This is a genomic window from Pantoea sp. Cy-640 (assembly GCF_011752635.1).
Classification (GTDB): domain Bacteria; phylum Pseudomonadota; class Gammaproteobacteria; order Enterobacterales; family Enterobacteriaceae; genus Pantoea; species Pantoea dispersa.
The window spans coordinates 1-57,671 of sequence record NZ_VWXB01000009.1 but is presented as its reverse complement, the minus strand read 5'-3'; the positions used below and the strand labels follow the sequence as shown (position 1 = coordinate 57,671).

At 49.9% G+C, this 57,671-nt stretch carries 45 protein-coding genes and 4 pseudogenes (1 of these 49 running past the window's edge); 19 read left to right on the top strand and 30 right to left on the bottom strand.

Going from position 1 to position 57,671, the window contains the following annotated elements; translation table 11 throughout:
- The 6 genes from F3J36_RS19385 to F3J36_RS19360 form a co-directional block, all read right to left on the bottom strand.
- Positions 1-467, bottom strand: partial view of an NTP transferase domain-containing protein gene (locus F3J36_RS19385; RefSeq protein WP_166720304.1) — the 5' portion only. The gene continues 112 nt to the left of window position 1, outside the view; only the first 467 of its 579 coding nucleotides appear in the window; its start codon is at positions 465-467; its stop codon lies beyond the left edge, outside the window.
- The gene (locus F3J36_RS19380; RefSeq protein WP_166720303.1) at positions 464-1,474 is read right to left on the bottom strand and encodes an XdhC family protein; all 1,011 of its coding nucleotides are present in this window, start codon (positions 1,472-1,474) and stop codon (positions 464-466) included. The genes F3J36_RS19385 and F3J36_RS19380 overlap by 4 nt, the downstream gene beginning before the upstream one ends.
- A gap of 55 nt (positions 1,475-1,529) precedes the next feature.
- A complete protein-coding gene (locus tag F3J36_RS19375; protein WP_247653207.1) occupies positions 1,530-2,795 on the bottom strand; it encodes a cytochrome c in 1,266 nt (421 codons plus the stop codon).
- Between the two features lie 84 nt (positions 2,796-2,879).
- Entirely contained in the window at positions 2,880-5,015 is a 2,136-nt protein-coding gene (locus tag F3J36_RS19370) for a molybdopterin cofactor-binding domain-containing protein (RefSeq protein WP_371742055.1), read from the bottom strand.
- A 98-nt stretch (positions 5,016-5,113) separates the two neighbouring features.
- Positions 5,114-5,572, bottom strand: a complete 459-nt coding sequence (locus tag F3J36_RS19365) for a (2Fe-2S)-binding protein (protein WP_166720300.1) — start codon at positions 5,570-5,572, stop codon at positions 5,114-5,116.
- 267 nt (positions 5,573-5,839) lie between these two features.
- Entirely contained in the window at positions 5,840-6,889 is a 1,050-nt protein-coding gene (locus tag F3J36_RS19360; RefSeq protein ID WP_166720299.1) for an NAD(P)-dependent alcohol dehydrogenase, read from the bottom strand.
- A 191-nt stretch (positions 6,890-7,080) separates the two neighbouring features.
- On the opposite strand from F3J36_RS19360, the gene F3J36_RS19355 reads away from it, so the two are divergent.
- Entirely contained in the window at positions 7,081-7,968 is an 888-nt protein-coding gene (locus tag F3J36_RS19355) for a LysR family transcriptional regulator (protein ID WP_166720298.1), read from the top strand.
- A gap of 255 nt (positions 7,969-8,223) precedes the next feature.
- Here F3J36_RS19355 and F3J36_RS19350 read toward each other — a convergent pair whose 3' ends face one another.
- Together F3J36_RS19350 and F3J36_RS19345 are read right to left on the bottom strand one after the other, a co-directional pair.
- Entirely contained in the window at positions 8,224-8,811 is a 588-nt protein-coding gene (locus F3J36_RS19350) for an NAD(P)H-binding protein (RefSeq protein ID WP_166720297.1), read from the bottom strand.
- 51 nt (positions 8,812-8,862) lie between these two features.
- Positions 8,863-9,696 (bottom strand): SDR family oxidoreductase, encoded by an 834-nt coding sequence (locus tag F3J36_RS19345; protein ID WP_166720296.1) that lies wholly within the window; start codon positions 9,694-9,696, stop codon positions 8,863-8,865.
- Positions 9,697-9,848: 152 nt separating this feature from the next.
- Between F3J36_RS19345 and F3J36_RS19340 the strand changes: the two genes are divergently transcribed.
- Positions 9,849-10,757 carry a LysR family transcriptional regulator gene (locus F3J36_RS19340; protein ID WP_166720295.1) on the top strand — a complete coding sequence of 303 codons (909 nt, stop codon included), beginning with the start codon at positions 9,849-9,851 and terminating at the stop codon, positions 10,755-10,757.
- A gap of 48 nt (positions 10,758-10,805) precedes the next feature.
- Here F3J36_RS19340 and F3J36_RS19335 read toward each other — a convergent pair whose 3' ends face one another.
- The gene (locus tag F3J36_RS19335; RefSeq protein ID WP_166720294.1) at positions 10,806-11,636 is read right to left on the bottom strand and encodes an SDR family oxidoreductase; all 831 of its coding nucleotides are present in this window, start codon (positions 11,634-11,636) and stop codon (positions 10,806-10,808) included.
- 426 nt (positions 11,637-12,062) lie between these two features.
- Between F3J36_RS19335 and F3J36_RS19330 the strand changes: the two are divergent.
- A pseudogene (locus F3J36_RS19330) lies at positions 12,063-13,160 on the top strand (IS3 family transposase).
- Positions 13,161-13,316: 156 nt separating this feature from the next.
- Here the strand turns inward: F3J36_RS19330 and F3J36_RS19325 are convergent.
- Positions 13,317-14,210, bottom strand: coding sequence for a LysR family transcriptional regulator (locus tag F3J36_RS19325; RefSeq protein WP_166720293.1), 894 nt, complete (start codon positions 14,208-14,210; stop codon positions 13,317-13,319).
- Positions 14,211-14,490: 280 nt separating this feature from the next.
- Here F3J36_RS19325 and F3J36_RS19320 point away from each other — a divergent pair, with 280 nt between their 5' ends.
- From F3J36_RS19320 to F3J36_RS19300, 5 genes are all read left to right on the top strand, one after another.
- Positions 14,491-14,742 carry a YdgH/BhsA/McbA-like domain containing protein gene (locus F3J36_RS19320; protein ID WP_166720292.1) on the top strand — a complete coding sequence of 84 codons (252 nt, stop codon included), beginning with the start codon at positions 14,491-14,493 and terminating at the stop codon, positions 14,740-14,742.
- 129 nt (positions 14,743-14,871) lie between these two features.
- Complete coding sequence (locus F3J36_RS19315; protein ID WP_166720291.1) at positions 14,872-15,222, top strand: helix-turn-helix domain-containing protein; 351 nt, start codon at positions 14,872-14,874, stop codon at positions 15,220-15,222.
- 26 nt (positions 15,223-15,248) lie between these two features.
- A complete protein-coding gene (locus tag F3J36_RS19310) occupies positions 15,249-16,424 on the top strand; it encodes an efflux RND transporter periplasmic adaptor subunit (protein WP_166720290.1) in 1,176 nt (391 codons plus the stop codon).
- Positions 16,424-19,552 carry an efflux RND transporter permease subunit gene (locus tag F3J36_RS19305; protein ID WP_166720289.1) on the top strand — a complete coding sequence of 1,043 codons (3,129 nt, stop codon included), beginning with the start codon at positions 16,424-16,426 and terminating at the stop codon, positions 19,550-19,552. Before F3J36_RS19310 ends, F3J36_RS19305 begins: the two co-directional genes overlap by 1 nt.
- Before the next feature lie 291 nt (positions 19,553-19,843).
- Entirely contained in the window at positions 19,844-20,929 is a 1,086-nt protein-coding gene (locus F3J36_RS19300) for an alpha/beta fold hydrolase (RefSeq protein ID WP_371742053.1), read from the top strand.
- Positions 20,930-20,948: 19 nt separating this feature from the next.
- Here F3J36_RS19300 and F3J36_RS19295 read toward each other — a convergent pair whose 3' ends face one another.
- On the bottom strand, positions 20,949-21,848 hold the full coding sequence (locus F3J36_RS19295) for a LysR family transcriptional regulator (RefSeq protein ID WP_166720288.1): 900 nt from the start codon (positions 21,846-21,848) through the stop codon (positions 20,949-20,951).
- Positions 21,849-22,144: 296 nt separating this feature from the next.
- Here F3J36_RS19295 and F3J36_RS19290 point away from each other — a divergent pair, with 296 nt between their 5' ends.
- From F3J36_RS19290 to F3J36_RS19270, 5 genes are all read left to right on the top strand, one after another.
- A complete protein-coding gene (locus F3J36_RS19290; RefSeq protein WP_371742052.1) occupies positions 22,145-23,551 on the top strand; it encodes an MFS transporter in 1,407 nt (468 codons plus the stop codon).
- A gap of 498 nt (positions 23,552-24,049) precedes the next feature.
- Entirely contained in the window at positions 24,050-25,039 is a 990-nt protein-coding gene (locus tag F3J36_RS19285; protein ID WP_166720287.1) for an aldo/keto reductase, read from the top strand.
- 17 nt (positions 25,040-25,056) lie between these two features.
- Positions 25,057-25,659, top strand: a complete 603-nt coding sequence (locus F3J36_RS19280; RefSeq protein ID WP_166720286.1) for a flavodoxin — start codon at positions 25,057-25,059, stop codon at positions 25,657-25,659.
- Between the two features lie 27 nt (positions 25,660-25,686).
- Positions 25,687-26,895 carry a multidrug effflux MFS transporter gene (locus tag F3J36_RS19275; RefSeq protein WP_166720285.1) on the top strand — a complete coding sequence of 403 codons (1,209 nt, stop codon included), beginning with the start codon at positions 25,687-25,689 and terminating at the stop codon, positions 26,893-26,895.
- 124 nt (positions 26,896-27,019) lie between these two features.
- Positions 27,020-27,871: an aldo/keto reductase gene (locus F3J36_RS19270; protein ID WP_166720284.1), complete on the top strand. Its 852-nt coding sequence runs from the start codon at positions 27,020-27,022 to the stop codon at positions 27,869-27,871.
- Positions 27,872-28,250: 379 nt separating this feature from the next.
- Here F3J36_RS19270 and F3J36_RS19265 read toward each other — a convergent pair.
- Positions 28,251-29,356, bottom strand: a pseudogene (locus tag F3J36_RS19265) (IS3 family transposase); the annotation flags it as partial.
- Positions 29,357-29,632: 276 nt separating this feature from the next.
- On the opposite strand from F3J36_RS19265, the pseudogene F3J36_RS19260 reads away from it, so the two are divergent.
- A pseudogene (locus tag F3J36_RS19260) lies at positions 29,633-29,848 on the top strand (helix-turn-helix domain-containing protein); the annotation flags it as partial.
- A 125-nt stretch (positions 29,849-29,973) separates the two neighbouring features.
- Here F3J36_RS19260 and F3J36_RS19255 read toward each other — a convergent pair.
- A complete protein-coding gene (locus F3J36_RS19255; protein WP_166720283.1) occupies positions 29,974-31,308 on the bottom strand; it encodes an RES family NAD+ phosphorylase in 1,335 nt (444 codons plus the stop codon).
- Positions 31,309-32,525: 1,217 nt separating this feature from the next.
- On the opposite strand from F3J36_RS19255, the gene F3J36_RS19250 reads away from it, so the two are divergent.
- Entirely contained in the window at positions 32,526-33,161 is a 636-nt protein-coding gene (locus F3J36_RS19250; RefSeq protein WP_247653206.1) for an Abi family protein, read from the top strand.
- A 404-nt stretch (positions 33,162-33,565) separates the two neighbouring features.
- Here the strand turns inward: F3J36_RS19250 and cobA are convergent, their stop codons facing one another.
- From cobA to F3J36_RS19195, 10 genes are all read right to left on the bottom strand, one after another.
- Positions 33,566-34,396, bottom strand: coding sequence for a uroporphyrinogen-III C-methyltransferase (gene cobA, locus F3J36_RS19245; RefSeq protein WP_166720282.1), 831 nt, complete (start codon positions 34,394-34,396; stop codon positions 33,566-33,568).
- Positions 34,393-37,014, bottom strand: coding sequence for a nitrate reductase (locus tag F3J36_RS19240; RefSeq protein ID WP_166720281.1), 2,622 nt, complete (start codon positions 37,012-37,014; stop codon positions 34,393-34,395). Before F3J36_RS19240 ends, cobA begins: the two co-directional genes overlap by 4 nt.
- Entirely contained in the window at positions 37,011-41,084 is a 4,074-nt protein-coding gene (gene nirB / locus F3J36_RS19235) for a nitrite reductase large subunit NirB (protein ID WP_166720280.1), read from the bottom strand. Before nirB ends, F3J36_RS19240 begins: the two co-directional genes overlap by 4 nt.
- A 10-nt stretch (positions 41,085-41,094) precedes the next feature.
- Positions 41,095-41,883, bottom strand: a complete 789-nt coding sequence (locus F3J36_RS19230) for an ABC transporter ATP-binding protein (RefSeq protein WP_166720279.1) — start codon at positions 41,881-41,883, stop codon at positions 41,095-41,097.
- A gap of 10 nt (positions 41,884-41,893) precedes the next feature.
- Positions 41,894-42,766, bottom strand: coding sequence for a nitrate ABC transporter permease (ntrB, locus tag F3J36_RS19225; RefSeq protein ID WP_021508712.1), 873 nt, complete (start codon positions 42,764-42,766; stop codon positions 41,894-41,896).
- Positions 42,766-44,028 (bottom strand): CmpA/NrtA family ABC transporter substrate-binding protein, encoded by a 1,263-nt coding sequence (locus F3J36_RS19220; RefSeq protein ID WP_166720278.1) that lies wholly within the window; start codon positions 44,026-44,028, stop codon positions 42,766-42,768. Before F3J36_RS19220 ends, ntrB begins: the two co-directional genes overlap by 1 nt.
- 262 nt (positions 44,029-44,290) lie before the next feature.
- Complete coding sequence (locus tag F3J36_RS19215) at positions 44,291-45,514, bottom strand: nitrate regulatory protein (RefSeq protein WP_166720277.1); 1,224 nt, start codon at positions 45,512-45,514, stop codon at positions 44,291-44,293.
- Between the two features lie 564 nt (positions 45,515-46,078).
- Positions 46,079-46,759 (bottom strand): VIT family protein, encoded by a 681-nt coding sequence (locus F3J36_RS19210; RefSeq protein WP_371742062.1) that lies wholly within the window; start codon positions 46,757-46,759, stop codon positions 46,079-46,081.
- Between the two features lie 66 nt (positions 46,760-46,825).
- Positions 46,826-47,392 carry a cytochrome b/b6 domain-containing protein gene (locus F3J36_RS19205; protein WP_166720275.1) on the bottom strand — a complete coding sequence of 189 codons (567 nt, stop codon included), beginning with the start codon at positions 47,390-47,392 and terminating at the stop codon, positions 46,826-46,828.
- Positions 47,393-48,133: 741 nt separating this feature from the next.
- Positions 48,134-48,613 (bottom strand): hypothetical protein, encoded by a 480-nt coding sequence (locus F3J36_RS19195; RefSeq protein ID WP_166720274.1) that lies wholly within the window; start codon positions 48,611-48,613, stop codon positions 48,134-48,136.
- Between F3J36_RS19195 and F3J36_RS19190 the strand changes: the two genes are divergently transcribed.
- Positions 48,614-48,760: a hypothetical protein gene (locus tag F3J36_RS19190; protein ID WP_166720273.1), complete on the top strand. Its 147-nt coding sequence runs from the start codon at positions 48,614-48,616 to the stop codon at positions 48,758-48,760.
- Between the two features lie 613 nt (positions 48,761-49,373).
- On the opposite strand, the gene F3J36_RS19185 is transcribed toward F3J36_RS19190, so the two are convergent.
- The 6 genes and pseudogenes from F3J36_RS19185 to F3J36_RS24255 form a co-directional block, all read right to left on the bottom strand.
- Positions 49,374-50,402 (bottom strand): RepB family plasmid replication initiator protein, encoded by a 1,029-nt coding sequence (locus F3J36_RS19185; protein ID WP_166720272.1) that lies wholly within the window; start codon positions 50,400-50,402, stop codon positions 49,374-49,376.
- A 1,260-nt stretch (positions 50,403-51,662) separates the two neighbouring features.
- Positions 51,663-52,637, bottom strand: a complete 975-nt coding sequence (locus F3J36_RS19180; RefSeq protein WP_166720440.1) for a ParB/RepB/Spo0J family partition protein — start codon at positions 52,635-52,637, stop codon at positions 51,663-51,665.
- Positions 52,634-53,842, bottom strand: coding sequence for an AAA family ATPase (locus F3J36_RS19175; RefSeq protein WP_065647942.1), 1,209 nt, complete (start codon positions 53,840-53,842; stop codon positions 52,634-52,636). The genes F3J36_RS19180 and F3J36_RS19175 overlap by 4 nt, the downstream gene beginning before the upstream one ends.
- 389 nt (positions 53,843-54,231) lie before the next feature.
- A pseudogene (locus F3J36_RS19170) lies at positions 54,232-54,375 on the bottom strand (LysE family translocator); the annotation flags it as partial.
- Positions 54,372-54,887: a hypothetical protein gene (locus tag F3J36_RS24260; protein ID WP_247653205.1), complete on the bottom strand. Its 516-nt coding sequence runs from the start codon at positions 54,885-54,887 to the stop codon at positions 54,372-54,374. The pseudogene F3J36_RS19170 and the gene F3J36_RS24260, both read right to left, overlap by 4 nt.
- Before the next feature lie 87 nt (positions 54,888-54,974).
- On the bottom strand, positions 54,975-55,673 hold the full coding sequence (locus tag F3J36_RS24255; protein WP_247653204.1) for a hypothetical protein: 699 nt from the start codon (positions 55,671-55,673) through the stop codon (positions 54,975-54,977).
- Positions 55,674-55,722: 49 nt separating this feature from the next.
- Here F3J36_RS24255 and F3J36_RS24250 point away from each other — a divergent pair, with 49 nt between their 5' ends.
- The 3 genes from F3J36_RS24250 (at position 55,723) to F3J36_RS19150 (ending at position 57,045) form a co-directional block, all read left to right on the top strand.
- Complete coding sequence (locus F3J36_RS24250; protein WP_247653203.1) at positions 55,723-56,172, top strand: hypothetical protein; 450 nt, start codon at positions 55,723-55,725, stop codon at positions 56,170-56,172.
- Between the two features lie 253 nt (positions 56,173-56,425).
- Positions 56,426-56,749: a type II toxin-antitoxin system RelE/ParE family toxin gene (locus F3J36_RS19155; protein ID WP_371742051.1), complete on the top strand. Its 324-nt coding sequence runs from the start codon at positions 56,426-56,428 to the stop codon at positions 56,747-56,749.
- Positions 56,746-57,045: an XRE family transcriptional regulator gene (locus F3J36_RS19150; protein WP_166720271.1), complete on the top strand. Its 300-nt coding sequence runs from the start codon at positions 56,746-56,748 to the stop codon at positions 57,043-57,045. The genes F3J36_RS19155 and F3J36_RS19150 overlap by 4 nt, the downstream gene beginning before the upstream one ends.
- 195 nt (positions 57,046-57,240) lie before the next feature.
- Here the strand turns inward: F3J36_RS19150 and F3J36_RS19145 are convergent.
- The coding region (locus tag F3J36_RS19145) for a DUF4113 domain-containing protein (protein ID WP_166720270.1) at positions 57,241-57,671 on the bottom strand (431 nt) is incomplete at its 5' end.

Sequence of the window (57,671 nt, the reverse complement as noted above, 5' to 3'; positions counted from 1 at the left end):
AACGTACGCGCACCATTATCACCCTCTAACTGAATCAAATCGGCATAAAACGATTTTTGGAGCCCCACCGGATGACCGGGCATCCCGTTCACTTCACTGCGCACCAAAGGGGATGTCTGCAATGCGCGGCCCACAGCCAGATAGCTGGCTGTGGTAAGTAACGGCATATCGGCCAGCACAATTAACCAGCCATCATAATGTGATGTGGCTGCAACGCCTGCGGCAATGGAGTGGCCCAATCCTGCACTTGCCACTTTAATCAGGTGCGCCCGGCTGGCCAGCAGATGAATGTCACGGTCTTCAGGCCGGGACACCACATAGACATCCATTTTACTTGCGAGTGCCTGCTCAAGCGTATGCTGCAGAACAGACTTGCCCTTTAGAAACGCCAGCAATTTATGCCCGCTGTGTGCCTGTTTGAAACGTTGGCTTAAGCCTGCAGCCATTATCAATATGGCCAAGTTCATGGATGCGCAGTACTCACGTCATGAGCCGTGGCGACCTCAGATCGGCTCACACCACTTTTATAGCGAACGATATCCGCCATGATCGACAGCGCGATTTCAGCGGGTGTTTTGCTACCAATATCAATACCTACCGGTGCATGGATTCTGCTGACCTGCCGGGGCTCTAAGTCGCCAATCCGCACCAGCCGTTCTTTACGTCGCTGGCTGTTGTTCATCGATCCCATCGCACCAATGTAAAAGGCCGGCAGATTCACCGCCTCCATCATCGTGAGATCGTCAATACGCGGATCGTGGGTCAGTGAAAGGATCGCCGTGCCGGGATGGCAGCCCTCTCGTTCCAGATAAGCCGCCGGGAATTGCCTGATCAGTGTGATGCTATTATCCAGTTCGCCCGCCAGATTGAGCAGCACCTCTTCACGGTGTTCACATACCAGCGTTTCGAATCCCAGAGCCAGCGCGAAATTAGCGCAATACAGCGCGACGTTCGACAGGCCCGCAATAATCACTCTGAGCGGAGCAGACAGTGTTAACATCACTTCAGCCCCCTTGATTTGAGCAAAGGTGTGACTCGCATAAGCGCCGGGTTTAACAGCATGGCAGGCATGAGGTAATACCAGTCTTTTCTCCAGTGAATGGGCACTGATCATCGCGTGTTGCATGCGCTGCAGATAGTCCGTCGCGGCAATGCCGGGCAGCAATTTTTCTACCAGAATATCCAGCACGCCACCGCAGGGCAGCGCGCGATCGGGCGCGAAGCCGCCCTCACCGTAACGCACTATTTGGCTAGCAGCGGAGAACACCGCATCGCTAATGCGCGCGATAAAGCTCTCCTCCACACATCCGCCTGACAGCGAACCGCAGTAACGCCCATCTTCTCTGATCACCATCATTGCGCCCGGCGGCCGCGGTGATGAGCCATAGGTATTGAGCACCGTACAGAGCCATACGGGAGATTCCTCTGCCCACGTCAGCGCAGTACTGATGACCTGCACATCAAGATTGTGCATGGAGTTCTCCCGTTTGGCATTTCATCGTCTTATCAAAAAACCGCAAGTTTCATGGCTAACGCATCTGCAAAATAATCACGTTACTGCTGGCCGGATCTGTTTTACCCCGCAGCTCACCGACCGCTTTTGCATCCACTTTCTCACCCTGATTCCCCCATGAAGTACGAATAAAATTCAGCACCTCAGCAGCCTGCTGATCGGTCAGCTGTTTCCGGTACGGTGGCATGCGGTAAGCATCTGGCACGCCATCGGCGACAATACGGGCTGAACCATTCAGGACCACATTGATAGCCGAAGCGGAATCCACTTGCATCGAGGTTGCACCCGCCAGCGGTGGGATCCACGGCGCCTGACCACGACCATCGGCACCGTGACAGCTGCTGCATCGCGCCGTGTAAATTTGACTACCAGAATGGTTATCTGCGAGCGTGCTTTCCATATTTTGATACTGCCAACTGCTGCCTGCATTTTGACTGCCCGATGGCAGCGCTTTTAAGTAGTGCGCAATCGCACGCAGATCGTCTTCATTCATAAACTGCGTCGAGTTATTAAAGGCGTCAGCCATAGATCCAAACACCACCGCATGCTGGTTACGCCCCTGTTTCAGGAACGTTACCACATCCTGTTCACTCCAGCGACTGATGCCGGTATTGGCGTCATTACGCAGGCTCGGTGCGTACCAGCCGTCCAATAATGCCCCCGCCAGGTAATCAGGACTGCTGGCATCCAGAGCGTTTTCATTAAATGCCAGCCCGCGCGGCGTATGGCAGCTACCACAGTGACCGGGACCTTCAACCAGATACGCACCACGATTCCACAAAGCATCATGCCCTTCCTGAGACTGATAAGGTCCGCCACGTGAAAATGCCGCGCTCCAAAATGCCAGCGGCCAGCGCATGTTCAATGGCCAGGGAATCTCAGAAGCGATGTTCTGGCGAGAAACCGGTTTAACACCCTGCTTCATAAACGCATACAGCGCGGCAATATCCTCATCGGACAGCTTCTGATAAGAGGGAAACGGCATAGCGGGATAGAGCCGATGGCCGTCCTGCGCAACGCCATGGCGTACTGCACGATCGAAATCAGCCAGTGTGTAGCGACCAATACCGGTATCGTTATCTGGCGTGATGTTAGTGGTAAAGATCTTGCCCACCGGCGTGGCCATCGCCAGCCCGCCGCTGAACGGAGGTGCATCAGGTGTGCTATGGCAAGCGACACAATCGCTAAGACGGGCAACATATTCGCCTTTGCGCACCAGGTCCGCCGAAGCCGCAGTCTGCGTCAGGGGTTGATCGTCAAAATGCGAAGCAGGCGTGCGCATGAGCCAAAGCGATGCCAGCACAGCCACGCAAACGATGACAGCTGATATCAGCCCAAACCTTTTTAGTTTCATGGTTTATTCCCGTCAGCTGAAGGTAAAGCGAGAGAGAGGCATGGCGCGGATGCGCTCGCCAGTCAGTCGGGACACCGCATTCGCCACGGCGGGAGGCACCGCAGGCAGCGGCGGTTCACCGATACCACCCATTTTTGCGCCGCTCTCCACGATACGTACGTGCACCTGCGCCATACGTGATGGTGGCAAGATGGGATACATATCGTAGTTACGCGCTACCGGCTGCCCTTTCTCATACACACTTTCTTCCAGCAGAACCTGTGATAACCCTAGCGCCACGGCACTGTTAACCTGCGCCTCAACTATCGCTGGATTGACAATGCTGCCGGGATCAATGGCTTCCCATATCTGATGCACAGTGACCTGACCGTTTTCGATCGACACTTCAGCAATGGCGGCCGCTTCAGTGCCAAACGGCGAGGCCATCGCCACACCGCGTGCACGACGAGTACCATCAGCCGCCGTGTAGGGCCCTGCCTGCCAGCCACCTGAAAGCTCTGCCACCGCATTCAGCAAAGTGGTTAAACGTTCGTTGCCCTGTAGCAAATGCAGACGCAAGGCAAAGGGATCGAGTTTGCTGTGATCGGCAATTTCGTCGAGGAAGCACTCATAAAGAAAATCATTCATCGAGTTGCCCACTGACCGCCAGTAACCGAGTTTGACCGGACCCTTCTTATAAATCTGCGCGATGCGCACGTTAGGAATCGCGTAGGATTTCCCTGCCAGTCCCTCCACCGCCGTGGGATCCAGTTTGCTAGCGTGTTTACCGGCTATTCCTTCGGTAGGTCCCTCGCATATACTTATGGCCTCCAGTGCAACCGGGTAGCCTTGCGCATCCAGCCCTGCCTGAAAGCGAACGGCAGCCATAGGCCTGTGTGTATCACGCAAAAACTCCTCTTCACGGCTCCAAATCAGTTTGACGGGACGGCCCACCGCTTTAGCCAGCTGAATCGCCTGGGGATAGACCATCGCTGTGTCATAAACAAAGTGGCGACCAAAAAATCCACCGAGCAGCGGCGAGTGTATGATGATGTTTTCTGGTGTCAGGCCAGTGCGCTTAGCGATATCCGCCTGAAACATCTCCGGGGCCTGATTGGGGATCCACAATTCCAGCGTGCCATCGTCATTAAAACGCGCGAGAGCTGACGGCGGCTCCAGCTGAGCGTGATTGAGATATTGGCTGTGATAGGTCGCGCTAAGCGTCGTTTTCGCCGCTGACATCCCTTGGGCGAAATCCCCTTTCACTTCCGCATCCTCACCGTTGCCGGGCTCCTGCGCCAGTGCTGCAGCAAACGCCTCAGTGGAGAAATCGGCAGGCATGTAATTCGCATCTGGCGTTTGCGGCTCTTGCCAGGCAACCTGGAGCGTTTCGGCCGCGCGTTTGGCTTGCCACCACCGTTCAGCGACCACGGCAACCGCGCCAGTCAGCACATGGACTGAATGTACGCCTTTCATGCCTTGCACCTGCAGCAGATTACGGATGTCGCCCGCTGTCAGCCCCAGTCGTGGCGCATGCTGAACGGCCGCGTGCAGCATGTCATCAACCCGGCAATCAATGGTGTAAATGGCCTGTCCGGTAGATTTTTCATGCATGTCCAGACGCTGAACTGGCTTACCGATCCAGCGAAACTGTGTGGGATCTTTAAGCTTTATTGTTTCAGGCGACGGCACCGGCAAATCGCGCGCACGCTCAGCCAGTTCTCCATAAGTGAGGGAGCGACCAGAGGAGGCATGAATGACACGTCCCGGTTCAGTGTGCAGTTGATCAACCGGCACGGAGAGCGCCGCCGCCGCGGCCTGCAATAACATCTGTCGCGCCAGCGCACCCAACCGCCGCATCGTGGTATAGCTGGAACGAACAGACTGGCTGCCCCCGGTGATGCGCATTCCACTGTCCATTACCTTGTATTGCGAACCCGCGGGCGCATTCTCAACCACAAAGGTAGCGGGATCGGCATCCAGTTCTTCCCCGACAATTTGCGCCATGGCGGTAAAGATCCCTTGTCCACCTTCAACAAAAGGCGAAAGGAATTTGATAGAGTTATCGGGGCGAATTTCCAGGAAGGCTGGCACACGCGTGCCGGGAGGCAGAGAAACGTCGGCAGATTGCGCTCGCCCTTCACCAATGGGTAAACCTACGCCCAGCACAAAAGCACCGGCCAGGCTGCTGCTGGCCAGTAAAAAGCGGCGACGTGAGAGATTCGCGGGCTGCTCGCCCAGTGTTTCGACAGTTTCTGCAAAGCGAATCATGCTTTCGCCTCCAAGCCAGCGACTTCATGAATCGCCGCACGGATGGCGTTGTAGGTTCCGCAACGACACAGGTTCACCATGGCGGCGGCAATCTCCTCCTCGGAAGGATGTGGATTATGTTGCAACAGTGCCCTTGCTGCCATCACCTGACCCGACTGGCAATAGCCACATTGGGGTACCTGATATTTGATCCACGCATCCACCAGCCGCTTGCCTATATCATCACTTTCAATGGCTTCGATGGTGGTGATCTGTTTACCCACCGCTTTCTCCACCGGAGTGCTGCAGGAACGAACAACCTGTCCGTCGATCATCACTGAACATGCCCCACATTGCGCCAGGCCGCAGCCGTACTTGGTACCCGTCATAGCCAGATCATCACGTATCACCCATAGCAGTGGCGTGTCCGCTTCAGCATCAGTTTGGTAGGTCTTATTGTTGATGTGCAGTTCCATCGGTATGCGCTCCCATTGGTAGTACAACGCTCACAAAAGGCGGAAAGAAGGGAAATTTTTAATCCTTACAAAGGATAGTGAAATGTGGAATACCCGCCAGCAGAATGCCTCTATGAGCAAAACTCACGAATAGATTGAAAAAATAAATGCAAAGATGTGCTATTAACTGAGTGGATTGTGCTTGGTGAAGTAATTCGAGATCGGATTAAGGCCATCATTAAAAACGCTTGATGGCCTGCAAATACCAAATCCGACTGGATAAGGATTTTAGTTCAATGTAGACATATCCACGACAAATCGATACTTAACATCACCTTTTTCAAGTCTTTCAAAGGCTTCATTAACCTTATCAGCATCAACCAGTTCAATATCCGCGGTAATATTATGTTCAGCACAGAATTCAAGCATCTCCTGAGTTTCATCAATTCCACCAATATTAGAACCCGCAAAGCTGCGTCTTCCTTTAACAATGTTAAATGCACCCACTTCAAACGGTTCTGGTGGAAGACCAACAAGTACTACGGTACCGTCAATAGCCAGAAGTTTTAAATATGCATTGATATCGTGCTTAGCTGAAACAGTATCGATAATAATATCGATCTTACCTGCGAATTTTTTCATCTGCTCAGCATCAGATGTCAGGACGGCTTCATGTGCTCCCAGACGCTGCGCATCCTCAATTTTTGCCTGAGATGTTGTGAGAACAACGACATGTGCGCCCATCGCGCGAGCAATGCGAATTGCAACATGACCAAGGCCACCAATCCCTAACACACCAACAACTTTGCCAGCTCCGGCCTTCCAGTGTTTAAGAGGAGAGTAAACGGTAATACCTGCACACAGCAGCGGAGCAGCAGCTGCCATATCTGCAAAATCAGGCATCTTAAGCGTATAACGCTCTTTGCAAACATACGTTTTAGCGAATCCGCCATAGGTCATGCCACCCAGATGTTTATCAGGGGTGTTGAAAGAGAGTGTGGTACCGTTCTCGCAAAATTGCTGCAGATCACGTTCGCAAGCAGGACAGCTTCCGCAGGAGTCAACAATACAACCGACTGCGGCATAGTCACCAACTTTGAAATTCGTAACATCACTGCCAACAGCAGTTACACGTCCAACGATTTCATGACCGGGAACAACTGGGAATGTTGTTGCGCCAAAATCATCCTTGACCTGATGTAGATCGGAATGGCAAATACCGCAGTATAGGATTTCCATTTCTACATCATCCGTCAGCAACCCACGGCGCTGAATGTTGAAAGTATGAAGTGGATTAGCAGAAGAGTCGGTACCGATAGCTTTTACTGATTTAATCATTAGTTCCTCACCATACGTTCACTTTTAGGTCTTTTAGATTAATGCTTTATTTATTGAAAATTAAATGGTTATAAATAATTAAGTCTATGAAAGAAATTCATGAATTAACTTGCTGATTTCAAACTGAATTCTTGTAAGTCATACTCTTCTGATATGATAACGAGCTAGCCAGACAGATTAATGAGGATTGGATGAAACGAGAAGAGATGGGTGATCTTTTGACTTTTATGGCAGTGGCTGAAGAACGTAGTTTTACGCGTGCTGCCGCTGTACTTGGAATATCTCAGAGTGCCATTAGCCATGCAATAAAAAAGTTAGAAAGTAATTTAGGTGTGAGGCTCCTCAACCGTACAACGCGTAATGTATCGTGTACCGAGGCAGGATCGCGCCTCCTGGAAACACAGAAACCAGCAGTATTAAACATTGAGGGTTTAATAGAATCATTTGAAGATATAAGAGGTCAGCCAAAAGGAAATATAAAAGTCACTTCTACAAATTTCGCTGCTACAACTTTTATCCTCCCAGCACTGGAGAGGTTCAATGAAAAATATCCTGAAATAAACTTTGAACTGAATGCAACGTCTCAAATGATTGATATTATAGAAATGGAATATGATGCTGGCATAAGACTTGATGACCAAGTTGAAAGAGATATGATCGCGGTAAGAATTGGAGGTGAGAGCCAGATGGTTATCGCAGCAACTCCTGAATACTTAAAAAAACATGGAGAGCCTGCATCTCCTGCTGATCTTATTAATCACAACTGTATCAATCTGAGAATGGTATCTTCTGGAATAATATATAGCTGGGAATTTGAGGAAGGAGGGAAGCCATTTAAAGTAAAAGTCGGGGGTTCCATTATCTGCAATAATGCCGCTTTTGCCGCTGGTTGTGCATTGCGTGATTTAGGAATAGTTTGTTTGTTAAAAGAGTCAATTGAGGAGTTTTTAGACAATGGGAGACTCATACAAATCTTAACCAACTGGACACCCTCTTTCCCTGGATTCCATTTGTATTATCCCAGCAGAAAGCAAAATTCAGCGGCCTTTCAGCTTTTTATTGATGAAATACGATTGTGATTTTTACTTATCTAGCAAATCAAGATATTAATAAATCAACCCATCAATATACATTAAGATTAAAATATAGTAACTGGAGTGACACCTTGAAAACCATTAAGCTAAAATCACACAATCTTTTTATCATAGCATCTAAATGACCTGTCATATCCTCTTGCTTGAAAATAACTCTGAATTATCGAAATTCAGCATTCAAATAGTAAAGCGACACTCTCGATGAGGGTGTCGCTGAAGACAACTACCAGAAATTTTTACTCAATTACACTGAGAAACACCCAAGCTGACTCTGATGTAATCGTCAGGATTTAAGACTATTTTTTCAATCAAGTGAGCAATGCTGAGCCGCGTAACTTGCTCACCTATAAATGGCTCACCCTTATGAGTAACTTGATAGTTTATATCATCACCATTAATAAACCAAGCAGGTCTGATAATCACATAACTTACATCTGAATTTTCAATCGTTCCGGCAGCTTCACGATATGGTTTAAGAATATCACCATAATCATTACCAGGAACCTCATCATAAATCCCCATAGAACTTATGAATATTAGCTTTTTGGCCTTTGTAATCTTCATGGCTTTTAGAATAATTTCTGCGTATTCTTTTAAGTCACCACTAAGATTAGCATAAATAATGTCCTTATTGATCATGGCTGAACATAAGGCATCAAAGTCCCTGATATCTCCCTCTAATATTTTAACGTTTTCAGAGGATTTACTTTTTAACCGATAACTATTTCGTAAAAAAAGCGTGAGCTCTATATCATGGTTTTTACTTAAGTAGTCAGCGGTTACTCTGGCAAGAGAACCCGCCGCACCAAGAATAAGTATTTTTTTCATACAATACCTTAAGGGAGAATATCTCCCTTATAAAGTTTTTTGAAATTGAACTTAACCAGGTGTTTGTAATTTTCCAGCGCGCATAGCCGCGATGACACCACCATCAATCAGCAAATCGCTTCCTGTAATAAAACCAGCATCAGGGCCGAGCAACCAAGAGGCTGCAATAGCGATTTCTTCAGGCGGTGCCATCCTTTTTACAGCAGAAGCATCAACCATTGCCCTGTAAATGTCCCCGATATCAGATTCAAGTTCATGACGTGCGAGGGGCGTTACTACAACCCCTGGGCTGATTGAATTTACGCGAGCGCCCTTCTCACCCCATGTCACCGCAGATGCCTGAACTCGCAGATGGTTGGCACGCTTAGCAATCATGTAAGCCACCAAAGTATTTGGTACGGCATCTTTCTGCAGGAAAGGCAATTCAAGCAGCTTTTCAGTTGGAGTGAACGCCAAAGCGTTGTCTTGTTCAGGAGTCAAAGCAGGCATCATATGTCCGGCCATGCTTGATATGATCAATCCAGCCCCCCCCTGAGCAATAACAGCTTCAAACTCTTCAAAAACAACTGCTGCGCCGTAAAGGTCAACCTCGAGTACCTTTTCTACCGGAGCCATATTCGGAGAAAGTCCTGCGGTGTTAACTACCTGTACCACGCTTCCCAGAGACTGGGCGAAGAGAACCAGATTTTTAACTGAACTCCGTGAGGTAACGTCCACAGGACAGGATTTGACCTGATAGCCCGCTTGGCTTAATTCAAGAGATGCAGCACTTAGCGTCTCTTCATTATGGTCTGCAAGAAGAACTGTCTTACCAAAGCCCTGACGACGAGCAATAGCCTGACCAATCCCACCAGCACCGATTATACATACGATTTCATTTAACATTTACCAGCTCCAATCATACTTAGCTATGTTCAACCACACGGTCACTGAGATGAATTTGTGATGCATGGTTACGGAATGAACACATTGTATAAGCAAGTGATTAAGATGATAATACGCAATATTTTTACTAAACCTATATCTGAGATTTATAAATGCTTAGAGACCAACTTGCCGATTTAGCTGCTTTTCTGGTGGTAGCAGATGAGAGAAGTTTCACCCGTGCAGCAGCCAGGCTTTCAACATCACAACCATCCTTAAGCCAGACGATCAGGAGATTGGAAGAGAGTCTTGGGGTAAGATTACTGACAAGAAACACTCGAAATGTTTCCCCGACTGAAGCGGGAGAACAGCTGATAAACACCTTGCGGCCGGCATTTAGTGATATTGATAATCAATTACAGTTTTTAAGCCAGTATCGCGATAAGCCTGCCGGGACAGTTAGGATTACCGCTGGCCAACACTCAGCAGAAACCCTGATTTGGCCAGCTATCGAAGAAGTGATGCTCCTGTATCCAGATATAAAAGTAGAGCTGTCCATTGACTCTTCTTTTACCGACATCATTGGCGAAAGGTTTGATGGAGGAATACGACTTGGAGAACAAATTGCGCTGGATATGATCGCGTCAAGGATTGGTCCCGAATTAAGAATGGCCGTGGTGGCTTCACCTCAGTATGTTCTCAAATTTGGTAAACCTACCCACCCTCAGCAACTGACTCAGCACTCTTGTATCAACCTTCGCTTCCCCAGTTCTGGTGGAAAATATATATGGGAGTTTTCGAAAGACGGACGGGATTTACAGGTACGAGTGGATGGACAATATACTGTTAATAACATGCATTCAGCATTGAGTGCTGCCCTGTCTGGACTAGGTTGGGCAATGGTTATGGAAGATATGGTTGAACAGGCGATCAGCAACGGGACGTTAATACAATCTTTAGAGGAGTGGTGTGAACCCTTTGCGGGCTATCACATCTACTATCCTAATCGCCGGTTTATTTCACCCGCTTTTCAGATAGTACTTGATACGCTTAAAGCAAGGGCTTCGGCTGTCTTATCCTGAAGTTGTGCAGAACAGGAGGCCACCAGATGACCAGTGGCCTCTTTACTGTCATTGATCAGGTTTTAAATCACCATACCAGTAGGAGGCGGTAACACCACCGTCCATTAGAATGTCACTGCCGGTTATAAATGTCCCTTCTGGTCCCATCAACAGGGCGGCTACAGCACCAACTTCGTCAGGAGTTCCTCCCCGACCAACAGGCGAGCGTTCCAGCATGTTCCGGTACCCAGCTCCCCGTGGTCCAGACAGCTCATCATTCGCAAGAGGGGTAAAGATTATTCCCGGACTGATTGTATTTAATCTGGCTCCCCTTTTACCCCATTTATTCGCCTCGGCCATCACGCGGAGTGAATTGCCTCGTTTGGAATACTGATAGGCCAGAAGAGAATCAGTTATCGTATCCTCTTTCAAAAATGATAAGGACAGAAGCTCCTCTGTTGGCGTGGTGGCTAGCGCTTCATTCTGTTCCACTGGCAGTGGCGGTAAGCGATGTCCTGATTGTGAGGCGATGACAATGCCAGAACCACCTTGTTCGATTATTTTGCCAAATTCCTCGATTACAACTGCGGTACCATAGAGATCTACCTGCAGAATTGTTTGAGGCGAAGCCTGTGATGGAGAAACCCCCGCAGCATGAATAACGCCTTTAACACTGCCTGCTTTGCTTGCCAAATTTACAAGAGATAAAATCGATTGACGGGACGATACGTCGACGTGTGTGGTTGTTACATTGAAACCGGAATCTCTCAATACTTTCGCTGCAGCTTCGGCGTTTTCAACATGTAAATCAGCCAGTAAGATTGTTTTACCCTGACTGACTCTTCTTGCGATAGCTTGGCCAATAGAACCTGCACCAATTACAACAATCAACTCTTTCATGCCGTCACCTCGTACTAATAAAACTCTAAATAAAATTCACAGTTGATCATGTATCGCTCATAGATTGATAGTGACGACCGCCACTGTAGCGTGACCTTCTGTGCCTCAGAGATAATATAGACCTAAGTGCTAATGAATACTTCAATGAAATAAAGTAAGACTCTATGATCCTTACTCATGAATAAAGTTCACACCACTTAAGGATGAAGTCGCAGTTCAAGTTAAACAGATATGACTTCAAAATTACTACCAAACAATGATAGTTAAAGCATAAACCCCGTGCTTTCTTGAGTAATTGTCAGTAAAAAATAACACGAGGCTTTATGCAGCGAATTCAATAAAAAGTTGACCCTGACCCGAAATCCTGCTCCATTCAGAAACAGAATTCCGGCATGATAATGACTCCCCTGAGCGGAGGTTGTGCCGATGAAAAAGTCACGATTCACCGAAGAGCAGATTGTCTTTGCCCTGAAGCAGGCTGAGCTGGGTACGTCCGTGCCGGAAGTCTGCCGCAAGCTGGGTATCTCCGACGCCACGTTTTATACCTGGCGCAAAAAGTACGGCGGGATTTCTCCTTCAGAACTGAAGCATATGCGGCAGCTCGAAGAGGAAAACCTTCGCCTGAAGAAGCTGGTTGCCGATCTGAGCCTCGACAAGGCCATGCTGCAGGACGTGTTGGCAAAAAAGAGCTGACGCTGGCACGCCTGCGCGAATGGGTCAGGGACTTGCAGACCCGCTACGGTGCCAGTGAAAGACAGGTCTGCTTTGCGCTGCAGGTCAGCCGCAGTTCGTTCCGGTACCGCTCCGTTGCGGCAGATGACAGCGCGCTGCGACTGCGCATCAGGGAAATAACCGAAACCCGCGTCCACTATGGCTACCGCAGGGTCCACGTCATGCTGAAACGGGAAGGCTGGCGCGATAATCACAAGCGCATTTACCGGCTTTACCGCGAGCAGGGGTTATCGCTCCGGCTTAAACGCCCCCGCCGTAATAAATCTGCGCTGAAACGTCAGCCCACAGCCGCAGGGACTGTATCCCAATCACGTATGGGGGATGGATTTTGTCTCCGATGCGTTGTTTGACGGTCGCCGTCTCCGCCTGCTGACGGTAATAGATCTTTATACGCGTGAGTGTCTGGGGATCTGCGTAGGCCAGAACCTGCGCTCTTCAGAAGTGGCTGAAATGCTGGACAGCCTCGCGTTGAGACGTCCGTTACCGCAACTACTGAAAACAGACAATGGCTCTGAATTTGCAGGAAAAATGCTGGATAAGTGGGTGTACGAACGTGATATCCGGATTGACTTCTCACGGCCAGGCACGCCCACGGATAATGCCACAGTAGAGTCGTTCAACGGCAGGCTGCGTCAGGAGTGCCTGAACGAGAACTGGTTCATGTCTCTGGAGGATGCGCGATGCAAAATCGAGGCCTGGCGCATACACTATAACCAGAGTCGCCCTCATTCTGCGCTGGGCTGGATGACCCCATCCGAATTCGCCGAAAAATCTGCCGGTTGCCAGAATTAGCAACCAACCTGAAGCCGGTTATTCCTGATTATGACTGGATCATATTCGGGGTCAGGGTCAAAGTAAATTGATAACAACTTTACCTAAAGCATCAAGTTGACGAACTCTTTCATAATTTAATCGCTTAAACATTGAATTCTAAAGCGTACTGTCTAATTAACCATTCAGTCGAACCGCCTCCAACAATTTTGAAAAGGCTGCCGTATGCTGCTTCCTGCTTGGATAATAGAGGTAATAGCCACTGAATGGTTCACACCAGTCAGTAAGTATGCTCACCAGAGATCCATTATCAATGTATTCTTTAACTGAATCTTCCGGTACGTAGGCGATACCCATGCCGCTAAGAGCGGCTTCAATTCGGGATTTCAAATTATTAAAAATGAGCTGGCCTTCGACCTTAACTCTTATGTCTTTATCGTCTTTAGTAAACTCCCAGCTGTAAAGGCCTCCCAGAGTGGGCAGTCTCATATTTATACAATTAAAGTTTTGTAGTTCATAAGGAGTTTTGGGTGTTCCATTGGTTTCAAAAAAATCCGGAGATGCAACTACTACCATTTTCCAGTCTGGTCCAATCCTTACCGCTACCATATCCTTTTCGACCGATTCACCGAGTCGTACGCCTGCATCAAAACGCCCACTGACTATGTCCGTGAGAGTGTTATCAACAGACAGCTCAATGTTTACATCTGGGTAGGCCTTAAGGAATGGTTCAAGCAATGGCCACAGAGTTGAGTGAAGAGCATGTTCACCTGCAGTGATTCGTATATTTCCGGCCGTAGAAGTGTGGTGCTCCGTAAGATCGTAAAGTGCTTTTTCAATATCAGACATTAGTGGAGCAATATATTCAATAAGTTGCTCACCCGCTTCGGTGGGTGCAACGCTTCTTGTTGTTCGGGTCAGGAGCCGGGTTTTGAGTCGCTCTTCAAGACCCCGCATTGCGTGGCTCAATGCCGATTGGGATACCCCAAGCTTCGCAGCCGCTTTAGTGAAACTGCGTTCTCTTGCGACCATGACAAGATAGACAAGATCGCTGAAATTCTCTTTGAGCATGGAGCCCTCATCATCCAGAAAGTTAGTACATGAAACTATCATAAACACTATGAAATATATGTCGTAATTTCACATATCTTAGGAAAAAAACCTGCCGAACTTTGACTTGGATCACTCTGTAGCATGTCCTAAGCGAGGAGATTCTCAATATGGGACATGATTCATGAAACACAGTCATAAAGTCTATCTGATTCTGGTGACTAATAATATGTATCTTGTAATGTTACTCTTAACCCGTACTTGAGAGATATTGATTAACTTACAATCAAATGAGGTGATTATGAAAAAGCTTAAAAATCTTTTTGTAACTCTACCAGCTCTTGCTTTCGTTACCGGCACATATGCTGCCGAGGTAACTCAGGACAGTTCTGGGAGTAAAATTGGAACTGTTTCTGCTAGCGGCGCCTACTCACTTGATGATTTAACTCAAAAGCTTTCTGATAAGGCTGAATCGGAAGGAGCAAAATCCTTCAAAATAATTTCGGCTGGAGGAGAAAACAAAATGTTTGGTGTCGCTGAAATCTATAAATAATTTGCATAAGACGAGATAAAGCAGAGAGCGCTTTCGTACAATCCATTTCCGTTTTGAAATATCGAACCCTGGCATTTCATTGCTTTCATTTGTTTCGTCTTTAAACCAGAGTAATAAATAGGTGGAATTATGGAACGTCATGAAAAGATAGTTTATGAACTTGCGGAATGGATAAAAAGCAATATCCATAGCCCATTAAAAATTGAAGATGTGGCAACACGTTCTGGATACTCGAAATGGCACCTTCAAAGGATGTTTCATAGAATAATGAATATCAGTCTTGGTCATTATATCCGTGACAGAAAACTTGAATCTGCTGCAAAAGACCTTTTAGTCAGTCAGGAAACTGTAATCGATATTTCGGTTAAGTACGGATACGATTCCCAGCAGTCATTCACGCGTTCCTTTGTTAGAAAATACAATTTACCTCCTGCAAGATTTCGTCGAGTTAACACCCAGAACTTTACTACTTCAATGTAGTTTTTTATTTACGAGGAATAGACGTAATGCCCATTAAATTGGCGCCTATACCAGGCGCTATTTTGTGCTCTTTAGTAGCACTAGGTCTTTCGGGTTGTGATAACACCGCTGGCAATCAGACTCAAACGCAGACCCCTCCAAAAGTTGAAGTCATGGCTTTACATTCTCAATCGATTCCCGTCACCACCGAATTGCCTGGACGAACCTCTGCCTTCAGAGTGGCAGAGGTTCGTCCCCAGGTATCTGGACTGGTACTCAAGCGGGAATTTACAGAGGGGAGTGATGTAGAAGCGGGCCAGAGCCTTTATCAAATAGATCCCGCGCCATTTCAGGCAGCATTTGATAATGCCCACGCCGCACTGGCGGAATCTGAAGCAAATGCCCGAATCGCTCAGACTACACTCAAGCGATATAAATCTCTCGCCGGAACACAATACATTAGCCGCCAGGACTTAGATCAGGCGGATGCAACTGCTGCACAGACTTCAGCAAATGTTGAGGCAGCTAAAGCACAGTTAAACAGCGCCCGCATTAATCTTAACTGGAGCTCAATCAATTCCCCTATTGCAGGGCGGATTGGGCGATCTTCTGTGACTGAAGGTGCATTGGTTCAAAGTGGTCAGACCGATGCGCTAGCGACGGTTCAGCAACTTGATCCTATGTATGTCGATGTAACCCAGTCCAGTCAGGATTTCCTACGCCTTCAGCAGGAAATGGCCTCAGGTCGCATCCATCAAAATAATGGCAAGGCAGAAGTCAGTGTCATTATGGGTGACGGCTCAGTTTATTCCCATAAGGGCACATTAGCTTTTTCTGATGTAACCGTTGACCAGACAACCGGTTCTATAACTCTCCGCGCGATTGTCCCAAATCCTGAGCATTCTTTATTACCTGGTATGTTTGTGCGTGCAAAGCTCGATGAAGGAATTAATCCGAGTGCCCTTCTCATCCCTCAACAAGCTGTTACACGGACACCACGCGGTGATGCGACCACTCTTGTCGTCGGCAGCGACAACAAGGTTGAAGTTCGCACCATCTCGGTCTTAGAGACAGAAGGTGATAAATGGCTTGTGACGGGAGGTATTCAGTCGGGTGAACGAGTTATTGTTTCCGGGCTTCAGCGAGCCCAATCCGGTGAACAAGTTGACCCCGTGCCTCTGTCAGAGCAAAACTCCGCTTCTCCGAAAGGAACTGCCAACTGATGTCCAGATTCTTTATCGATCGCCCTATCTTTGCGTGGGTACTGGCGATTATCGTCATGCTTGCGGGCGGCATTTCAATAATGCGGCTTTCTGTTGAACAGTATCCTGATGTTGCACCAACGGCTATTCAGATAAGGGCTACTTATCCGGGTGCTGATGCAACGACACTGCAAAATACAGTAACTCAGGTTATTGAACAAAACATGAGCGGCCTTGATGGCCTGATGTACATGTCATCAACAAGCGACTCATCCGGTACGCTTGAATTAAAGCTGTCCTTCCAAAACGGAACAGACGCTGATATCGCTCAAGTACAGGTTCAGAATAAACTACAACTTGCTACCCCACTTTTACCACAAGAAGTGCAGCAGCAAGGCATAACCGTACGTAAATCCTCAAGCACATTCTTCCTGGTGCCGGCTTTTGTAGACGAAACAGGTAAAATGAGCATGGAAGATATTGCTGATTATGTAGGATCTAACATTAAAGACCCATTAAGCCGTATTAATGGTGTCGGTGATTCAACCTTATTCGGCTCTCAGTACGCTATGCGTATCTGGCTGGATCCTAATAAGCTGAATAATTTCCAGCTTACACCTGTTGATGTGATGAGCATGATTGAAACACAAAATGCGCAGATTGCAGCAGGACAGTTGGGAGGGGCTCCACCGGTAAAAGGTCAGCAGCTTAATGCTTCGATAATTGCTCAGACACGTCTCACTTCTCCTGAAGAATTTGGCAATATTCTGCTGAAAGTTAACTCTGATGGTTCCCAGGTACGTTTGCACGATGTGGCAAGAATTGAACGCGGGGGCGAAAACTACAATTTTGTTGTAAAAGTTAACGGTAAACCGGCTTCAGCTTTGGGAATACAGTTAGCGACTGGCGCTAATGCTCTGGATACGGCCAAAGCTATCAGGGCAAAAATCGCACAACTCCAGCCATACTTTCCTCAGGGTATGAAAGTCGTCTATCCATACGATACGACTCCGTTTATCAATATTTCAATCCATGAGGTTGTCAAAACGCTGGCCGAGGCCATTATCCTCGTGTTCCTGGTAATGTACCTCTTCTTGCAGAGTTTTCGTGCGACATTGATTCCCACTATCGCCGTGCCAGTAGTGCTTTTGGGTACGTTCGGCATTCTCGCTATGTTTGGTTACTCGATTAACACGCTGACCATGTTTGGTATGGTACTCGCGATAGGGCTGTTGGTAGATGATGCCATCGTCGTTGTAGAGAACGTCGAACGCGTCATGGCTGAGGAGGGACTTAAACCAAAAGCCGCAACGCGTAAATCAATGGAACAGATTCAGGGTGCTCTTGTCGGAATTGCACTGGTGCTTTCAGCTGTGTTTGTGCCAATGGCATTTTTTGGCGGCAGTACCGGTGTAATTTACAGACAGTTTTCAGTGACGATTGTATCTGCAATGGCGCTGTCGGTTCTCGTCGCATTGATTCTTACGCCGGCTCTGTGTGTCACTATCCTTAAACCATCTAAACCAGGTGAACACGGGAAAAAGCGTGGCTTTTTTGGATGGTTCAATCGCAAATTTGATCAAAGTGCAGAGCACTACACTTCGTCTGTTGGACGGATGTTACATAAATCCGGAAGATATCTGGTAATTTATGGAGTTATTGTTGCTGGTATGGCAGTGCTGTTTATGCGACTTCCAACTTCGTTTTTACCAGCCGAGGATCAGGGTGTCTTCGCTACACAGGCCATACTACCAGCGGGTGCAACTCAGGAGCGAACTCAAAAAGTTCTTGATCAGATTAATGATTATTACCTCACTAAAGAAAAATCAAATGTTGAAAACGTTCTGACAGTGAATGGGTTTGGTTTCGCAGGACGTGGTCAAAACGTTGGTATTGCCTTTGTGGGTCTTAAGGACTGGGATCAGCGCGATGGCGAGGCAAACAAAGTAGATGCAATTGTTAGCCGTGCAACTAAGGCTTTTTCAAGCATTGTTGACGGTACTGTCGTTGCCTTTAACCTCCCACCAATCATTGCCTTGGGTAATGCCACCGGTTTCGATTTTGAGTTGATCGATCAGGCGAACTTAGGTCATGACCAGCTGATTGAAGCACGCAATAAGCTTCTGGATCTGGCTCGACAGCATCCTGATGTACTCACGGCTGTTAGGCCTAATGGCATGGAAGATAATCCACAATATAAAATTAATATTGATCAGGAAAAAGCGACTGCACTTGGCGTATCTTTAGATGACATTAATTCCACGCTCAGTGCTGCCTGGGGTGGAAGCTACGTCAACGATTTTATAGATCACGGCAGGGTCAAGAAGGTGTATGTCATGAGTGATGCACCTTACCGCATGATGCCTAAAGATATGGGTGATTGGTACGTCCGTGCCAGTAACGGAAAAATGGTGCCCTTTTCCAGTTTCTCAACAGCACAGTGGGTTTATGGTTCACCACGACTTGAACGATATAATGGTCTTTCATCGGTGGAAATATTAGGTCAGCCTGCTCCTGGCAAAAGCTCAGGCGAAGCAATGGCTTTAATGGAGCAACTTTCATCTCAGTTACCTGACGGTATAGGGTATGACTGGACGGGTATGTCTTATCAGGAGCGTTTATCTGGTGATCAGGCCCCTGCTTTGTATGCTCTATCGCTGATTGTTGTGTTCCTGTGCCTTGCTGCACTTTACGAAAGCTGGTCAATACCCTTCTCAGTAATGTTAGTTGTGCCACTGGGCGTAATCGGCGCTCTCGCCGCAACAACGCTTAGAGGCTTGAGCAATGATGTTTATTTTGTCGTCGGGCTGCTTACAACAATCGGTTTAGCTGCAAAAAACGCCATTCTTATTGTTGAGTTCGCAAAAGATCTGACTGAAAAAGAGGGTAAAGGCATTGTCGAAGCAACCCTAGAGGCGGCACGTATGCGCCTTAGGCCTATTCTGATGACATCTCTTGCATTTATTCTTGGCGTTCTGCCACTGGCAATCAGCACCGGCGCCGGCTCTGGTGCGCAAAATGCTGTAGGTACAGGTGTGATTGGCGGAATGGTTGCTGCAACACTTCTTGCAATTTATTTCGTACCTGTTTTCTTTGTGGTTATCAGAAGTCGTTTCAGCGGTAAAAGGCCTGATGAAGACGATGAATAATCTATAAGGATAGGGAATAATGTAGGATTTGAGCTCCCATATCATTCTCAACCTGCTAGTTCTGAAAATTACTGCCGAACTCAGTTTTAACTGAGTTCGGTTTTTTTTACCTGAAGGAATGTAAAAAATCCATGATTGAACCTTAGCAGGCAATCAGAGAGTTAAAATGACAAAGAATTCATTTTATTTGGATGATTTAACAAAAAAATTCAGAAGCGTTATGAAAATATTATGATAATTAAATTTTCACAAATCCATTATTATTGGTTTTTTACTTATTAAGGATGTACTTTGAACAGAATAGTCATGCCTCTGATAACAGCTTTATGCTTGGCCATTTCGGCAGGACTTAGTCCTGTACAGGCTGAGAGCAATATTAAAGCATTACCTCTGATTATTTCAGAGCAGGGAAGCTTTGCTGCAGGTGGTACAGTTTATACCGCTCCGGGAAAATTTGATCCAAAAAAACCCCTGGATTCTGCTGGCCAAACCTACCATGGCGATCACGCGTATGCGTTTTATCAAATTCCTGTCCACCCACATAAATATCCAATTGTAATGCTCCATGGTGCGGGCCAGTTCTCAAAGACATGGGAATCAACACCAGATGGCCGTGAAGGGTTTCAGAACATCTTTCTTAGAAAAGGATTTTCGACCTATCTCATTGATCAGCCTCGTCGAGGTGACGCCGGAAGAAGTATGCAGGGTACAGAAATCAAACCTAAACCTGATGAACAGATGTGGTTTAATCAGTTCAGACTGGGTGTCTGGCCAAAATTTTTTAGTAATGTTCAATTTTCACATGATAAGGAAACTTTAAATCAGTACTTCAGGCAGCTTACCCCTAATACGGGCCCTTTCGACAATTACGTAATATCCGATGCTATGGCTGCTGTAATGCAGAAAACAGGTCCTGCAATTCTCTTCACGCATTCACAAGGAGGAGGGCCAGGCTGGTTTACAGCAATTAAAAGCAGTAACGTTAAAGCCATCGTTGCGTTTGAACCTGGCAGCAGTTTCGTATTTCCTGAAAATGAACTGCCGCAGCCTATGCCAAGCGCCTTTGATACGCTTAAAGGCACACCTGTCAGCACTGAACAATTCAGTGCGCTGACTAAAATTCCTATTTTAATCTTATACGGCGATAACATCCCCTCAAAACCAACGCCAATGCCTGCTCAGGACAGCTGGCGTGTGAGATTGGCTATGGCAAAGGAATGGCGTGATGTTGTCAATAAACATGGAGGTCACGTGACTTTAATTCACCTTCCAGATATAGGAATTAAAGGAAATACGCACTTTATTTTCTCCGACCTTAATAATCAACAAATTGCCAACCTGGTAGATAAATACATTAAAGATAATAATCTGGAATAATCTATTTGAGCGCACATAATTATTGTGCGCTCAAATTTTTAAGCATGTCAATAAAGATCCTAAAGGCCAGGGTCAATTCATTCCTGTCAGGATAATAGAGACAGTATCCTGAGAATGGCGAAAGCCAGTCATTCAGAACACTCATATACTCACCTGATAGCAACTTGTCTGAAACATAGTGTTCAGGCACGCAGCACAGGTAATCTCCGGTTGATATAATTTTTATCAGGATATCTACATCGTTGACAATTATTGTTGAATCAAATTTATGCTTACGCTTCTCGTTAAACTTCTCAAATTCCCAACTATAAACTCTTCCGGTTGAGTCTCTGCGATAGGCAGCGCAGGAATGATGCCTTAGATCAGCAGGTTCCTTAGGAACACCATGTTTTTGGAAATATGACGTTTTGCCTATAATCACCATTCTGATTTCCGGCCCCAGTGGGACAGCTATCATATCTTTTTCAATTTGTTCACGCAGTGCTATACCGGCATCAAACTGGTTATCAATGATATTTTTAACAGATGTGGTTATGTCAATTTCGAAGCTAACATCATAATGTTGTTCACGAATAGCTAAAACAGCAGGGTATAGATATTTCTCAAATGGATATTTTGGCGTGGTAATTCTTATAAGTCCGGAAGGCATACTTCGTAACTGACTCAGAGCGGCAAGCTCATCATTGATAGAGGTTAATGCAGGCCGTAAGGTCGCAATCAGCCTCTCGCCCTCTTTAGTCGGTGCAACGCTTCGGGTTGTGCGGTGAAGTAGCTTTAAACCAATTCGCGTTTCGAGACGACTCATTGAGTAACTTAACGCAGATTGGGACTGGCCAAGTTTGATGGCTGCACGGGAGAAGCTACGTTCATCCGCTATCAAAAGGAAAACATTAAGATCAGATAGTTCGCTTTTTAGCATGTGGATTCAAGACTTATAAAATTCAATTATAAAATCATGTCATAAATCTCAGCAATAAAAAGCGCATCTTTATTCATAAGCCCTATAAGTTAAATTCATAAATGGAATTTGTATCCTATAAGCTCCTCTGGAAATGCCTTAATGGTGAGCCAGTGAAAATATCCCAGTGAGTCATGCATTTATTGAATCAATCATTAATGAATTAGGATCATAGCCCTTATCAATATAGTCTTGATTATTTATGAAGTTAAAACAGTTTATAATGAGTCTATATTCATTAATTGCGGGTGCAGATAGTGCAGCAGACATTCAAAACAGAACCGACAGGGAAGCCTAAAAGTAGCATCATTTTAACAATAATTTTACTCAGCTATGTGATGATTGTAATTGATAACTCTATTGTTATTACTGGGCTCCCGAAGATCCGTGACGAGTTTTCGTTCACCCTAGCCGGCTTATCCTGGGTATCGAGCGCTTATGCTCTTATGTTTGGAGGTCTACTCCTTTTGAGTGCTCGTGCAGGTGATATGTTTGGTCGTAAAAAGATGCTTTGCTTGGGTCTGGCAATATTCTCAGCTTCATCTTTCGCAATTGGTCTTAGTCCAAGTGCAGAGTTTTTGGTATCAGCAAGGGTCGTGCAAGGCATTGGAGCGTCCATTCTTGCGCCATCGACTCTCGCGCTTTTACAAGCGACTTTTCCGCCGGGACACGAACGCTCGCGAGCAATTTCCTTTTACGCGGCCGCTGGAGGACTCTCCGCGAGTATTGGTTTGGTTCTTGGAGGACTACTTGCAGACCTACTTTCATGGCGGGTAGGTTTTCTTATCAATGTTCCAATCGGAATCGCATTGATCTTAGCCGCCAGGCGATACATAACCGAAACTGACCGTCACACCGGGAAGCTCGATATACCCGGTGCATTATTATCTTCCGTTGGCATGGCAGGCGTCGTTTATGGCACAGTGTCATCCGCAGATAATGGATGGAGTAATGTTACAACCCTGGCTTCTTTTATCGGTGGATTAGTATTAATTGCTGTATTCATCTGGATCGAATCTCGAACAAAAAACCCTTTGATGCCGCTTCGCCTATTTTTTAGCCGTGAACGCTCAGGCGCTTACGCTGCACGGTTTCTGTATATAGGCGCAGCAATGGGCTTCTTTTTCTATTCCACCCAGTTCATGCAGAGCGTCCTTCATTACACTCCTATTGAAGCTGGTTTCGCCTTTGTACCATCAATGATTGTTAATTTCCTTGTAGCCCTCTATGCGCCCAAATATATCAGCCGCCACGGTGGCCGAAGAATTCTTATGTTGAGCCTTTTAGTAGCTTTTGTGGGTATGTTGATGCTCAGTCAGCTCGGCCAGGGTTCAACCTTCATTGGCGGCCTCCTGCTACCCACTTTGTTGATAGGCTTTGGGATGGGTGGAGCCATGGGCCCTTTAACCACTTCAGGGATCAGCAATGTCGCTCATGAAGACGCTGGTGCGGCTTCCGGAGTAGTAAATGTAATGCATCAGGTTGGAGGAGCTTTAGGTTTGAGCATTCTGGTAACTGCTGCTGAAATCGGGAGTGATTCTTTAAAGGGTACAGACCAGTTGTTAAACCAGATTAGTAATGCGTTCACAGCGGGTACTGTCTTGATCGCTGCTGCGCTTGTATTGGTTTTGTTGTTTATGCCTCACCATAAAAAGGGTTCTTGATACTATTATGTTACTGGAGTAATAATCTTTTTACTCCAGTAACATATCATGAGCGTTAGAGCACTTACTCCAGTTCTGCTCCCCATAATAAGGGTGGATTATCCGAGAGGTCAGACTCGAAATTTAACTGAAAAATAAAGTGCGAAGGTATTTTTGCTTTCAGGTAAGGGGGCATGCTCATGGAGAGTGGTGCATTACACCTTATAATCAAAAATCTAGCAATACAGATCCTCATTTATAAATATTACTCATAAGGGCATCCTGTTTTTATACCTAATTCACTTGTGAAGTATACGCTATTCTTAATGGCATAAGTTCACGCTTTAAGAGTTCAAGGTTCAGGTATGCTCATATTCATTCAGCTCTGGTGGAAAAATAACGAACTCTGCCATCAGTAAGCTAAATAGAAATAATGTCAGGTTCGTATCGAATGTTTCTCGATTTTTCAGATAAATCTCTGGGAAGTGCATACCAATGAAATTCTTTACAGGAGGCAACATGAAAAAGCGATTTTTAGGTAACTCAAGACTTGAAGTGTCTGCTATTGGTCTAGGATGCATGGGCCTGAGCCATGGCTATGGACCGGCTGTTGATAAAAAGCATGCAATTGAACTGATAAGAAGTGCATATGATAAGGGCGTAACGTTTTTTGATACGGCTGAGGTCTATGGCCCCTATTTGAATGAAGAAGTTGTTGGCGAAGCCCTTCAACCTGTAAGAGACCATGTTGTCATTGCAACTAAGTTTGGTTTTACATTTGGCGAGGATAACAAACAACAGATCCTTAACAGCCGCCCTGAACATATCCGTAAAGCTGTTGAGGGTTCTCTCAAACGTCTCAGAACCGATTCAATCGATCTGTTTTATCAGCACCGTGTTGATCCTGATGTGCCTATCGAAGATGTCGCCGGAACTATCAGAGATCTTAGCGCGGAGGGCAAAGTAAAGCATTTCGGCTTGTCTGAGGCGGGGGTCGAAACCATTCGACGCGCTCATGCTGTTCAGCCTTTAACTGCATTACAGAGTGAATATTCAATGTGGTGGCGCGAGCCTGAAGAAAGCATTATTCCTACTCTTGAAGAACTGGGTATTGGTTTCGTACCTTTCTCTCCTTTGGGTAAAGGCTTTCTCACAGGAACAATCGATGCTCAGGTCAGCTTTGGCGACGATGATTTCCGGAGTAAGGTTCCTCGATTCGCTGCAGAAGCTCGTGAAGCCAATCAGCATCTCGTGTCTCTTGTGAAGAATATAGCACAGGGCAAAGGGGTTACTCCCGCTCAAATTGCTATCGCTTGGTTACTGGCACAAAAGGACTGGATTGTCCCGATTCCAGGCACCACAAAGTTGCATCGCCTGGAGGAAAATTTGGGGGCTGCGCCCATTACTTTAGATGGTAAAGAACTGGCCAATATCAGCAATGCGCTGAAAAAAATTGATGTAGTTGGCGATCGTTATCCTGAATCTTTGAAAGCCCGGGTGGGGCGTTAAGTTTGTCGGGAGATAATATGACTGATGAGCACAATGCGCTACGCCGTAAGTCATTGGCAGCGCTACCTGCTCTCACCTTGTTCAGCGGCACTGTAAGCAGTGCCGCTGAGGGAGATCCAGGTACAGAATCAAACGATACGCTGATTACCTATTTCTCACGTACGGGTAATACACGAGTTGTCGCAGGCCTCCTCCAGCGTAACCTGAGTGCTCATATACATGAGATTTCACCACTAACGCCCTATCCTGCAGATTATCTAAAGACGGTTGAAATAGCCAGTCAGGAACGTGACGCTGGAAGTTTACGTCCCATTCGTAAAAGGCTGACTGACATCAGCACTTACAAAATTATTTATATAGGCTTTCCTATTTGGGGAACCAGCGTACCGTCAGTAATTAAAAACTTCTTACGAACACATGACCTAAAGGGGGTTACGGTCATCCCGTTCATTACTCACGGAGGGGTTGGCATTGGTGACAGCATGGATATTTTGAATAAGCTCTGTCCTTCATCAAATTTACTGGATCCTTTTGTGATGCAGGCAGATCAGGAGCGGAAAACCATGGAAAGTGTCGAGAGTTGGCTCAGCCATAAACACACTAAAATTTCAGACAGTTAATGTACGCTTTCTATTTTTGAGATATAAATGACTAAAATTGATAACTACTTGCCTAATGCAAATAAAGGATTGATATTCATACTTATCCTCAGCGCATTAATGGCATTTACTTCCCTTTCAACCGATATATATTTACCCGCCATGCCGGTAATGGCTAAATCTTTACATGGAGATGCTGAACTCACTGTCACTGGTTTTCTTATTGGTTTCGCCATTGCTCAACTGGTGTGGGGACCTATTAGTGATCAGTTAGGAAGAAGACTACCTCTTATATTTGGTATGGTTTTTTTCGTAATTGGCTCGGCAGGATGTGCACTTTCCGCAGATATGAAAGAAATTGTTTTTTGGAGAATTTTTCAGGCCATTGGTGCATGTACTGGCCCCATGCTCGCTCGGGCAATGGTCAGAGACCTCTATTCCCGAACACGCGCCGCTCAGATGCTTTCAACGTTGATCATTGTGATGGCTATAGCTCCGATTGCAGGCCCCCTCATCGGCGGACAAATCATCACTATTACGGCTTGGCCATCGATTTTCTGGCTGCTGGCTTTAATTGGAATTATGATGCTGGCGTCATTGTTCTGGTTACCTGAAACACACCCGCCAGAGAAAAGAGTCAAAGCCTCACTCAAAGGTTCTTTCTCGAACTATCTTACACTGTTTAAAAATAAGTCCTTTATGCGTTTCACTTGGTGTGTAACGTTATATTACACCGCAGCATATGCTTTCATCGTAGGATCGCCATCTGTATACATTAATTATTATGGCATTAGTCCTCAGCATTATGGATGGCTGTTCGCTATAAACATAGTAGGCGTGGTGTTAATAAGCACGCTTAATAAAAAAATGGTTGAAAGAATCCCGCTTGAAAAGCTCCTTGAGTTTTCGACGTTAATTGCATTTGTTATGGTTAGTGCACTTTTCATATCACTTATTTTGCATCCCACTGAGCTCATTGTGAAAGTGATCTGTATATTGGTGTTTTTTTCGATGAATGGAGTCATTGCTGCAACAGCCACGGCCTGCGCACTGGATAAAGCGGAGGGAATGACGGGCTCAGCTTCGGCTTTAATTGGTTCAATGCAGTATGGAAGTGGGATTGTTTCCACTCTTCTTCTGGCCTGGTTACATAACGGCACTCCATGGCCAATGGTCGCGATTATGAGCATGTTCACCTTACTTAGCTTTTTAGTAGTATTTACACATAAACGAGATGTTGGACATGCCGAAAATTAATGTTAACTCACACAACAACTATTAAAAACAGCTATCTATTTAAATGATGCAAAGAAATTCTCTAAGGATCAATTCATTGCATCATACTAAACCAGTCGATTTTTCATCATGCTAAGGAGACACAATGCAAGATTTCACGCTAAACGACGGCTTATCCATTCCTCTAGTAGGATTTGGAGTCTTTCAGATTTCTGATCCCGCTGAGTGCGAAAAAGCAGTTGCCGACGCCATAGACGTTGGGTACAGGCTGATTGATACTGCTGCTTCTTATATGAATGAGCAACAGGTGGGTACTGGCATTGTCAATAGTGGGATTGAACGTGAGAAGCTTTACGTTGCAACCAAACTTTGGGTTCAGGACGTTAACTACAAGGGGACTAAAGCGCAGTTTGAAAGGTCGCTTAACCGCCTGCAAATGGATTACGTTGATTTGTATCTAATCCATCAACCTTATGGTGACGTTCACGGCGCTTGGCGGGCAATGGAAGAATTGCAGGCCGAAGGAAAGATCAAATCTATAGGCGTCAGTAATTTTCATCCTGACCGACTTGCAGACCTGACAGCTTTCAACAAGGTTCCGCCAGCAGTTAATCAGATTGAGGTTAACCCCTTCCACCAGCAACTGCATCCGATAGCCTGGATGCATAGTCGTAATATTCAACCTCAGGCATGGGCACCCTTTGCAGAAGGCCGTAATGATTTGTTTAACAATCCAGTGCTCTCTTCAATCGGTCAGCAATATGGGAAATCTATCGGCCAGGTGGTACTGAGATGGTTATTACAGCGAGGCGTAGTTTCACTGGCTAAGTCCGTAAGAAAAGAGAGAATGAAAGAAAACTTCGACATTTTTGATTTTGAACTGAATGAACGTGATCTTGAAAAAATCACTGCTCTTGAGACAGGTAACAGTGCCTTCTTTTCTCACCGTGATCCAGACCGCGTTGAGTGGATAACTAAACGACACCTTCCAATATAATATTGGTTTAGCATTTTTAAACCAGATGCTATCTGTTAGAAGATCAGCAGAAAGCATCTGATTGCTACTTTGACAAGATATTAACATTTACTTACCCGTTTGCGTTTGTAAATTTCCCTTTCACACATCATCTAATAATAATTGCTCTAGATGTTGATCATCTGACCTGCAAAAATATGAGACACAACAATCCGTTAGTAATGATTATTTAGTTATTCCACAGCAAAATAGTTATTTATTCCGAAATAACATAATGACAAGCTAATTACAACTTTAAGCATATCCATTGAGAGAAAGAGCGGGAATATGGGCCGGGCGAGAATACTGCTTTGAATCTCCACGGATAATCTAGACAGTTTCGAGCCGTTGATAATATTGGTTTATCATATTCTGTCAGTGACATCTGATCGCTCGAACCATGCCGACGTTTACTGTTATAAAACATTTCGATGTAATCAAAAACATCGCTGCGGGCTTCTTCCCGCGTTCCTTAAATCTTTCTCTTTATCCGCTCGCATGGAAAAGCTTTATTCAACCGCGTTATCGTGACACTTACTGCGGCGGCTCATGCTGCCCTCTAGGCTGTAAGATTTCAGGAACGACTGTCCCTCATGGCTTGTGTACTGACTACCTTGGTCCGAGTGAACCAGCACCTATTTTTGAGGATTACGCCGCCATACTGCAATCAGCAGTGCGTTAAGGACTATGTCCTTTCTCATCCGGGATTGCACATGGACTAGCCGATATCCTTACGCGAAAACAGGTCAACAACCACGCCCAGATATAGCCACCCTTTATGGGTGCTGATGTAGGTTATATCCATTACCAACCTCTCATTCGGAGCATCCGGGTTGAACTGTCGCTTGAGCCTGTTGGACGACACGATACTGGCTTCGCCTTTACGTGCTCGCGGGCTCCGGTATCCTACCTGAGTCTATCCCGACATGCTTCATCAGTCACCAGCCCCTGCTCACTCCGCACTGTTGCCCACTGTCCCGCAGATCCAGATGGATCTTGCGATAACCATAGACGCAACCTGACTCCAGCCAGAACTGTTTAATCTGTCCCGTCAGTCTCAGGTCTGTCTGGTGGCGCTGAGAATGCGGCTGCTGAAGCGAGGCGTAAAAGTCACCGGGATGAACATTAAGCACCCGACAGAGCAGACGAACAGGCCAGCAACGGGTGTTGTCACGGATAAAGGCGTATCTCAGTCGGGCAGTTTTGCGAAGTACGCCTCAGCTTTTTTAATATGTCCCGTTCGCTAGTGATCCGCTTCAGCTCCTTCTGGAGTAGGCGGATCTCGACCTGAGCATCTGCCTGTTCTTTATGAGTGGATGAGTCCGGACCGTGTTTTTTTATCCAAGCGTAAAGGATGTGGATGGTAATATTGAGACGTGCTGCCATGCTGGAAACAGAATGACCGCGAGCAACAACCTGTTTGACTGCTTCGGTTTTATACTCTTCGGGATAACGCTTACCGCTCATGGGCACCTCTCTTTTCAGTCATCTTAAATGACTCTGAGGTATCTGTTAAACTCGTGGCGATTCAAGATGAGAATGAACACAATCTAAAACCATTAATGAAGAAGAGTGAAGCATATTGGCAGCTTACACGAATTATCACTGACATACAGTTTAACATAAATAGCATTATGCGCCATTTCATTTGTAGTGGCTAAATTCAGATGTCCGCCTCTGGCTATATTGAGATGTCCGCATTATCGTCCTTTTTCCAGGGTTTCCCGGCTGAGGACGCAACTGATGACGGCTTACGGTTCGGAGTGCTTTACGATGAATGAAGTTAACCGCCTCAAGATCCTGCAGGACGTCATTGATGGCCGGCTTACAACCTCGCTTGCATCACAACGACTTGGCATAACGGATCGGCACTGTCGGCGTCTGTTAGCGCGTTATCGCGAGTCCGGGCCGCTGGCTCTGGCGAACCGTCGCCGGGGATTGCGTGGTAATCGCCAAGTAGCTCAGTCTAACGGAGGTTCAAAAACCCATCTGATACCTGCCATGGGCAGTAAAGGTTTACACCGCATCTCTGTTCATACACGACCAGGCATTCAGCACAGAGTGACTGGTTAGTTTAAAAATGTTCAATTTCTAGTGAAGGGCGGTTTTTCATTCCTCAGTTCAATGCCTTCAGCATCGGTTTTGAACCGGACGGCCCGGATTGTGTGTATTTCCAGTGAGGCTACGTCAAGTTCCAGCGTTGATTTATCTGTCCGTGAACTGTGGCGGACTGGCGTCGTAGTTTCATCGCTGCCTACCCCTTGCGGATAGATTGACGGGCTGATGCTCCATAAATCATATTCAATATTTTCATACATGCTAACACCGTACTTCATAGCATTATTTTGGGAATTCCTCACCCGGGAAGACTTGCTGAAAAGCACTATGTTGTAGTCTTTTTCCTCTTTCACCTCCGGGTTTTCGCTCTGTGTAGAGTGAAACATAATACCGTCCAGATTCAGGTTATCTGACAGACTAAGGTATTCCGACACCGCCTGAGTGATCAGGTATTCACTCTCTTTACTTTTACCGAAAACGGGAATGGTCAGTTTTCGCGACAGGGTTTTCAGAAACGAGATGATCTCAATTTGCGCCCTGAAATCGGGGTCGAATAAGCTGCCATTGCTGCTTATCAGGTGCTCCAGTCCAGAAAGATCGAGCAGGTTCAGAGTGCGCAGCGGCCTGAAAGGCGCAACCACTACCAGACTGCCCACAGCGGGCCGCACTTCTGCTATGGCTGTTTTCAGGCTTGCTGCCCCGTAAAAAACCGGTACGCCGTATGGATTCATTCTGCCCGAAGTTGCCAGCTCTGATGGAGGGGGTCCAAAATTGCGTTCAGGGTGTGATAATGCAACCTCGATGTCGCGATAATCCTCAAAAACTCGAGCGCGGTATATAATGTGGCTTCCATCAATTTGACGGATGGTCGCACCTGTTTCTAGCCGCATCTTTTCGATACCAGAAAAAATTTTATCCAGAAATTCACGAAGCTCATTATTAAAGAAGCGTGTTTTTGTTTTTAAGGATTTTTTGAGCTTATTCCATGTATAGTCATATTCGCCGACCTCGAAGACCGTTCTCTCATAAAGATAGTCGTCACCGTATATCGTGTAGTCATAATCATTATGCTCTTCACAAAGGATTTCCATAATGTCGTTATACACATCTTCTTCTACGCCGAGTTCCATTGCAATAATATCTTCTGCCGGACTTCCGCTCACATAAAAATCATCAATGTGAGATGAATAATAATTTTCAAACACCTCATGCATCCTGTATGCGATATCCTCAAGGCTGACTGTAATGCCGTCACCGTTACAGTAGCTGCAGGTATTCTTATCATTACCGGTCGTTTTAATCATATTACTGATATAAGAGTCTTCAACGCAGTCGGAACAGATGCACTTTTCGTCGTCCATAAATTTTAATCGTCTGTGAGTTGGCGGAGTTGTTACAGCCGCAGTTTACTGCCTGGCACCTCTGCCGCACATGCTTTTCTTATATTTCACCAATACCAGGCATCGAGCGTAGAGTGCCTAGTGCGCCCCGCCCGCCGCGCTTTGTTAAATTTCCATTTATCTTCAGCTGGTTACCGTCATTTCCGGCTGCGACCGGCCCGCGGGCACCGCGCTTCTAAATTTGCACCGTCCAAGTGATTTTCCCTATACGGGAGAAAAGACGGATAACCGATCTGAAACAAATCCTGACCGGATCGATTTATTCCCATGGTTTTCGCTGGACAGACGGGGGAAAAAATACGTTCCATCACGCCAGATAACGGAGATTGAAAGTTTGGGTACTTTGACGCAGATTTCACGTAGCAACGTCAGCGGTCAGAATGTGACCGGTTCCGGCGCCGCGTGCTACTTTGACTACGAAAGCGCGGTGGCTCTGGGCACTTGGCCGCCGCGTACGGCACCGACATGCCGCGCTGCCTGCTCGCCCCCGAGGTAGCAGTGCAGCTCTCGAAGGAGCCCGACCTGAAAAGCGCCTCTTTATTGACGCGCTGTGGAACACCGGCGGGCGGCTCAACGAGATTCTGTCGCTGACCCGGGAGGCCTTTGCACTGGACGATCCGCTGACCGGCGCCCCGCTTTCCACACCGTTCATGGTGCTGCGCACGCTCAAGCAGCTAAAGCTAGAGGAGGCCGCGCGCAGCCGCCGGCCCGGCCGGCCAACGAAGGATGAACAGCTGGCCTTGCAAAGAAGCATAGCATCAGGCGGAGCTCAGGCTGGGCGCACTTTTCAGCGACAACTTCCGCCACTACGAATACGTTGTCGACGCTTAGGTTAAGCAGACGGGCCTGGCCATTTAACAGGTACTGAAACGGTTGACGTATTCGCCATGCGTTGATAGGTTACTATTAACAACACCTGCCTCGCCTATGTTCTCTCAGGAGATTAAGCGCAAACTGGCGGGTTTTTTTTGGCTTTTCCACAGAGCGGTGAGGTGAGCAGTGCCCAGGGGGATATCCTGCAGCAAAGTAGCTTATGAAACCTATCCAGCTTTACCGGCGATCTGATTACCAGACTGCGCGAGCGCGGACTGGTCATTAAGGACGAGTACATTACCGAAAATGCGCTCCGCTTCGTAGGTTACCACCGGCTGCGAGGCTACTTTTATCCTTTTTACCGGATGACGAAAGAGCGCGTGTCCCGGGTGCACGAACCCAAACGGTTTCTTTCAGGCACCACGCTCGGGCAGGTCATCGACCTGTATGAATTTGACCGGCGCCTCAGACTTATCATTCTGGAGCAGATCCAGAAGGTTGAAGTGGCCCTGCGCACCTGCCTGTCAGAGCACATGTCCGCCCGCTACGGCGCCCACTGGATTATGAATCTCGCCATCATGCGACCTGACTACGATCATCAGGAATTTTTCCGCCAGATAGCCGGTGCCAAAGAGGTCTTCATTCAGCACTATCGCGAACGCTACGGCACGCCCGTGTGTCCGCCCTCGTGGATGATCACCGAGGTCATGACGTTCGGGACCTGGTCGGCGATGTATGCCAGTATTCCCGTCAGCGATCAGCGCGCGATTGCGCGTATGTTCAGCCTCAACAGCCATGACGTCCTTGGCTCCCGGTTCCACACTCTTTCGCACCTGCGCAACCTTTGCGCGCACCATAACCGGGTATGGAATCGCCACTTCATGGTGTTTGCGCCCATGCATAACAATGGTTATGAGCATCACTTTACACACCGCAAGCATACCCTGTACTGCCAGGCTGGCCATCCTCAAGTATCTTTCAGATCAGGTTTCCTGGAGTGATGGGCTAAAAGAGCAGCTTGATACGCTTATGGCACAGCCGCCGGCCTGCGTCACGTGGGAAAAAATGGGCTTTCCCGAACTCTGGCGGTCTGATCCTCTCTGGACCCGGCCCGTTAACCCGCCCGGATCGGGTGCTCAGCTGGGTCAGACCGCAGGCGGGTAAGCCCGCGCTGTCACCCGTCATCCCGTGAAATGACAATGAAAACGCTACCTGAAAGCCTCAGATTTGACTGGTCGCGGCCGCAGTGAGAATTACCGGCCGACGCCATGTAGCGTGCCCCGCACGCCCGCTTTTTGACTTCCCTGCTTATGGCAGCGGGTTTGACTCGCGGCTGTACCTGGAACGCTTTTTTAACCGGTCGGGAACGCTATCTTATATGTCCCTTCTTTCGGCACGGTAAGCATCAGTGCGCCTCAATGTCACTTAACGCCAAATCACACCCATGCGCAGAGACTATATCGGCACGGTAATAGCGCACAACTTCGCCCACAATCAGTAACGACGGCGACACCGGTTTTTGCTGTTCAACAGTTTCAGGCAACCCGGCCAGCGTGGTGATCAGCACCCGCTGGTTCTGACGCGTACCGTTTTCAATGATCGCCACCGGCGTCGCCTCGCTGCGGCCATATTCCCGTAACCGGGCGCTAATCACGCTGCTCCAGCTTAACCCCATGTAAAACACCAGCGTCTGATTGGTCGCGGTCAGCGCCGCCGCATCCAGCTGCGGCTCGCCGCTGCGCCCGTGTCCGGTGATAAAGCGCAATGACTGGGCACAGTCACGGTGCGTCAGCGGAATGCCGCTGGCAGCCGCACAGCCCACGGCGGCGGTAATGCCGGGCACCACTTCGCAGACAATATTCGCCTGCTGCAGGCTGACCATCTCTTCACCGCCACGGCCAAAGATAAAGGGATCGCCGCCTTTTAAACGTACGACATTGCGCCCGCTGGCAGCCAGGTCCACCAGCAGTTGATTAATCTGAGCCTGCTTCAGGCCGTGATGACCCGGCTGTTTACCCACGTCGATACAGAGTGCGCTGCTGGCGACTTCCGCCATCACCGCTTCACTGACCAGGCGATCATAGACCACGACATCCGCACGTTGCAGCAGGCGCAGCGCCTTGACTGTCAGTAGCTCCACATCCCCCGGTCCGGCCCCTACCAGCCAGACTTTGCCTGGGCTGGACGCGTTGTCCGGCGCCAGCAGTTTGTCTAAAGCGTTAATCGCGATCATCATTCTTGCTCCGGTACAGCAACGGAAAGCAAAAGGTGTTTTAGCTCCGGCAGGCAGGAGCCGCAGTTGGTACCACAGTTGAGTGCGTTACCCAGTGCCTTGGTGCTGTGACAGCCCTGTTTAATCGCCTGTAAGATGGTGTTTTCCCCAACGCCAAAGCAGCTACAGATCGTCCGGCCAGCCACGGCACGTTGTGCCGATTGTCCCGCCAGCAGAGCATGCCGGTCCGCCGCATTCACAGGTGCCTGGCGAAAAGCCTGCGCAACCCAGTCATGATTGATCTCGGGTAAAGACGCGCCTGCATAAAAGACCAGGTGCAGCTCACCGTTACGCCAGGCCAGCAGGCGGTAATGCGGTTCCGCCGCATGAGCGGTTTGCAGTTGCAGCCCGGCCAGCGGGATCGTTGCCATGAGCCACTGTTCTGGTGAACCGTCTCCAGCCACGCTAAAGCGTTGCACGCCCTCATAGGGTGTTCGCGCCCAGTAGCGCAGCGCATCAGGCGGGCTTGCGTCGCGCTGCCAGAGCCAGCCCTGCCAGCTGGCGTTGAGCGGGTGGATACGCACAGCGGTTTGTTTAAAGGCAGGCTGTGCCGAGACTGGACAGCGGGTTGAAGCCACCAGTCCGCCAACCGTGCCCTGCAGGCTGAACTGTCGGTTCCAGTGCATAGGGACAAAGATCTCACCGCGCCGCAGACCGCTGTCCAGCGTCACACGCACCGTCACCCAGCCCGCGTCGGACTGCACCCGTGCCAGTGCGCCCGCGCACAGGCCATAGCGTTGTGCGTCCTGCGGATACAGGGCTGCAAATGGCTCATCACAATGCTGCATGAGCCGGGGAACCAGGCCGGTACGCGTCATGGTGTGCCACTGATCGCGGATCCGTCCGCTGTTCATTAATAACGGGTAAGCCGTTTCGCACACCACTGGCTGCGGCGTGGCCGGTGGCAACAGGCGGGCTTTACCATCAGGATGGTAAAAGTGCCGGTCGCTAAACAGCCGGGCGCAGCCCTCGGGATAACGAGCGTTGATTGGCCACTGTACCGGCTTCATCGCATCCCACTGTGCGTCGCTCATACCGGCCAGACCGCTGATATCAAAGGCGCGCTGGCCGTTGTTCTCAAACCCCGACAACGCCGCATGCTCGCGGAAGATGGCTGCCGGATGCGTCCAGGTAAAGCCTTCATGAAAGCCCAGACGCTGGGCGACCTGCGCGAGTAACCACCAGTCCGGTTTAGCTTCTCCGGCCGGAGGCATAAACGCGCGCTGACGGGAAATCCGGCGTTCAGAATTGGTCACGGTGCCGTTCTTTTCCCCCCAGCCCTGCGCGGGTAGCAAAATATGCGCAAAGGCGGTGGTATCCGTTTGCGCCAGCACGTCTGACACAATGACCAGCGGACAGGCAGCCAGCGCCCGGGCAATGCGATTGCCTTCTGGCATCGAAACCGCCGGATTGGTGCCCATAATCCACACAGCTTTGATTGCTCCACGGTCAATGGCGTCAAACAGATCAACCGCCGTCAGGCCGGGCTCACGCGCCATACGCGGACTGCGCCAGAAACGCTGTAAACGGTCGCAATCTTCTGCGGTGAAACTCATATGCGCCGCCAGTTGGTTGGCCAGCCCCCCTACTTCCCGCCCGCCCATCGCATTCGGCTGTCCGGTCAGCGAAAACGGGCCGCAGCCGGGTCGGCCAATCTTGCCGCTCAGCAGGTGCGCATTGAGAATAGCATTGTTGTTGTCACTGCCGCTTTGTGACTGGTTAATGCCCATGCACCATAAGGTCAGTACGCGCTCATGCCGGGTAAACAACCCGTAGAACGCGGCGATCACTTCATTGCTGATATCACAATGGGCTGCCACCGCCGCACCATCCCACTGCCGCGCGGCCCGTAAGGTTGTGTCTACACCGTCCAGATGCGGCAGCATCGTGACGTCAATGCCGTCATGCTGTTCCAGCCAGTGCAGCAGGCCCGAGAACAGGGCCGGATCGCTGCCCGGCCGGAGCGGTAAATGCAGATCGGCGAATTCACAACTGGCCGTGCGGCGCGGATCGATAACCACAACCTGCATCTCAGGGCGCTGCACTTTTGCCTGTTTCAGGCGCTGAAACAGCACCGGATGGGCCCAGGCGGCGTTCGAGCCGACAAGAATGACTACCTCGGCCTCATCCAGATCCTCGTAACAGCACGGTACGGCATCCGCCCCAAATGCCCGTTTATAGCCTGTCACCGCGGAGGCCATACACAGGCGTGAATTGGTATCGATGTTGGCGACGCCGAGAAAGCCTTTCATCAGCTTGTTCGCCACATAGTAATCTTCCGTGAGCAACTGGCCGGAACCGTAGAAAGCCACCGCCTCCGGGCCATGCGCATCGATAATCCTGCGCAAACCATCAGCCGCGGCATCCAGTGCCGTCTCCATGCTGACCCGCTGGTGATGAAGCTGAGGATGCAGCAACCGTCCGGCCTGTGTCAGGGTTTCGCCCAGTGCCGCGCCCTTTACGCATAGCCGCCCGGCATTCGCCGGATGACGGGTATCGCCACTGACCTGAGGCGACGCGCTCTGCGGCTGCGTGACCTCGACGCCGCAGCCCACCCCGCAATAAGCGCAGGTAGTTTTCATGATGCCTGCGCCATCAGGTTAAGCGGACGGTTTGCGACCCAGACCTGGCCGTCCTCCAGTTTAACCGGCCAGCAACGCAGCTGATGCTGGGGATTATCAAGGCTCTGTCCGTCACGCAGGCGTACACGCTGTTTGTAAAGCGGCGAGATCACCACCGGCTCCCCCGCAACATCACCAAGGATACCGCGTGACAGTACGCTGGCTTCGCTGCCCGGCTCACGATCCTCCAGCGCATAACAGTCATCACCCATGCGGAATAAGGCAATACGGACGCTGCCAAGACGGGCTCCGATGCCGGCCTCTGGCGGAATGGCCTCCAGTGGGCAGATTTCGCTCCAGCGTTCGGCGGGCAGATGCATCAGGGGAATACCACTGGCCTTGTGTGGCTGGCGCTGTCCGCGCACGCGTGCATAGTGCAGCGTTTCATCCGGCTGGTCGCTGTTCACTGTGGCGGTAAACAGCGCACGTCGCGAGGGATCGGCCAGCGTGGTCTGCCATTCGCATTGCCAGGTGTCCACCACCTGTTGCATTTCCTGTTCCAGCGTGGCGGCGATCCCCAGGCTGTCATGAATCACCACCTCACGCAGGTAGTCCAGCCCGCCCTCCATGTTATCCATCCAGACGCTGGTACGCTGCAGGCGATCCGCCGTGCGCACGTAGAACATCAGAATCCGGTCGACGTACTGGATTAGCGTGTCATCGTCCAGATCGCTGGCAAACAGTTCCGCATGGCGCGGCTTCATGCCGCCATTGCCGCAGACGTACAGGTTCCAGCCGTTTTCCGTGGCGATGACCCCGATATCTTTACTTTGTGCTTCCGCACATTCGCGGGTGCAGCCGGACACCGCCATCTTGATCTTATGCGGTGCGCGCAGGCCCTTATACCGGTTCTCCAGCGCGATGGCGAAGGCGGTAGAATCCTGCACGCCATAACGGCACCAGGTCGAGCCGACGCAGGATTTCACCGTACGCAGGGATTTTCCGTAGGCATGACCGGTTTCAAAACCGGCTTCCAGCAGGGTTTCCCAGATAGCAGGCAGCTGGTCCAGCCGCGCACCAAACAGATCGATACGCTGGCCGCCGGTAATTTTGGTATAGAGATCGTAACGCACGGCCACTTCGCCGATGGCAATCAGGCCCTGTGGCGTGATCTCGCCCCCCGGCACGCGCGGTACGACCGAATAGGTGCCATCTTTCTGGATATTGGCAAAGTAACGGTCATTCGTGTCCTGTAACGGTAAATGTGCCGGTTTCAGCAGGTAATCGTTCCAGCACGAGGCCAGTAGCGACCCCACCAGCGGTTTGCATACCTCGCAACCACAACCCCGTCCGTGGCTGGCCAGCAGATCGTCAAAGGTTTTGATGCCATTAATACGGATCAGGTGATACAGCTCCTGACGGGAATAGGCGAAGTGCTCACAGATGTCTTTTTTAACAGCGACGCCCAGGTTTTCCAGCTGAAGCTCCATCACCTGTTTTACCAGCGCGGCGCAGCCGCCACAGCCTGTTGCGGCTTTAGTGCAGCTTTTTATACTGGCCATATCGCCACAGCCACTCTGCACCGCATGGCAGATATCGCCTTTACTGACGTTATGGCAGGAACACACCTGGGCACTGTCCGGCAGCGCAGCGACGCCCAACCCTTTGGCCGGCGCGCCATTCAACGCAGGCAAAATCAGCGCTTCCGCTGCCGTCGGCAGCGGCATGGCGTTTAACATCATTTGCAGGAGCGTGGCATAGTCGCTGCTGTCTCCCACCAGCACGCCGCCCAGCAGTCGTGCATTGTCGGCGCTAACCACGATCTTCTTGTAAATGCCTTTTGGCCCGTTGGCCCAGTGGTAGCTCAGGCTGCCCGGCGTTTTGCCGTGCGCATCGCCAAAGGAGGCGACTTCTACGCCCAGCAGCTTCAGTTTAGTGCTCATGTCGGCACCGGTGAACTGCGCCGGTTCGGCCGCCAGATGCCCGGCCAGCACACGCGCCATCTGGTAGCCAGGCGCTACCAGGCCAAAAATCTGCCCGTTCCACAACGCGCATTCGCCGATAGCATAAATGTCGCTGTCACTCGTCTGGCATTGATCATTGATGGTAATGCCGCCGCGCGGCCCCACGCTGATGTCGGCGCTCCGGGCCAGCTCATCACGCGGGCGGATACCGGCAGAGAACAGCACCAGATCGGTGGCCAGCTCGCCGCCATCGGCAAAGTGCAGCACCAGGCTGCCGTCAGGCTGGGTGGCAATCTGTTCGGTCTGCTTCGAGGTATGCACCGTCACGCCCAGCGAGTCGATCTTTTGCCGCAGCATCAGCGCCCCGCCGTCATCCAGTTGCACGGCCATCAGGCGCGGCGCAAACTCAACCACGTGCGTCTCCAGCCCCAGCTGCTTCAGCGCATTGGCGGCTTCCAGCCCCAGCAGCCCGCCGCCGATCACCACGCCGCGCTGACTCTGGCGGGCACAAGCTGCGATGGCATCCAGATCGTCCAGCGTGCGGTAGACAAAGCAGCGCCCGGCGTCATGGCCGGGTACCGGTGGTACAAAGGCGCGGGAGCCGGTGGCCAACACCAGCTTATCCCAGGCCAGCTCACGTCCCGCGCTGTCACGCAGGCTGCGCTGCTGGCGATCGATCGCCTCTACCCGGCAACCGCTGCGCAGTTCAATTGCGTTCCGGGCAAAAAAATCCTCGCTCACCAGCGACAACTCTGTTGCCGTTTTACCGGTGAAATACTCAGAAAGGTGAACCCGATCGTAAGCCTGATAGCGCTCTTCGCCGTAGACCACAATGTGATAATGCTGATGCAGGTTACGGGCGACCAGCTGCTCCAGAAAATGGTGGCTGACCATGCCGTGACCCACCACGGCTAATACAGGTTTCGTTTGGCTCATCACAGGGTTTCCTGCAGCCAGCGGCTGCGTTTCAGGTTCATCAAGGCCGAACAGCGTATTCACAGAAACCGGTCCGGCATTATGGAGTTGGTTCAGCAGCGCGCCACTTTGCTGGCAGTCGCCATACAGCAGCACGCCGTTCAGTCGGCCGTCTTTGAGGAACAGGCGGCGATAGTGCCCGGCGATCGGGTCAAAACTGGTGACAGACGGGGCTTCGCGAACGTCACCAGCGCTAAACAGGGAAATGCCGCTGACTTTGAGACGGGTGCCCGTGGCCGCACTGTAGAAATCTCCCTGAGGCCGATCGGCCAGTTGCGCCGCCAGAATCTTTGCCTGGGCCAGACAGGGCGCGACCAGACCGAAGGTCTCGCCGCTGATTTCACAACATTCGCCTACGGCATAAATTCCGGCGTGCGCAGTGCGCAACTGGCGATCCACCAGAATGCCGCGCTGACAGGGAATACCGGCGGCCTGCGCCAGGGCGATCGCCGGCTGGACACCAATGGCCATCACCACCTGCTGCGCCGCCAGCACACGGCCATCGTGGAGGATCACGCTATCCGTGCGGATCGCCGCAAGGCTGGCATTCAGTTCACAGCGAATGCCGCGCGCCCGGAGCTGAGCCAGCAGTAATTCCCCTGCCCTGATATCCAGCTGTCTGTCCAGCAAACGTGACTGACGATGAATCAGCGTGACCTGACGTCCCTGCGCCTGAAGTCCGGCGGCGGCTTCAATACCCAGATAGCCCCCACCGACCACCACTACCGGACCGTGCCCGGCCAGCAAAGTGTTCACATCCTGCAGCGTGCGAAACGTGCTGACATGCGGCAGGTCGCTGCCTGGAACAGACGGCCTGCAGGGCTGCGATCCGGTCGCCAGTACCAGGCGGTCCCAGTGCAGCAGGCGCTGGTCGGTGCGTAAGGTCCGCTCAGCAATATTCACCTGTTCCACCGTCTCTCCCACCCGCAATGTTATGCCGTGACGGTGATACCAGTCAGGGTCGTGGATCAGCGTTTGCTCAACGGTGGTTTCTCCGGCCAGCAGCGGCGACAACAGCACACGGTTATAGTTGCCGTGCGGCTCACGGCCAATCACAGTGATGTCGTAACGCATCGGCGCCAGCTGCAACAGAGTTTCTACCATGTGCATGCCCGCCATCCCGTTACCCGCAACCAGCAGCCGTTGTCTCATGGTGTCGTCCTTATGCCGCCGAAGTCTGTTTTTCGTAGAGAAAATGCAGCACTTTCTGGCGCAGCTGGTGATAACGCACGTCATCCGCCAGCGCCACGCGTGAACGCGGCCGGACCAGGTCGATCGTCAGGATATCGCCCACCTGCGCCGCCGGACCGTTGGTCATCATCAGTACCCGATCGGACAGCAACACGGCTTCATCCACATCATGGGTAATCAGGACGATGGTGGTGTTCAGCGCCTGCTGGATGCGCATGACGCTGTCCTGCAGATGCGCGCGCGTTAAGGCATCCAGCGCACCGAAGGGTTCGTCGAGCAGCAGCACGCGAGGTTTCATTGCCAGCGCGCGGGCGATACCGACACGCTGCTTCATGCCGCCGGAGATCTCGCCGGGGCGTTTATGCATGGCATGACTCATTTGCACCTGGTTCAGGTTGTGCTCGATCCAGTCACGCATTTCCACCTTGTTCATCTTGCCTTTAAACACCTGCTCTACCGCCAGCTCAACGTTCTGATACGCCGTCAGCCAGGGCAACAGCGAGTGGTTTTGAAACACAACGGCGCGCTCAGGGCCGGGGCCGGTGACTTCGCGGTTATCGCATAACAGGACGCCGCTGGTAGGTCGGGTTAAACCGGCGATCAGGTTGAGCAGCGTGGATTTACCACAGCCGGAGTGGCCGATCAGGCTCAGGGTTTCCCCCTGATGAATATCAAAGCTGACATTATCGAGCGCCAGAAAATCGCCGCCGGAAGTGGTAAAACGCTGGCTGACCTGCTGTACACGAATGATAGGTTGCATAGTGTTCCCCTTATTTATCCCAGCTAAAGCGACGCGCCAGCAGCATCAGTCCCTGCTCCAGTAGCAGGCCGACGACGCCAATCAGCAAAATGGCAATCAGGATGTTTTCAACATTGAGGTTGTTCCACTCGTTCCAGATCCAGAAGCCGATCCCCAGGCCTCCCGTCAGCATTTCGGCAGCCACGATCACCAGCCAGGCGATACCAATCGACAGGCGGACCCCGGTCAGCACCGCAGGCAGAACGGCGGGAAACAGGATGCGGCGCAGGATGGTCCATTCCGACAGTTGCAGCACGCGCGCCACGTTGAGGTAATCCTGTGGAATGCGCTGTACACCTTCGGCGGTATTAATAATCATCGGCCAGATAGAACAGATAAAAATGGTCCAGCTGGAGGCCGGTTCGGCGCGCTGGAACAGCAGCAGGCCGATAGGCAGCCAGGCCAGCGGGCTGACCGGACGCAGTAGCGCGATAACCGGATTGAACATGCGTGCCACAAAGGCAAAACGCCCCAGCAGAAAGCCTGCGGGAATCCCCACCAGCGCGGCCAGGCCAAAGCCGATAGCGACGCGCTGCAGCGAGGCCAGCACATTCCAGCCGATGCCCTGATCGTTAGGGCCGTTGTTATAGAACGGATCGGCGAACAGGATTTTCGCCGCTTCCCAGGTGGCGTACGGGCCGGGAAAGCCTTTGCTGGAAAGGGCCGCGATCTGCCAGATCAGAAGCAGAAGCATCACACCGCACAGCGCGGGAATGGCACGCTGCAAAAACGGACGCAGGCGCGCAGGCGAGCGCATCTTTTTTGGCGTGACCTGAAGGGGCACCACCGTGGCCCGGGTGGGCAGCGTCTCAGGCTGCGTCAGGGAGCGAGTCTGGCTTTTCATCACGACCTCTCTTTGTGGTTAATGGCAAAGCTGGCGGCGTAAACGGCAGGATTCGTGCCATCCCACACCTTGCCGTCGATCAGGGTGCTGCTGCGCATCTCACTGCCGGGCAACGTGATGTTGCCGACGGCGCTCGCTGCCTGTTTGTAGATATCAATTCGGTTGATCTGCTTTGCGACGCCCAGATAGTCCGGATCCTCGGTCAGCATTCCCCAGCGCTTAAGCTGGGTGAGGAACCACATGCCATCGGACAGATACGGGAAACTGACGCTGCCGTCATGGAAGAAGCGCATCGCATGCGGGTCCTGCCATTTCTGTCCCAGCCCGTTTTCGTACTGGCCGAGCATGCGACCCTGCAGAATCTCAGGTTTGGTGTTGATCCAGGCGCGTCCGGCCAGCACCTGCGCCGTTTCGCGGCGGTTATCATCGGAGGCATCGATCCAGCGTGCCGCCTCCAGGACAGCCGCCGTCAGCGCGCGCGCCGTATTGGGGTTCTCTTTCACCCACGCGGCGCGGGTGCCAAGAATTTTTTCGGGGTGATCGGGCCAAATCTGCTGGCTGGTAGCGACGGTAAAACCAATATCATCACTGATAGCGCGCTGATTCCACGGCTCGCCCACACAGAAGCCGCTCATATTGCCAATCTTCATATTCATCACCATCTGCGGCGGCGGCACGACGACAGTGCGCACGTCATCAAATGGATTGATACCGGCATTCGCCAGCCAGTAGTAGAGCCACATCGCGTGGGTACTGGTCGGAAAGGTATGCGCAAAGGTGAGACTGCCTTTGGCCTGGCTGTCGATGGTCTTTTTCAGGCTGGCGGCATCGGTGACCTTTTGCGCTTTAAGCTGGTTCGACAGGGTGATTGCCTGGCCATTGTTATTGAGCGTCATCAGGTTCGCCATCGCATGCTGAGGGCCGGCAACGCCCAGTTGCAGGCCATAGATCATGCTGTACAGGACGTGTGCCGCATCGAGCTCACCGGAGATCAGTTTGTCGCGGACGGCTGCCCAACTGGCTTCTTTACTGGGCTGTAGCGTCAGACCATATTTTTTGTCGAAGCCTTTCACCGAGGCCATGACGACCGGCGCACAGTCCGTCAATGGAATAAATCCCACCCGCACGGTGGCTTTTTCTGGCGCATCGGAACCCGCCGCCCATACGGCGTTGCGCAATCCCGGCAACAGCCACAGCCCGCCAGCGGCGGCGCTGGATAACAGCAGTTGACGTCGAGACAGTGAAACTGGCGATTTGCTCATCTTTTGCCACCCTCAGGAAATAAAAAAAGGCGTCCTCTCCACTGCTTTCACAGGGAGATGGACGCCTTTATCCAGAAGCACTCGCTTTACCGCCGTTGGCAAAGCAAATGCATACACTTAATAGGGTTAAGCAAACTGCATGCCAGCTTTGAAACGGCCCTGCGCGTGGCGATCAGGGCTTTACCCGGGCTGGTTTTTTAACTGATTTTGCACGTTTGTGACGCAGACCACGCACAAGCATTGTGCAGCTAACGCTTTAGAGTTATCGCTTCATTGTGGCTGCTACCGTGACGATCGCCTGGGCGATTTCCGGTAGCCGTTTATTCTGATCCATCGCGCTTTTACGCAGCCGTTGCCAGGCGTGCTCTTCACTCAGCCCATGCTGCTGCATCAGCCAGGTTTTAGCCTGGTCGAGCAGTTTGCGTTCTTCCAGCGTGGCGCGCAGGGTGGCCAGCTCATTGGCCTGATGCTGTAAACGCTGAGACTGCTCCGTGATCAACGACAGCAGTGAACGCCCTAGCTGGGGTGCCAGCCCGTCGCTGTTTAGCGCACCGGACTCGGTGGGCAGCCAGTCCACCCCGGAGACATATAAAGTAAAATCGCAGCCCGACTGCGCCACATTCAGGGGTTCAGCTGCCTGATGCTGTGCCAGTGCGATCGCCTCGCGGCAGCGCAACATCAGCGTGGCTGACAGCTGATCCTCCAGCAATTTCATTTGGTCGATGCGCTGTGACAGCAGCGAAAACCAGTGCAGCGCGCCACTGTCGTCCCGCCGACCGTCGGTACAGGCAATGCGTCGCAGCCGTTCAATTTCGCGACTGGCCTGCGCCAGCGGCTGCCAGTGGTGTAAAACTGCCTCATCGGCAAACTGCTGGAAGGTCAAAAAACTTTGTTCCTGTGCTTCAATTAAGGCCACCATGGCGCTGCGCTGCTCCGAACTGAATTGTCCGGCAGCAAAGCCGGCCGCTCCCAGGGCACGTTCCTGTCCCGCCAGCTCTTTGCCCTGCATAAAGCTGAACAGCGCAATGAGCGCGCGGGTAATGTCAGGATGGCTGGCGGTGTCGGCGGCCTCAAAGACCAGGTTCAGTAAGCTACGGATTATGGTACTGAACGCCGCAACGGCCTGCGCGTGCGCGATCTGCTGTTGCGTAATCTGCTGGCGCAACGCCGGTAATCCGGCCAGGGCCTGCAGCGCGGCGGCGATCAGGTTGCAGAACCGGCTGTATCCCGGCTGGGCTTCAACTCTGGGTAAGGCCTGGCAAAAATCCCGTTGGCAGCGCGTCACATCCTGCTCACTGGCGAGCCGCTGCTCGCCGTAAAGCCTGCCTTCTGAACATATCCACAGATTGCTGGCCCCCCGCTCGCGCTGAAGCTGATGCACCAGTTCGCTGACGGTGGTAATGAGTTTGCCGGTCTGGCGAAGGCGTTGCAGGCTGGCAATATCGCTTTGCCTTGAGGCCTGTAACCAACTCAGTGCGTCATCCATTGCTCCCCACCCTTTGATACCAAAAAATGAGTCAAGCAAAAGCCGTGCCGTTTTCGTATCACATTTTTTTGCATCAAGACCATTTATGATCAATCCAACTGTCTTTCCTGTCATCAACGATGCAAAAATGAGCCCCCAACGGTAGGAAATTGATCAAGAGGGTAAGCCGCTCACCTGAAAGCGCCGTCAATGTGTCAGATTTCTCCCTTCCGCGTTATCCTTCTTAAAAACATCAGAAGTACTACCTGCACTGCGGCGCAGATTTTCACAGTCTGTGCAATGGCTATCGGGCAGTTTCAACGCTCTGTACACTGGCCCGGATACAGGGCAAGGGCAGCTTATGGTAGGGTCACAACAACCAACCATGTCCCCGTAACGGTTTACCGGTTGATATGTCCCAGCAGAGTTAAACAGATGTGTCCGGTGATTTTACTGGATATCCACAAATTTAGCGGTCCAGTTCAGCCACCGCGATCACTACGGGTGTCTATGGGTTTGCGCGCGCTCTGAAGAGGGATGATTATCTATGTATGACTCAAAAAAAGAAGTAGTGAACAGTAAAAGTTATCCGGCAAAGTGCCCGAACAACGCGCCTGTCACACCAGATAACGCCATTGCAAGAGTACTCCAGAAACTGACTCGTATAATGCTTCGCATCACCGGTGCTCCGCCGGCTCTGGCTGCAACGGCCCCCAGAGCTATAAGTGCCAGTAGAGCTGATATAACGATACCAGCTATACCGGGATACGCCAGTGCTACAACGAGTGGAATTACCGCCCCCACGGTAAAACTACCCGCAGAAAACAGCGCAGCCTGAAGTGGCCGCGCAGCTGAGATATCAGAGATGCCGAGCTCATCGCGGGTATGTGCATCAAGGGCGTCATGTTTCATCAAAGCAGTGGCAACGTCATGCGCTAATTCCCTGCTGAGGCCACGTTGCAAGTAAATGGTGGCAAGTTCGTGAGTTTCAGCCTGGAAGTTGCTTTCCAGTTCAGCCTGCTCTTCAGCAATGGCGGCGCGTTCGGTATCAGACTGCGATGAAACAGAGACGTATTCACCTGTTGCCATAGACATCGCTCCAGCCACCAGCCCGGCCACACCTGCGAGAAGAATATTCTGAGCTGAGCTGTTGGCAGCTGCCACGCCAGTCAGGAGACTGGCTGTAGAAACAATGCCATCATTGGCGCCCAATACTGCGGCACGGAGCCAGCCAGAGCGTGAAATTTTATGAGTTTCTCCAGGGATCACGATCACTCCTCTTATTGAAAACTCTGTGCGCCTCATGACGCGCGCATAATTGTTATTTACGGACTATGATATGGCTGTTTTTCTTGCCAGAAACATATGCAATAAACCCATCAGGCCGTGCGCATAAAAATATATTTCGATGAACGTCGTCAGAAATTTATGTAGATCAATATAGTATTCAGTTGTATCAGATGAGGCTTTCAGAAATGCTTCCGCAATAAACCAAATTCCGCCGGAGCTTGCAACAACGATGAGTGCAAGAACACCAAGTCCCTGAACAGCAGCTGCAATGCCACCCCGGGAAGCTTCGGGCAGCTTGAACTGACTTATCAGTTTGATATCGCGCCTGATGCCGCTGAAGTCTAACATGGCCCATGCGTAGTACCAGCGGAACCCTCTCTGTGAGATCATCCATGCCAACAGTGCCACGCCCAAAAAGAGCAGCAAAAAGCCTGAGACAATGTGTATCCATGTCATTATCCCTTCGAAACTGCTGTCGGAAAGCAACTCTGCGTCAATGAAGTTGGAATTTACAATCTGCGATAAAATAAGTAGTGCAATAGCAATGTGAAGCCCGCGAAAGAAGGGGGCATAGCTATGCGGAATTGCACCCAATAACTTAGATTTCATGACCGCTCCAGAAAAAAGACTTTTCAAATATCTTAAGTTGGAAATATTAGTTTTTCCTTAGCGGTACGAATATGTGAGCGAAAGAACTCAGTATACAGGGACGTTATTGAATGAAAACTATTCCCGTCGGCATGATAATGCGATTCCAAGAACACCGGTCAGGTTTTAAGTTGCATCCCGTACCTGATTACACATCATAAATCTAACTGATAACGATATTTTTTATCATGGATTTTACGTGGTACCAGACACAGTTCTCTGTAAATACAAAAAGTTCAGCAAGCTTGAATGGGCTAACAGAAAACTTCTGCTTTCGCCCTCCAGAATATCTTAATAGCACATTAAATGCATTGACCTGCTCCCCGTTGATTAACACACCGCGATGTTAATAATGGCTTCACAAGCTACATGAGGACATCCTCATGTAAAAGCGTTTTTCCGACGAACAGATCTTCAGTATCCTTCGCGAGGCTGAAGCCGGGGGTTCTGCCCGTGAACTCTGCCGTAAAGTAGCCGAGATTCGCGGCTTAGCGCCATCACTGGCAGATGTGGTTAGCCTTAACCAGAAGTGGAAAAGTAAACGTTTCCCGCTGCCTGAAGTAGTTCCCGTTTACGATTATCTGGAGTGGGACATGCTGTATGTCCGCGCGCTGAAGATCCTCTACCACCTGCGTAACTTCACAGCATAATCAGATCTGGCGCGCAAAAAGTAAAAACCCGCGTAATGCGGGGTTCCGGGGATTATGATGGGCAGAATCCGACAACCGGTGTCGTATAGAGGGAAATTATCAGGACGATGAATTTCTGCACAGTAAGCTGAATTTCATTAGGATGCCAGCCACTGAGATCAACATGCATGCCTTTGTTCCAAGGAAGGAATCCTTTGGCACCTATACCGAGTTTGCTTAAACGATCCTCATACACCCGGCCTTTGCCGTTGTAGATACGAACATCGCACTGATAATATAGTCTGTTGGCCCTGATTTTAGCGCCGTTGACTGTCTGCTCTTCGTCAAAGACAAGATGCTCATACCAGGTCAGCAGGAACATGTATGAGCGGCTGGTCAGCCCCTGTTGCTGGAGCCCACGCTCTATCTTTTCGCCTGCAATTTGGGGTGCTTCCACTTCAATGCCGGCATCGTCGGTAAAGTAATAACATCCGAGTGCAATTCTGCCGGCAACAACGTTTCTGGTTTCATCCAGATAGCCAGAATCAAACAAATGCTTGATAACGTCTTCGTCAGAAGCAACATTTGCGGTCAGCTTTACTATGGCTTTGATGATGCGGGCATGATCATCGTCAGCAGCACCTACACGATCAATAGTGATGTAGGTGTCGATCTCATCGTCTGGTTCAATGAGTTATAGCTGAGATAGCTTATAGAGTGCGTCAGAGGTTAAAAAATAGCCATAACGACGAAGGCAAGTTTTAGTTGACCACTTCAGTTTACCGTGAGCTTTTACTCTCTATAGCTTATATAAGCTATAAGGAGTGGCTATTCTGGCATGATCATAAGCTATAGTGAGTAAAGATAAGCTTTAGGGGGTGATGTGAGTTCCGATATTTTATAATTGTTAAGCCAGAATAGCATATAATTCATTTAAAATCAGAAGGATAGACTCAAGTGAGAAAGACTCTGACTTGTTAGTCATAAGCTGTAGTGAGTAATCAGTTGCTTGCCATCACTGCATAAGCTGTAGTGAGCAAAAAAAGCGGTAATTTGCGTTTTTATAAACTGTAGTGAGAAACATCCTCCAGTGGGAGGGGTTATATAAACTATAGTGAGTAACACCTACTCCTCAGCGCATAGATATAAGCTATAAGGAGTAAAACGCGTCTTTTGCGCCACAAACCTAAGCTGTAGTGAGTAAGTTTTTTTATAAAATTAATAAAATACAGCGAGTTAGTATAAGGCTGTACTTACAGCCTCATTGATTCTTTGCTCTTCAGAGAAGAGAACAACTCATCACAGCTTATGTGCTACTGAGACTTAAAAATCTTTTCCAGATCCTGAAGAGAAATACCGAGCTTATCCAGAAGTTCAATCTTTTCCTGCAGTTGCGGATCGAGTGGCTCTTTTGTTTTCGTAGTTGTCTTCGGTGCTTCCAGCTGCTCCGTCTTGGGCGCTCTGAGCTTTGGATAGCGATTATGGACCTGGAAGTAGACACTGCGTCCCTTCTGGACTTCGCTATAGTCCAGATAACCAATCTCTTTGAGCTGCTCCATCGCACGGCGCACTGTCTGGTTCTGCGAAAACACAGGAGAGCGCAGATTAAGCCTTTCGCGGAGGCGTGCCAGGGAGATAGGGGCCGGGTTCTTGGGAAGGCTTTCAATGTAGGTATAGAGCGCCTGAGCGGACTCACGGCGTTTAAGCGCGTTGATCGCCTTGAGCTGCAGTAACACCTTGTGATCAAACTCGTAGAGCTCGAAAAGCTTCGGGTCAGCCTGCAGGATAACAATGTCCTTTTTGGTATCGTAAAAAGCAGACTGGACCAGATGCGTGATGTATTCTTTTGCGTCGTCGCCGCTTTTTGAAGAGAAAGAGATGGTGGTGCTGGCAATACGCTTCAGAGACGGGCTGATACGCTCTCTGAGCTGCTTTGAGGAGCGGCTTGAGGGGATGCCGCAGAGCTTGGCAAACTCTACAAATGAGAGCTGTACCTTGTCGCCAATGACCTTGTCTTTGTGCTTTGCAAAGGAATGGATGATCCCAACCCAGGTCTTAAAATCGTTATCCATATCCAGCCGCGGGCCGACTATCTCAACCTTTTCATAGCCTTCCGCTTTTGCAAGTGACAGACGCGTCAATTCTTCGGTCGCATCGGTTGTTGAAGATGTGTTTTTCTTGCTGTTTTTTAACGACTTAAGCGTAGGGACAAATACGCCCAGGCGCATCAGTGCCACCGGCTGCACAGTATTATTGGCATTCGGCGTCAGGGTTACGATTTCCCCGGATTTCGTGTCTTTTTCTTCAAAAAGCTTTGCTAAGTCAAGATTGTCGCTGGCCACAAGCGTTCCTGCACACGTTTCAGAGGATCGTTGAGCATGATCAACCGATCCGGATTGTGAATTGTTAGATAACAACTCGCCAATGATCGAAGTAACTATCTGACAGGCAATCAGATTAGTTATCCACAATCAAAACGGGAAATGAGCGATAAACTCACTATAGCTTATGTGTTTTCCTAATTACAGCTTATATTTTACTTTCTATAGCTTATTGTGATCTCTGTATAGCTTATATTTTACTTGCTATAGCTTATACGGACCCCTGTTCAGACCAGAGCTGGTGCGGCCTGCGGCGATCGGGGATCTCTTTAGGATCTATAAAGGATCTCATTAGGATCAATTTATTGGGATCTATCGCGTGGATAAGTGGATAACTCTAAGGGCTCTCTGCTTAACAGGCATACCAGCACAATCATCAATGGATCATTTACAGCCGATCTCTGCTGCAGATAAACGTCACTGTAGACCGCTCTCAACCAGCCTGTATTTATGTAGTGATGAAAGCCCTGTGGTGCTATGGGGTAAAAAAGAAAAGTTATGAGAGACCTCTCTGAAATTGTCTGACAGCTGTTTTGCGCCCAGTAACGGTTAATCAGACTTTCTCTCTTATACGATCGCTCAGCAGTAATCTGCTCATAAGAGGAACGAAAATTATGCTCTGATGTCACATCCCAAATGTTAGGGACTACAAAATGGTATGTGAAAAAAGTATTGTTTTTTACTTTTAACTCATTGTATATAAGTGATATTTTTAATTTTATTAGACTTAATTGTATGTTTTTTGTACATGCCCATAAGATATACAAAGTAACGTTATCAGCGCGGCCACCACAACGATCGGAGAAGTTTTTTAAAACAAAATATACGCTGAGACGCTACAAATATTCCTTCTCCTATTGGTCAAGCCGTGGACAACAAATAGCGGTTCCAGTTAACAGACCATATGGCGTCATGAGTGGTGCTACGCCATCAAAGTGGTCATTGTGATTCGCCCTTCCACTTTTGTATGATTAATCGATGATTCTCTAGAAGCTGAACGTTGAGGATTCAGGGGCCTGGCAGATTAAGCAGTTGAGTCATCTGTGAACGCAAAACCCTACATAAAAATAATGTTCAGTGATGGGAATTTCAGGTTGAAATTTTTCCAAATTAGCGAGATGTAACAGCAGGTTAGAGAGATTTCCTGGTGGGTATCCAATAAAAAGGGGAGATACTCACTGGAGTAACTCCCCTCCCCTTCTTTTCGCGCTGGATTGAAAATTATTTTGCTAGCATCTTTTCAATAACGGCTTTCACAGCATCATCCAGCTCTGCCTGCCAGGCCACAGGAAGACGCGAAAACTCATACGTCACAAGGCGCTTTTCGGCGTCTGTTTTTTTCCGTGCAAACTGCTTTTTATCGCCGAATTCCGCTATTTTTTCGGTCACGACTTTTTTCGCATCACGCGCTGACTTAGGTTCAGCACTGGCTGCACGAAAGTAACCAATAATCTTTACCTTAACAGCCGGATCATCTTGCTCAGTAAGCGCATCATGCGCAATACGTTCACGCACGCCCTCTGCCAGTTCCCGGACACTGATTTGCCTGCTCGCCGCCTTCTCTGCAATATCCAGTAAGGTCTTATAGTCGTTTATAGAGAGCTCGCCGACGGACGGAAAGACCGCAATCATTTCATCGGGTACCGACGCCGCCTGGAAAGCACGCGTGACTTTTGCCGGCGACAGCCCTTCCGCTGCAGCAATGTCAGACTGATTCATATGCTGCGGGTACATCAGCTTAAGGCGTTTACCCAGTTCACGCAGTGTGTGCTCTTTTGCCGTCTGAATGTCGATGGCCAGCTGCCGGGCGTCTGAAAGCGACAGCTCATCTTTCGTCACTAACACTTCAAATGGCATACCGCTGTAGAGACACGCGGCCCTGCGGCGTGAACCGTCCAGGACTTCAATACGCCCGTCTACCTCACGGCCAATAGCCGGAAAGAACTGCTGCAGTTTAATGGTGCGTGAAATATCGCTGACGGATTCTTCAGTTAAAAAGGCCTGATCGCGGCCGTTAATCGTGGCATCCACATAAGTCTGCGTTTCGATGTCATCGTGCAGAATCTTGGTAAGCGTAAACCGCGCGGTGGCACCGGATTTAAGGGTAAAAGTACGGGCACTTTCCGTTTCGCTCAGCATTTTGCTGAAGCTGGAGTTACCCAGGGTACGTCCCATTTTCTTCAGTTCTTTCATTATTGCATCCCTCTGACGAACTCAATCCGTTTAAACACGGCCTGAGTAAAGCGTTCGGCTTCACGTTTGGCATTTTTGAGCGCTTCTGAACTGCCCGGATATGACTGTGGATCGGCACTGACGATTGTGTCGAACGTTTCCCCGCAGCGCTCAAACCCATCCAGTCGGGGAAGCGTGGCGTCCAGGATGTAAGACGTAAACACGTCCCGGGCCAGCCCATGCGTCATTTCATGATCACGTTTGGACGTCATCTTGGACATGAAGCCGATATTTCCTTTTATACGCGGTGTAATCCCCTCCTCTTCCAGCTGCTCCAGCATATCGGGTAAGCGGGTGAGATATTTCAGGGTTGAGTGGAAATCCACCTGCGCAGGCGGTGTTGGCGTGAGAAGCAGATCGCTTGCCGCAATGGCATTAAGCATGAAAGCGTCAAGATGAGGCCCGGTGTCGACGAAGATGAAATCATAGTCGCTTCCCACCCTGTCGATAATGTTTCGGCGCAGGACTTCAGAAGGCAACACGCCGGGCAGATGTTCCTGAACCAGGCGATCCCACTGGCTGGCCACAAATCCATCATCAATGGAAGCCGGAATAATATCCACACCCGGAATGATGGTTGGCTTGATGATTTGTTCTCTAAGCTGTTGCGCATCAAGATCATTCAGCATGGCCTGAGCGGCGGTTTCGACAATCGACCCTATGCTGTTTGCCTGATTCAGGAACATGGTGCTGGATGCCTGCGGATCCAGATCGATAACCAGATTACGCAAATCATACTGCAGTAAGTCAGGGTGAACGCGTAATCCATGAGCAAGCGTCACGGTACTGACCGTTTTGGACACCCCACCCTTGAGATTGACGACGAAGATCACAAAAGGGCCTTCGCCCTTATGGATGTCGCGGTACTTTGGCACCTTCCGGTGAGCGTAGATATCAACAACGTCCTGAACAGTCAGCGCGTAATGTTTCGCATTCCCTGCATCCTTTTTGCCAAACACATGCCCTTTGGATTCCATTTCTTCAATGGCCTGTTCAACAGCACGGCGGCTGAGCTTAGGCAGGTTGGCCACGGCATTACGTGTGAACGTCTGATAGAACTGATCGAGACCGAATTCCTGGCGCTTATCGATAATGTCATCACTCATGCTGCGCAACATAGCATTCGCTCTGCGCGCAGTTTCATCCACTCCACCATAGTTACTTTTCATCATCCGCTCCACTGACAATTAATTTCTCCAGTGTACACTTATTAATGCTCTGTGCAATATTTTACTGTATTTAATAAAAAGTTGTACGCGCCGGGTTGTATGAATTTATTGCCTCTTGTTCTGCTTTTACCGGGGATCTGGTAACAGGCTGCGGGTGAAATGCCCCAAGCCCCCTGCCCTTTGCCTGCCATGCATCTCGCGTATCTGGGTCTGAAAGTAGGGTGAGGTTCCCATGCTAATTTCAGTGTTAGTTTATTGATTTATAATGATTTTATTGGTTGGTTTCAATATGAAATTCCCAAGAAATCTACTGCTTACTCACGGTTTGAACAGGATTTTAACCTGATAGTCAGGTGGATGGACATCCGCACTTAGCGGACCATTTCGTAGTCACCAACGCAGGTGCCCATACCCAGCCAGAACCCATGGAAATACCCGCGCTGCATGGCAAGGGTAATCATGGCGATATTGGCAATGCCGATATCGAGATACAGCGATAAACTCAGTAAAAAGCCGTTTGAGAATTCGATCATAATATAAAACCTTTAATCTTCTGGTCGTATTCAATCATGTCGACCGTTTTGCCAAGACGGTTGAGCAGCATTGCAGCTTCTTCAAGCTGATGATGCGGTGAATAACGTTGCAGGAACTCCTCGGCTTTTCCGGTATCACCCCGAAGAACGGAGCAAGTCATCGCACTGGCCAGCGCGGTTAAAGTCGGTCTAACCGAGGCGAGATCCACTTCATAATGGGTTCCATTCCAGTACAGGCACTGATGTTCCGTCAGCCATTTAAGCTGAATGTACGCCGCCCCGGCATCGGGATAGTCGCAGGGACCACGACGCAGATACCGAAGCATCTGCAGAAGAAATACTCTCAGCTGATACGTTTCATCCAACTGCAGTGCCTGACGGGTATCCTCTGTGAGGTTCATCAGCAGACCAAACACGTCAGCTAGCGCCTCCTGGATGACCATGGATCCCCATCGGTCCTGCTTGCTCAGGCTGCCGAACCTGATTTTTTCAATGACAATGGAATGCCCCAAATCGTGACCTCTGAACCACGCAATCAGGTGACGGACACAGATGCTGCTTTCCGGAATAACATTCTGTTGCCAGCCGAGCAGAGAGGCTTAGGTTCGGGCGAAGCGTTCGAAGAGGTTAAGATACGTATTTGCAAACACGATGGTGCGTTTTTGAGGCGCGTACTTGACGCCTTCGTCTTCAGGGAAGAAATAAGCAAAGTGTTTGGGATAGCTGTTGGCTTCGCCGGCAATCGCAAACAGATCAACGATTTTGTAACGGCAGCCGGGCAGGGCAATCAGCCGCGCATCAATATGGCGCTGCAGCCAGGTCAGATTATCTGAAAAAAGTTCGTCCACCACATCGGAAACTTCCTGCAGGCCGCGATTGGGTAATCCAAACCATGCGAAATAATGCTGTGCCCTGGATTTTCTCACCCATGTCGACATATAACCAATACCCTGCACCAGCTCCTGTTCATCAAGACCGGCTATCTGCGGGAGCAATTCGCCTGCCGTAAGGGGATCTGAAAGCACATCAGCGCGCAGTTGCAATGCTTTTCGGGTGTCCGGGTCGCTAAATTCCCGGGCGAGCTTAAAACAAATAATGCTGAGCTTTTCTTCAACGGACTGAAGCAATGTGGTGCCGGTTCGCGTGGCAACTGGATGGACATGATTTGCCGCATCGGCAAGCCGGGTAGCCTGATGGATAAGATCCAGCACAGCCGGAGAAAGTGAGTCTGGCAGAGGAATATCCATCATATGAATGTGATATGAATCAGTAGCAGGCCAGAATGGTGTCGTAAACATGAAATTCCCTTTCATAATGATTAACGAGACACTCACTTAACCAGTCCGCATGTTTTTGGTATTGGAAAGAATTGCGCTGTATCTTCAGATCACTTTAATGGGCAGGCATTCAGTCAATAACAGTGTCTTGTTACTACTGAGAATGGGCCTTATTAACCCTAAATTGAAGTCAGATATCGCTTGTCCGGCGGCGGATGCTTTTTCTAAGAGGAGAAGGGGAGGAAATATGACAGACCTGACATTACGTCAGCAGAACGATATCTTAGTTATCACTGTTCCGGATGATGTGGCTGACCGGGCCGGCTGGACGCCTGGCATTCGACTTAACGTCACCGTCGAGGGTGAGACAGTGTCACTGACACCTGCATCGCGCCTGCCCCGCGGCCGTAAAACGCTGGCGCATCTGCTGTCCGGTATCGATCAGAGGGAGATTCGCTACCTCAACGAAGAAAGTCACGACGGACTTAGTAATGCACCGCAAGGCAAAGAATCAATCTGAGAGTTGTGCGTTCATCACAGGCCCGGTATTTAGCTGGCCGGGGCCTGACCACATTCAGTCGGGCTGATGACTGGCATATTGCATTTATAAGGCCTGCCGCCTGCTCGGGAATGAAAGCTTGGCTATAAATAATTTTGCTATGGCAGACAGAGGGCGATATTGAAAAAATAGACCATGATATATATGATTTATAGACTGTAATATATAAAGGTGGACATGTGTGGCTCATTGAAACCACGGATTTATTCGTGGAATGGCTCAAAGAGCAGGACAGGGCGATGCAGTTGGATGTGCTGCTGCACTGAACCTTCTGAAGCAGGAAGGTCCGCATCTTGGTCGGCCCCATGTGGATACGCTTTACGGCTCAAAAATCCCGAACATGAAAGAACTGAGGGTGCAGAGCAACGGGCGGCCCGTAAGAGGGTTCTTTGTGTTTGACCCCATGCGTAAAGCGATTGTCCTGTGTGCGGGTAATAAAGAACGCCCAGATGAAAAGCGCTACTACAAGACCATGATTAAAACAGCGGAAAATGAGTACCACCGACATCTGGACCAACTGAAACGGAGCGGGAAATGAAAACGCTTGATGACTTGATGGCTGATTTGACATCTGATGAACTTACTCAGGTACATGAAAAAGTCGCGGCAGTGCGACTTGATTCTCAGCTGTATAAACTGCGTGAGGCGCTGTCGAAAACACAAAAGCAGCAGGCTGAAGCCATGGGTATTGCACAGCCTTCCGTTGCGGCTATTGAAGGGCGCGGTGAAGATCTGAAAATTGCCACGCTCAAACGTTATGTTGAAGCACTTGGCGGTCAGCTGACGATTGGAGTTAATATGCTTGGCGGCGAGCACGTCGATTTTACCCTCTGACTGATGCTGACATCACGGAAGATGCGTTAGAGGAAATACGCCTGACGCATTTTTTCGACAAGTGCCGGTGTGCGCTGAGCCTGATAGTAACGCAAAACAAGGGTGTTATGCCCGGCTTCAGGGCCTGTTCGGTAGAAAATTTGCCATACAGACTCTCTGAAAAGAAAACAGGAGATATTCCGTTTGCTTGCCCCGCTATAATACGCGGGCAACTGGAATGTCATCCCAGCGCGTGGTCCATGCCGGCGAAAGCATCTCGCGTTTCATCTGCCACTCATTACTAACACCTTGACGGGCAAACCACATTTGCCCTAGCCCGGACTGATTGATGCCGTCCAGCACCTTCATCAGCTGCGCGCTGTTCGCCCGCGGTTTGTCCTCATCGAACAGGTTCAGCTGACTGACGCCGTTGGGGGTGAAGTCATCGAGTATTATGCCGGCCTTCATGTAGCGCCGCCCGTCAAGCCAGATGCGGTCGAGCGATCGCATCGCCACCCCTATCACGTCGCGCGTATCCTGCGTGGGTAGGGTGAGATTCTCGCCGGCGCTGTTGCCGTAGAAGACTTCTCCCTGCGCGTGCGGCGAGGTCCGGATAAAAACGCTGATGCGCCGGCAGAACTGGCGCT

Excerpts from the sequence above, each read along its gene's own strand:
- F3J36_RS19380 (WP_166720303.1), bottom strand. The coding sequence starts at position 1,474 with ATGCACAATCTTGATGTGCAGGTCATCAGTACTGCGCTGACGTGGGCA.
- F3J36_RS19375 (WP_247653207.1), bottom strand. The coding sequence starts at position 2,795 with ATGCGCACGCCTGCTTCGCATTTTGACGATCAACCCCTGACGCAGACT.
- F3J36_RS19365 (WP_166720300.1), bottom strand. The coding sequence starts at position 5,572 with ATGGAACTGCACATCAACAATAAGACCTACCAAACTGATGCTGAAGCG.
- F3J36_RS19360 (WP_166720299.1), bottom strand. The coding sequence starts at position 6,889 with ATGATTAAATCAGTAAAAGCTATCGGTACCGACTCTTCTGCTAATCCA.
- F3J36_RS19355 (WP_166720298.1), top strand. The coding sequence starts at position 7,081 with ATGAAACGAGAAGAGATGGGTGATCTTTTGACTTTTATGGCAGTGGCT.
- F3J36_RS19350 (WP_166720297.1), bottom strand. The coding sequence starts at position 8,811 with ATGAAAAAAATACTTATTCTTGGTGCGGCGGGTTCTCTTGCCAGAGTA.
- F3J36_RS19345 (WP_166720296.1), bottom strand. The coding sequence starts at position 9,696 with ATGTTAAATGAAATCGTATGTATAATCGGTGCTGGTGGGATTGGTCAG.
- F3J36_RS19340 (WP_166720295.1), top strand. The coding sequence starts at position 9,849 with ATGCTTAGAGACCAACTTGCCGATTTAGCTGCTTTTCTGGTGGTAGCA.
- F3J36_RS19335 (WP_166720294.1), bottom strand. The coding sequence starts at position 11,636 with ATGAAAGAGTTGATTGTTGTAATTGGTGCAGGTTCTATTGGCCAAGCT.
- F3J36_RS19325 (WP_166720293.1), bottom strand. The coding sequence starts at position 14,210 with ATGCTCAAAGAGAATTTCAGCGATCTTGTCTATCTTGTCATGGTCGCA.
- F3J36_RS19320 (WP_166720292.1), top strand. The coding sequence starts at position 14,491 with ATGAAAAAGCTTAAAAATCTTTTTGTAACTCTACCAGCTCTTGCTTTC.
- F3J36_RS19315 (WP_166720291.1), top strand. The coding sequence starts at position 14,872 with ATGGAACGTCATGAAAAGATAGTTTATGAACTTGCGGAATGGATAAAA.
- F3J36_RS19310 (WP_166720290.1), top strand. The coding sequence starts at position 15,249 with ATGCCCATTAAATTGGCGCCTATACCAGGCGCTATTTTGTGCTCTTTA.
- F3J36_RS19305 (WP_166720289.1), top strand. The coding sequence starts at position 16,424 with ATGTCCAGATTCTTTATCGATCGCCCTATCTTTGCGTGGGTACTGGCG.
- F3J36_RS19295 (WP_166720288.1), bottom strand. The coding sequence starts at position 21,848 with ATGCTAAAAAGCGAACTATCTGATCTTAATGTTTTCCTTTTGATAGCG.
- F3J36_RS19285 (WP_166720287.1), top strand. The coding sequence starts at position 24,050 with ATGAAAAAGCGATTTTTAGGTAACTCAAGACTTGAAGTGTCTGCTATT.
- F3J36_RS19280 (WP_166720286.1), top strand. The coding sequence starts at position 25,057 with ATGACTGATGAGCACAATGCGCTACGCCGTAAGTCATTGGCAGCGCTA.
- F3J36_RS19275 (WP_166720285.1), top strand. The coding sequence starts at position 25,687 with ATGACTAAAATTGATAACTACTTGCCTAATGCAAATAAAGGATTGATA.
- F3J36_RS19270 (WP_166720284.1), top strand. The coding sequence starts at position 27,020 with ATGCAAGATTTCACGCTAAACGACGGCTTATCCATTCCTCTAGTAGGA.
- F3J36_RS19255 (WP_166720283.1), bottom strand. The coding sequence starts at position 31,308 with ATGGACGACGAAAAGTGCATCTGTTCCGACTGCGTTGAAGACTCTTAT.
- F3J36_RS19250 (WP_247653206.1), top strand. The coding sequence starts at position 32,526 with ATGACGAAAGAGCGCGTGTCCCGGGTGCACGAACCCAAACGGTTTCTT.
- cobA (WP_166720282.1), bottom strand. The coding sequence starts at position 34,396 with ATGATGATCGCGATTAACGCTTTAGACAAACTGCTGGCGCCGGACAAC.
- F3J36_RS19240 (WP_166720281.1), bottom strand. The coding sequence starts at position 37,014 with ATGAAAACTACCTGCGCTTATTGCGGGGTGGGCTGCGGCGTCGAGGTC.
- nirB (WP_166720280.1), bottom strand. The coding sequence starts at position 41,084 with ATGAGACAACGGCTGCTGGTTGCGGGTAACGGGATGGCGGGCATGCAC.
- F3J36_RS19230 (WP_166720279.1), bottom strand. The coding sequence starts at position 41,883 with ATGCAACCTATCATTCGTGTACAGCAGGTCAGCCAGCGTTTTACCACT.
- ntrB (WP_021508712.1), bottom strand. The coding sequence starts at position 42,766 with ATGAAAAGCCAGACTCGCTCCCTGACGCAGCCTGAGACGCTGCCCACC.
- F3J36_RS19220 (WP_166720278.1), bottom strand. The coding sequence starts at position 44,028 with ATGAGCAAATCGCCAGTTTCACTGTCTCGACGTCAACTGCTGTTATCC.
- F3J36_RS19215 (WP_166720277.1), bottom strand. The coding sequence starts at position 45,514 with ATGGATGACGCACTGAGTTGGTTACAGGCCTCAAGGCAAAGCGATATT.
- F3J36_RS19205 (WP_166720275.1), bottom strand. The coding sequence starts at position 47,392 with ATGAAATCTAAGTTATTGGGTGCAATTCCGCATAGCTATGCCCCCTTC.
- F3J36_RS19190 (WP_166720273.1), top strand. The coding sequence starts at position 48,614 with ATGCTTGATAACGTCTTCGTCAGAAGCAACATTTGCGGTCAGCTTTAC.
- F3J36_RS19175 (WP_065647942.1), bottom strand. The coding sequence starts at position 53,842 with ATGAAAAGTAACTATGGTGGAGTGGATGAAACTGCGCGCAGAGCGAAT.
- F3J36_RS24255 (WP_247653204.1), bottom strand. The coding sequence starts at position 55,673 with ATGTTTACGACACCATTCTGGCCTGCTACTGATTCATATCACATTCAT.
- F3J36_RS24250 (WP_247653203.1), top strand. The coding sequence starts at position 55,723 with ATGTTTTTGGTATTGGAAAGAATTGCGCTGTATCTTCAGATCACTTTA.
- F3J36_RS19155 (WP_371742051.1), top strand. The coding sequence starts at position 56,426 with ATGGCTCAAAGAGCAGGACAGGGCGATGCAGTTGGATGTGCTGCTGCA.
- F3J36_RS19150 (WP_166720271.1), top strand. The coding sequence starts at position 56,746 with ATGAAAACGCTTGATGACTTGATGGCTGATTTGACATCTGATGAACTT.